Genomic DNA, 57671 nt, shown 5'->3' with positions numbered 1-57671 from the left:
TTTTACGACGATGGAGCAAATTGAACTGGCAAAACAAAAAGTAGAAGAAACGGGCCTAAGATGGGGAATTTATTATAGTGAAAGGCTGCATGTGGAAAGTGCTGTCTTTGCCGGTCAACTAATTGAAGAGGGTGCGATTGGGAGAGTCATTCAGGTAATAGGAACCGGTCCGCACCGTACAAGTGCAGATAGCAGACCAAGCTGGTTTTTCGATCCTGAACAATATGGCGGAATTCTTACTGATATAGGAAGCCATCAAATCGAACAATTTTTACATTATTCAGGTGCTAAAAGCGCTAAAGTCCTCCATAGTAAAGTAGCGAATTATAACCATAAACAATATCCTGAATTTCAGGATTATGGGGATGCGACATTGGTTGCGGATAATAGCGCAACATTTTATTTCCGTGTTGACTGGTTTACCCCCGACGGGTTAGGAACATGGGGAGACGGACGTGTTCTAATACTTGGCACAGAGGGGTATATAGAAGTTCGGAAATACATCGATATTGCCCGAAGCAAAGACGGAGACCATGTATATCTTGTTAATGGTCAAGGGGAAAAACATTTTGAAGTAACAGGGAAAATAGGTTTCCCGTTCTTTGGACAATTTATCTTGGATTGCTTAAATGGTACAGAAAATGCCATGACACAGGAACATGCTTTCACTGCTGCTGCTCTTTGTGTGGAAGCACAGGAACAAGCTATTAAGATAGAATAGAATATACTTTTGAAAAAGAGGCTGAAACAATAGATTTATATATTATATAAAATCCGAACGATACCTTACATTTATTCGGATTTTGTATAAACTCTCGATATCCTTATTTTTGAATCGTGCAAGTACGTCGTTTCGGAATATTGTTCATTAGGAGGAGTTTATGGTGATATACAAACAACTTGGTAACACGAACTTAAACATTAGCACACTAAGTTTTGGAACATGGGCAATTGGCGGCGCATGGGGAAAGGTGAATGACACAGAGGCCTTAAAAGGCTTAGACCGTGCGATGGATGCAGGTGTGAATTTCTTTGATACAGCAGATGTTTATGGAGATGGACATGCAGAAGAGCTTTTAGCAAAAGCAACGAAAGGGAAGGAGACGGAAATACATATTGCTTCAAAGTTCTGTCGATCAGGCGATATTTCCGATCCACAAAATTATTCGAGAGAACAGGTGAGTATATATCTGGATAATACGTTGAGACGATTGAATCGAGATACGCTTGATTTATACCAAATCCACTGTCCGCCACTAGAAATTTTAAAAGATGGTAGTGTATTTGAAGTACTGGAAAAGCTAAAGGAAGAAGGAAAAATCCGTTATTATGGTGTGAGTGTAGAAACAGTGGAAGAAGGATTATACGTCCTTGAAAACTCAAACGCAAGTGCGCTACAGGTCATTTTTAATATTTTTCGTCAAAAACCGTTGGAGGAGTTATTTCCAAAAGCAATGGAAAAAGGTGTCGGGATTCTTGCTCGAGTACCACTTGCAAGTGGATTGCTAACAGGTAAATTCAGTAAAGATGCAACCTTTGAAGAGGATGATCACCGCCACTTCAATAAACAAGGGCAATCATTTAATATAGGAGAAACCTTTGCTGGCATCGAATTTGAAAAGGGTGTAGATCTAAGTCGCCAGCTCGAGTGGATTGCAAAAGGAAGAGGGAATATGACCCAAGCAGCATTAAAATGGATTCTCGAACAAGAAGCCGTAACGAGTGTGATTCCAGGATTCCGTAATGTGAAGCAGGTCGAAGATAACTTAGGTGCCCTTAACGTCAAGGATTACACGCCTGAAGAACAAGGACGTTTGGTGAAATTCTATGAAGATCATGTTAGAGAATATATTCGAGGCGCATATTAATAAATGCTGAGAACGCAATTATTAAGATGAGATTGAAATACAAAGAGGAGCCACAGGCCATATAATTGTAACGAAAAAAGATATGATTTCCGTAGAAAACTGGAAATCATATTTTTTTTGGACGTTTCAGTTGGCCTCTATTCTCAAGCTCTTTTTTTATATGAAAGGAGTGTTTCAGTGATTAATCTACGATGTCTCTATATCTTTTAGGTGTTTGATTTACAATCTTTTTAAAATTACGATTAAATGATCTCAGGTTATTATAGCCGCAATTGAATGCTATCTCGTTAATAGATTGCTGACTATTCTTCAAGAAATAACAGGCTTGAGAAATTCGGTAATGATTTAAGTACTCGGTAAAGCTCATTTTAGTTAACTGTATAAAAGACTTAGATAAATAGGCATAATCATATTGTAGATGTTTTGCAACAGATTTTAATGTACAATCACCACTATAATTGCTATCTACATAAAGTAGGATCTTATGTAATACTTTCATTTTTGTTGAACGATCAACTGATATAAACTTGGTATTTTCCACCAACGTACTACAGAGGAAATATAGGAAACTTTTCTGCCTATAAATCGAGTTTAACAGATGGAAGTCGGGTGGATGACTAATCCGAATAACATTATTTTCTGGGATATATCCCTTGTAATTCATAAAAAAGTCCCCAATTAATTCAGGAGAAAATATAATGATTGTAATATTGGAATTTTTAGCCGTTTTAAACTCATGTAATTGGTTATGAAAAATAAATGCTAAATCATTTTTTTCTAGTACATACTCCTTCTGGTCAATGGTTAACAATAATTCTCCATCATTAACAATAATGAGTTCGTAAGCGCGATGGAAATGGAGCGGAAAGGTTTGATTAACGAGTGTAAAAAAGTAAAAGGATTCTTTTTCTTTTACCCCGTGATGTTCAAAAAAAGCCAAAAAGCTCTCCTCCCTCTCGTTAAACACTAATATTGTCTTAAAGTATACTATATTTTGTATAGAAGTAAATCAATCTTCACTCGTATAATTAAGACAGACTTAACTTGAAGGGGGAAGTGAAATGGACGTTGAATATCATGTAGCAAAAAATGGTTCGGATTATGGAGAGGGAACGAAACTAGACCCATTTTTGACCATCAATAAGGCAGCTTCAGTTGCTGTAGCCGGGGATACTATTGTTGTCCATGAAGGAGTTTACCGGGAATGGGTGAAACCGAGGAATACAGGGATAAGTAATACGAGAAGGATTACTTATCAAGCTTCTAAAGGAGAGAAAGTAGTAATTAAAGGTTCTGAACAAATTCGGAATTGGGAACAAGTGGAAGGAACTATTTGGAAAGTCGTATTATCTAATGATTTATTTGGAGACTTTAATCCATATGTAGAAGAAATTTTTGGAGATTGGATTGTCTATAATCCAAGGAGACATCTAGGAGACGTTTATTTAAATGGCATGTCCTTTTATGAGGCTGAAAGCTTTGAACAATTGCAGAAGCCCACTATAAATACAGAAGTATTAGATCACTGGACAAAAAAGATTGTCCCAGTTCATGATCCCGATCAAACACAATATGTCTGGTTTGCAGAAGTAGATGAGAAAAACACGACAATTTACGCCAACTTTCACGATTACAATCCGAATGAAGAGTTAGTGGAAATAAATGTGCGTAAGTGTTGTTTTTATCCAGAAGAAACTGGTATTAATTACATTACTGTGCAAGGATTTGAAATGGCCCAAGCAGCAACTCCCTGGACGCCTCCTACAGCTGATCAACCAGGATTATTAGGTGCTAATTGGAGTAAGGGATGGATTATTGAAGATAATATTCTCCATGACTCGAAATGCAGTGCTATTAGTATTGGGAAAGAAGCTTCAACAGGAAATAATTATCGTAGCAGACGGAAAGATAAGCCTGGTTATCAATATCAAATAGAATCCGTCTTTCTTGCTAAGCAGGCTGGTTGGAGTAAAGAAAAAATTGGTTCCCATGTCATACGAAATAACACGATATATGATTGTGGACAAAATGGTATTGTTGGTCATCTTGGTTGCGTTTTTAGCGAGATATATAATAACCATATTTATAATATTGCATTAAAGCGGGAGTTCTACGGACACGAGATAGCGGGTATCAAGCTGCATGCTGCCATTGACGTACAAATATACGAAAATCGTATTCATGATTGTTCTTTAGGGACTTGGTTAGATTGGCAAACACAAGGAACTAGAGTTAGTAAAAATCTCTATTATCGAAATAACCGTGACTTGTTTGTCGAAGTTAGTCATGGTCCCTACTTAGTCGATCATAACATTTTAACTTCCGAGTATGCTTTAGATAATCATGCTCAGGGCGGGGCTTATGTGAACAATATAATTGGTGGAAAAATGGTTCATCGGAAAATGCTTGACCGATCAACACCATATCATGTACCTCATAGCACAGAGGTTGCAGGGTTTGCTGTTACTTACGGAGGAGACGACCGCTTTTACAACAATATATTCATCGGTGACAGTTCTTTAGAAGATGTAGGAACTGCTCATTACAACGGTTACACTAAGTCACTAGAAGAATATATGGAGACTGTTAATGAAGAAATTGGAGACTTGGAAACATTCCTAAAGGTGGAGCAACCAGTTTATATTAACAATAATGCCTATTTAAATGGGGCAGTTCCCTTTGAGGATGAGAATGAAAGGATAGTAGTCAATCATTTTAATCCCGAATTAAGGATAGTAGAAGAAGGGAATGAAGTATACCTCTATTGTGAGCTCCCCGAAGAGTTCGAGAGAATATCTGGTGAGATTCAAACTACTAAAACATTAGGGAAGCTAAGGATTGTTGATGCAGACTTTGTAAATCCAAATGGTGAAGAACTGGCTGTAGATACCGATTTCTTAGGGGGAAAAAGGTCAGAAAACAGTGTGCTTGGCCCAATCGCGGATTTACAAAAAGGCAAAAACCGTGTGAAAGTTTGGGAGGGAATGGGAATTCACTCTAAAATAGAATCACATTTGACTTATTGAGGGGGCGGTAAATTTACGATAGTACACCGCATCATGCAATTGATGCAGATGAGCGTAAAGCAGGTTAGTTATGAAAGGTCATTGCCAATTAATCCGCCGGGGGTATTAAATGTCGTTACCGGTTATGGGGAAGCAGTTGGAGCAGTATGGGGAAATAATCATCTCCACTAGTCAGCGAAATGCCTCATGGTGGCTCTAAACTATCTGGATATGGGAATGAAAAGCTAGCGTTACATTAACATTAAGCTGAAACAAACCCAGTAAATAAAATTAAGGCGTTGGAGTATACATTGAAAAACAGTGTAAGCTCCAACGCTTTTTTAAAAAATTATCGTGTTCATTGTAGAGATATCCCTTATTCACAAAATAGGGCGCCACTTTTATTCTTGATAAGATCAAACACTCGGCTTATCTTAAATAGATAATGCCATTTCAATTAGATATTTTATCAGTAGAATAAAAAGTTAATATTATTGTCTTATTGGGAAAATTATGTATTATTTAATTATGATAAGAAACAGGGGGGATTATCGATTGACGACTGAACTTGCTTACAAATCACTAAAAGAGTTATCTGAGTTAATCAAGGATTTGAAACTATCACCAGTTGAGCTGTTAGAAAACCAAATTAAACGTATTGAAGAAAGAAACCCTAGTATTAATGCATTTGTTTTTACTGATTTTGAAGGGGCACGCGAAAATGCCAGACAAAAAGAGAAGGATATTCTTGATGGAAAATATCGAAGTGCTTTACATGGTATTCCAGTGGCCATGAAAGATTTATTTGATTTTAAACCAGGCTGGCCGACAACCTTTGGTGGCATTGAATTATTTAAAGATAATATTGCAGATCATTATTGTGTATTTGCTGAACGTACCGAAACAGCAGGTGCAAACCTTATTGGTAAAACAAATAGTCCCGTTTTTGGGGCGAGAGGCGTTACGGATAATCCCCTATTCGGACCGACCCGGAATCCATTTAATATCGCCAAAAATAGTGGCGGCTCTTCGGGGGGGAGTGGTGCAGCAGTTGCAGATGGTTTAATAACACTGGCTGAAGGTACAGATGCAGGCGGCTCTATTCGAATTCCTGCCGCTTGGTGTGGAATTTATGGGTTTAAGGCTTCGTTTGGTAGGGTTCCTTTTGTAAGTAGACCAAATGCGTTTAAAGCTGCAAATATTTTTATCCATGAAGGGACAATGACAAGAACCGTTGAGGATGCTGCTATTGCTCTTAATTTAATTACGGGAATGGATCACCGGGATCCATTTAGTGTAAGTGATAAATTAGACTATCTATCTGCGCTTGGACGGCCTTTAAAGGGAATGAAAATCGCATATAGTCCAAACTTGGATATTTATCCAGTAGATCCGGAAGTTGCTTCTGTTATCGATTCAGCAGTTCAGTTGTTTGAACAAGCAGGCGCAATAGTCGAAGTCGTATCTTTAGGTTTAAAACGAACCCATAAAGAATTAAGTGATTTATGGCACCGTTTAGTTGGTTTGTCAAATGCTGAACTTTTAGAGGGATTAAAAGATGCTGGATTAGATATATTAAAAGATCATCCAGATGCTTTACCTTCAGAAATAGTAAATTGGGTGGAAAAAGTAAAACGACTAGGTGCAATGGATGTGCTTAAAGATCAACAAATGCGTACAGAAGTATACGATACGATTCAACATGTATTCCATGACTATGATCTCTTAGTCACGCCAACCGTCGCAAGCCTGCCTGTAGATAATAATAATAACCGTAATACAGTAGGCCCTACAAGTATTAATGGGGAGGAAATCGATCCATTAATCGGCTGGTGTATGACTTATTTTACAAATTTCTCGGGTCACCCAAGCGCATCGATTCCAGCAGGGTTATCTTCCACTCAATTGCCAGTAGGTATGCAAATTATTGGAAATCGTTTTGCAGATTTAGATGTAATAAAGGCTAGTGCTGCTTTTGAAAAATTAAAACCATGGCATGATATTTATAAAATAGTTGAGAACCGAACATTAGAAGTTCAGAAGGTATAATGCTACCGTAAAACTTTAGGTAATATAATAGATAGATTAACTGCCATCTTCCGTGTTTAAAGTATGAAAAAAAGGAAAGATACCAGTAGGGACGTTTTCTTCTACAGAAGAATTAACCTATAAAAAACTCGGAGGTGTAGAAAGATGGCAGACAACACATTCAAAACAGGTGAAAAAGCGCCGGAAAGCGGTGAATTTAAGGTGGATCGTTTAGTGGATGGTGGATCAGCAAATAACGATAACACAACGATCACAATCGAAAAAGGGGAGCAATTCCCGCCATCCCCTTCCAGTAATGAAGCAGCTTATTGGGTAAAAGTATAAACATACAAACAAAGCGGACCCTCTTGGATTTTTTCAAGAGGGTTTTGATTATGGGAATGGGGCTTTTTAATAGAAGATGGAGGAGGGAAAAGATGCCGCTTTTTCCTAAAATAAAAACAAAGGAACAAGGGAATCAATATGATTTGGAGATAACATACGGCAGATTCAGACTTTACATCATTAAAAAATATGACAGCATTCAATTAATAGGGGATATATTGACTGGTATATCTTTTGTATCGGGAAGTATTTTAAATTTAACAGGAGCGCCTAGTATGTATGGTCAGATTCTTTACTTAATCGGAAGTTTGGCACTTACGGTTCGACCAACGATCAAAGTTATTCGCAGGTCTAAATTAAATAAGGATAAGTAGTGATAATGTAATAGTGAAATGCTGAGAAGATATGAGAGCGATTACAGAGGTTGAACTGCCTATCCACTCGAGATTCCTCGAAAAAATCAAATTTGAATAACAAACTAGGAACGATGTAGATGAAAACCACTGGTGCTCCTAGTTTTTTCTTTGCTTCAATCAACAAGAATGAATTTCATAATTACCAAAGTCGGCTATTCCATCACCATATGTAGTTGGGAACGAACCAACTCAACTACATATGGTGATGGTAAAGCATTATATACGTATTATGAAATTTATTAAACAAAAGAGAAAATTGATAATAAAGGATTCAACTAGCGAGTAGTAAATGAAAAGTTGAAATTTTGTATGTAAAGACATTGGAACGGCGCTGAGTTACGGTGCAATAAAGGGAATTCCGAATAAATCATGCTAACGAATCTTGCTTACTTCCATTCTATAAGCTCCTCTTCTCATTCAGATTTAATAGACCCTAGCGGAATAGAGCAGATTCATAAGCGCATCACACTCCTCTCCTAAAAAATGAAGTTTGCAAGTTAGCCAATTGGGTATAGTCTACCGGAAGTGGTATAAATTTCTAGGGGAGGTTTTATTATCAAACGTTTTTCTTATCTATTCACATTTTTTATTGGTTTTCTATGCTTAGCAGGAACCGTTTCCGCTGAAAAGGACCATACGGTATTGCCGGGAGAGAGTTTATTTCGAATTTCCCAACTCTATCAGGTGGATAGGAATACATTAATTGCGGCGAACTCGGAGATTACGAACCCGTCAGATATTAAATTTGGACAGACGATAAAAATACCGGATGGAGATGGTGTACCATTTCGAGTAACGGCATACACAGCAGGTTATGAATCTACGAAAAAACGCCCAGGGGATCCTGGTTACGGAATTACAGCTTCAGGAGAAATTGTTCAAGAGAATCACACGATGGCATGTCCACAATCCTTGCCATTCGGTACAAAAATACATATTCCAGCATTGAATGAAACCTATGTCTGTGAAGACCGTGGAAGTGCGATTACGAATGGACGCTTGGATATTTATATAGCAGACTTGGATGATGCATTGGAGTTTGGGGTGCAGGATTTGGAGGTTAAGGTTTGGACCTATTAAATAGAGGATACTTTTAGATAAAAAAGCAATAGTTATTTTTTTTAGGCGAACTCGTCACCTTTCGTGTTTAAATGATGAAAAGAAGGAAAGACACTAGTTAAGGAGCGTTAACTTATAAACTCGGAGGTGAAGGAAGATGGCAGACAACGCATTCAAAACAGGTGAAAAAGCACCCGAAAGTGGAGCGTTTAAGGTGGATCGTTTAGTAAATGGTGGATCGGAAAATAACGATAACACAACCATTACGATGGAAAAGGGGAGCAATTCCCGCCATCCCCTTCCAGTAATGAAGCAGTTTATTGGGTAAAAGCATAACCATACCAACAAAGCGGACCCTCTTGGATTTTTCAAGAGGGTTTTGATTATGGGATGGAACTCATTTAATAGAAGATAAGGGAGGGGAAATATGTCATTTCTTCCTATAATTAGAACGAAGGAACAAGGGGATCGATATGATCTTGAGATAACTTACGGCAATTTCAGGCTATAAGTCATAAGAAAGTATGATAGCATTCAATTAATAGGAGATATATTGACCGGCATATCTTTTGTAACAGGAAGTATTTTAAACTTAACGGGAGCACCTAGCATGTATGGCCAGATTCTGTATTTAATTGGAAGTCTTGCCCTTACGGTTCATCCAACGATAAAAATTATTCGAAGAACTAAAATAAATAGAAATACGTCGTGATAGGTTTGAAGGAGCGTATATCTGGAAGGAAATGTAAAAACTTTTCATCGCATAGGCTATCTTATAGAACATTTCTTGTTTTAAAACGGCGAAGAAATTCTTCCTAGAGACATTTGGAAGAGCTTAGAAAAATTTGAAATCGGTTATAAAAATTGGATCTGCTTGTCACCACACAAAATCATAGAAATGGAAGGGATCCGTCTCTAACTAAATGTTAGCAGGGATAGATCCTTTTTAATAATTTCATTTACGAATGCTGAGCAGGCTTCCCGTCTATTTCTATGCCCGGTTAAACGCTACATCATCGCTCATAAATCCGTTCACTGTAGAGAACAAACTGAAACCATTCAATCTGCCGCTCGGGAGACATTTTCCTTTATTAATAAAGCCAGTTAGCTGCTCAGAATCTCGTTAAAAAATCAATCTCTCTATGTAAAAACTTTAGTTTAAATTGAAATAATTCAATGAAACTGTTATTATTCTCGATGTGTCTATTATTTTTTATGGACTTAAAAGTGAAAATACAATAGAAACCTGCCTGAGATAGGAGTACGGTGGAAAATAATATAGTTTCATAGGTCCTCATTTAGGAAGAAGAGGAATGAGGGACTCCCTTAGCTTTTTAGGTTATAATTTTCACAATATTTTATCGTGTAGGAGGGAAATTTTGTATGGCGAAACAAAAAAAGGGACTATTTCTGCGTTCTTTGGATAATATTGAGTTAGCTGGTAATAAATTACCACATCCAGCTACTTTATTTGCAATTTTGGCTCTTTTAGTTCTTTTACTATCTGCAGCGTTACAGCCGTTGGGGATCAATGTAGAGCATCCCGGAGAAGAAGGAACAATGGTAGAGATTAAAAATCTATTGAACTCAGAAGGAATTCAATATATATTCACGAGTATGACCGATAACTTTATTGGCTTCGCACCTTTAGGTGTTGTTCTTTTAACAATGCTTGGGATAGGAGTCGCTGAACGGACTGGACTGATCAGTGCGTTACTTAGAGGGTTCGTTTTATCCATACCTAACCGATTCATTACGCTAGGATTGGTTACTGCAGGTATTATGTCTAGTGTGGCAACGGATGCGGGATATGTTGTATTGCCGCCACTTGGAGCCTTAATTTTTGCAGCACTTGGCAGACATCCATTAGCAGGACTCGCAGCGGCATTCGCTGGAGTATCTGGAGGGTTTAGTGCCAACTTATTATTATCGGGTACAGATGCCATGCTTGGAGAGATGACAATTGCAGCCGCGGCGATTATCAATCCTGCCTACGCAGAAAATATGAACATTGCAATGAACTGGTTGTTTATTGCCGTTTCTGTATTTGTATTAGCGGTGATTGGTACCTGGGTGACAGAAAAAATTGTAGAACCTCGCCTTGGATCCTATAAAGGTGAGCACAAAGAAAAACTCGAAGGGCTTGAAGCAATAGAGAAAAAAGGTCTTATCTGGGCTGGAGTAGCAACAGTAATTGGTGTTGTACTTGCTTTATTGCTCGTATTGCCTGAAAATGCACCATTGCGTGGTACAGAAGGCGATGCAATATTCCAAATTGTCCAGTCTCCATTTATGAGTTCATTGGTGCCAATTATCGCGATTATATTCTTTATTCCTGGTCTTGTTTATGGAATGGTCACGAAATCCATTCGAAGTGATAAAGATGTAGCAGCTCAAATGTCGGATACGATGGCCTCCATGGGAACCTTCATTGTTTTGGCTTTTACGGCAGGGCAGTTTGTCGCATACTTTAATGAAAGCAACATGGGGTTAGTGTTAGGTGTATATGGAGCGGAGTTATTAACGAGTGTTAAATTAACAGGTATCCCATTAATCTTACTATTTATCTTGATTACAGCATTTATTAACTTATTTATTGGAAGTGCTTCAGCAAAGTGGGCGATGATGGCGCCGGTTTTTGTACCGATTATGATGCAGCTTGGATATTCTCCGGAGCTGACTCAGATGGCTTATCGAATTGCGGATTCTTCCACAAATATCATTTCACCATTAATGACCTATTTTGCAATCATTATTGCATTCGCCCAGAAATATGATAAGAAAATGGGGATTGGTACCTTGATTTCTACGATGGTGCCATATTCGATGTTCTTCCTGATCGGTTGGACAGTGATGTTGATTATTTGGATGCTGCTTGGTATTCCTTTAGGGCCAGGTGGGCCGTTGATTTATCAGCCATAAATTATTAAGAGCTGGCAGCGGATGCTTCAAATTCCACTAAATTCGGTGCGAAAATACATATCCCGGTATTGGGTGAAACGTATTTCTATGAAGGCCGCAGAAGTGCTATTACAAATGGGTGCCTGTGTATAGTATCAGTTAGAACCCATTGGCAGATTAGTCACGAAGTATAATAAAATGCAGTCTCTAATTGAAGGGACTGCATTTCTATTAGATTCGAAAAGTGCAGGAAGCTTTTGTGCAACGTTTTTTTATTTAAATAACTTTTTAATCAAACCGAATATACTAAATGACGTTTTCTTGTAAACTTTATTATAAGCCGCTTTCCTGGGATGACGTGCCCAGCCCGTTCCTTTCTTACCGTATACAGGATTGATAGCGAATTTTACCCTACGTTTCACCTTGCCAGTTGTTCGTGCTTTAAAGCTCTTTTTTAGGCTAGGTTTTCTCACTCCGAATTTCATGTAATGCTCCTTTCATTATGGTAAGCGTGGAGATTTACCTTAACCGGGGTACTTAATAACAAGTATCCAAAGGGAACCCTTAGGAATTTGCTTAAATCTGTCAGTTGATTAAAAGTCGGACTCAATTCATTGTTAATCCACTTGTTAAATGTTTTAAACCTTTTTTCCACATCTTCCATACTTCGGTTAGACTTAGAAATAGCATCAAGAATAACTTCAGGGTTTACATCTACCCTAATGGTACTCATTATTTTCCCTCCTTTTCTAAATGTGTTTAATTCTATTCAGTATATGCTATCTGTAGGTAAATTCTGACATAAATACAGAACTAATGGTCTTAAGTTCGCATTAATCGCCCTTTGTTTATAAAAATGCGGTTAAAGGTGGTAAAAAGGGGCTGGTTGTTATAACCAAGCTCCCTTATCCGTATTATTAACCATGTATATTTTAAGAAGACAATCGAAGTAGCAGTAACCGCTCTCTAGTCTCCATCCACTTAAACCTCAACAGAAAAATTATTCGTCACCCTCGCTTCAATCATCCCCCGCTCCTCTATGTAATTACTAATCAACTCCACCATATCCTGCTGAATCTCTTTTACAACCGGTTTATCTTTAAACATATCAAAATCGCCGCCCCCGCTTGCACGGTAATTATTCATGACAACATCGTAACTCTCTTCCATATCGAGCGGTTTCCCTCTATATGTAATGCTTTCCACTTTACTTCCTTTAGGATTCGATACACGAATGGAATACTCGATACCTTCCCACATATCATAGTTATAATGCTCAGGCTTCGGAATGAGATAATCTGGATTTACGGTCATATCTCCATTCGCGTCCAGCGTGAAATATTCCGCACTTTTTTCTAGGGCTTGTTTGATATCCTCTCCAGTTAACGAAAGAACGACGAGTGTGTTTGGGAACTTATAGTTTGTAACGATATCACGCATGGTTATCTTGGCAGGAAAGCCGGTTGCTTCATTACCAAGGAGAGCGGTAACTGAAATAGCTGCACCTGACGCGTCCATTTGCACTTTTTGAACCAACTCAATAAAAGGATGCTTTCTCACTCTCGCTTGGAATGGATCGCGAATAATCATATCGCCTTGTATTTCTCCGATTGGTTCGTCCAGCCAATTTTGCGTGGATTGCTCTAATTCTTCCATCTCTTTTAAAATAATAGGATCCGCGGGTACACCTTCTAACGTTTTTACGTTTGCTTGCTTCGTTGCTGTGACCCATCTGTCTTCCTCCCATCTGAATGTCACATCAATTTCTCCATAAGCCTCGCCATTATTTCCTGGCTGAATGACGAGACAATCACGAATTGTACCCGTTACGTTGCGGTGTTGATGGCCGGTTAGAAGAATGTCAATCCCATCAATTTTATCTGCCATTTCATACGCTTGATTCTCACCCGTTAAGTTTTCCGTTACTTCTCCTGTTTCCATATCCCTTTCGAAACCACCATGGTAGAGGGCAATAAGGAGATCATAGTCTTCATTAGATTGTATTTCTTTTACGATCTCTTTTAGAGTGGTAAAGGCATCGGCGAACTGAATGCCTTGAATATGCTCCGGTGTTTCCCAGTTTGGAACGTAATGCGTGGTCACGCCGGTAATGGCTACTTTAACCCCATTACTTAATGTTTTGATGATATAGGGGGAGCCAAAATAGGGTTTACCCGTTTTTTCATCTACTATATTAGCGGATAACCATGGATAGTTCGACTGATCGACAGCGTCCTGTAAAATAGCTTTTCCGAAATTAAATTCATGATTGCCGGGGACACCTGCATCGAGACCAATTTGATTCATAATCGCAATCATCGGATTCGGTTTCTCCGCATGATTTTTTACGTAATGGGCCATGAGTGGTGTGCCTTGAATCAAATCACCATTATCGAGGACGATCATATGCTCATTTTCCTGTCGTTTCTTCTGGACAAGTGTAGCGTATGTTGCCAAACCGAGCTCTGCCTTTTCGTTTGTTCCATAGTTAATCGGCATTACGCTCCCGTGAATATCGCTTGTATACAGCACTTTAATCGTTGTTTGTTTCGTCAAGTGTGTTCATCCTTTCTTGAAGATCTATCCTAATAGTAGTTTACCAAATAAAAACGGTATAATTGTAAACTTTTGTTAAGCAAAACAGAGCGTTATAAAATCTCAATCGCTATTGTAAAAAACCAAGACATAAGACATAATAAGAATGAAGGGTTTGTCTGCTAGTTATTATGGAAGGAAAGCATCTGTTTTAACCTTAACACAAGAAGTTATCCTCGTAATCTAGTATTGCGAATCGCTTTCGGATGAACCTTATCGATTAGAAAGCAAGCGGTTTCTATACGTAGGAACCTCGTTACTTTAGACAAAAGGGGGCAGTTACCAAGCACTGGGGGAAAGGGAAGAGAGATTAGCATTTATAATAAGAAAAAATGTAAACGCTTTATGTAAATGGAACTTTACAAAAATTTACAAATGTTTACCTGACGTTTATATTTTTTTAAGCTTCATTTTATAAAATGGGGTCTGTAACTAAAAATAGATGAAGAGAGGAAGATTACAGTGAAAAAGATCTTATATTTATTCCTGGTAAGTGCAATTATTGTTGTATTAGCAGCTTGTGGGGAAAATGAGGAAGAAAGCTCTACATCTGGGGAAAATGGAGAAACATCGATTGATAGTCTATCGGTTGGCTTTGTTCCTTCACGAGAGCCAGATGAGATTATCACGGCAACAGAACCGTTGAAGAACTTATTAACAGAGGAAATGGCTGAACTAGGATATGAAATAGGTGAAGTAGATATTACAGTAGGTACGAACTACGAGGCGGTTGGTGAAGCACTTTCTGCTGGGACAACGGATATTGGGCTAATCCCGGGTGGTACATATGTGTTATATGATGACGGTGCAGAGGCTGTGTTGACAGCAACACGTGCTGGCTTAAGCATTGAATCGGATGATCCAAAAGAGTGGAATGATAACAAGCCGACAGAAGATTCCGATGAACAGACGACAAGCTATCGTGCGTTGATTATTGCTGGTCCATCTGAAAAAGGTCAAGAGCTATCAGAAAAAGTCAATAACGGGGAAGAGTTAACATGGGAAGATGTGAATAGTGCGTCTTGGGCTGTTATGTCTTCCTCTTCACCAGCTGGTTATATTTACCCTGCATTATGGCTGGATGAAAACTATGGAAATACGATTACGGATCTTGATAACGTCGTACAGTCCGATTCTTATGGAAGTTCTTTTGCACGACTTGCAGCAGGTCAAATTGATGTCATGGTAGCTTATGCAGATGCAAGACGTGACAATGTCGACCAGTGGCAAGAAGAGTTCGGCGGAGAAGGAACGATTTGGGATGAAACGAATGTTATCGGAGTAACTCCTGCTATTTATAACGATACGGTTAGTGTCAGCAAGAACTCTGAAATTATGGATGATGATTTGAAAGCAGCCATTCAGCAAGCCTTTATCAACATTGGTGAGTCAGAAGAAGGACAAGAAGTCATTTCCATCTATAATCATGAAGGCTATCAAGAAGCCGATTCATCCGATTATGACAATGAAAGAGATGCGCAGGAAATGGTTCAGAGTCTGAACTAATAACTATATACGATGCAATAGAATGCTAGTTAAACGAGAGCATCACTTACTGATGCTCTCATTTTTCAAGATTGGAGAGTAAGAGATGATAGAATTTATCAACGTAGGAAAAACCTATCCAAATAAAATGAAAGCACTGGAAGATATTAATTTGCAGATTGAAAAAGGTGAATTTGTTGCGGTTATCGGTCCTTCGGGTGCTGGAAAATCCACCTTGCTTCGTTGTATCAACCGGATGCATGATATAACGGAAGGACAATTAATTGTTGACGGTGTGGAAGTAAATTCATTGAAAGGAAAAGAGATTCGCACATTCAGACAGCGCATTGGCATGATATTTCAATCGTATAATCTTGTTACGAGAATCTCCGTTATAAAAAATGTCCTCGTGTCATTTGCTCCCAAGCTTCCCATTTGGCGGAAAGTGCTCGGGTTATTTTCAAAAGAGCATAAAGTGAAAGCACTGACGGCGCTTGATCAAGTGGGTATTTTAGATAAAGCGTATGTCCGCGTCGATCAATTGTCTGGTGGACAACAGCAGCGTGTGGCGCTCGCGCGGACGCTTGCACAGAGTCCTGACATTATTCTAGCTGATGAGCCGATTGCCTCTCTCGACCCTGTAACGGCCAAACAGGTGATGGATGATTTTACAAAAATAAATAAAGAAACGAATATTTCTGTTATCATCAACATTCACCATGTTGAAATCGCACTGGAATATGCGGACCGAATTATCGGTATTAGAAAAGGAAAGATTGTTTATGATGGTACAGCGAAAGATTTAACAGAGGAACATCTTGATTACATATATAAAGGACAGACAGAAGAATTACACGATAAGGAGAGGGAGGAGAAAATGAATGTATGATAAAATTTTCCCTCCAGCTGAAATTACGCTTCCAAATGGAAAGGTCGTTTATGAGAAGAAATCAAGGACACCGATCATTCTCGTTCTATTAGTTATCGCAACGATTCTTTCGGTTCGGTTTACGGATTTTGATATGAATATATTGCTAAAGCGATGGAATGAATTTTTTGTGATCATCGGTCAGATGATTCCGCCGAAATGGGAATATTTAAGTCATGTGTGGCAGCCGCTCCTTGATACGATCAAAATGTCTCTCTTAGGTTCCATTCTTGGATCGATCGCTGCCGTTCCAGCGGCTTATTTCGCATCTTCCAACATCGTAAGTAAGCCTGTAGCTTCGGTGGCGAAGTTTCTCCTGAGTATTCTCAGAACATTACCGACACTTGTTACGGCTCTGATTGCTACGTTCATATTTGGGCTCGGAACCTTGGCTGGTACGGTAGCAATTTTTCTATTTACAGTCGCTTATGTTGGGAAACTGCTATATGAGCAAATTGAAAATGCGGACATGGGATCGTTTGAAGCGATGGAATCCATTGGAATGGGTCGCCTGCAAGCATTTCGGTATGCAATCTTCCCCCAGGTCTTACCTAACTATTTATCAACCTCGCTATTTTCTTTCGAGGGAAACGTCAGGTATGCCGCAATTTTAGGATATGTTGGTGCGGGCGGAATTGGCTTACTGTTAAATGAGTCCCTTGGCTGGCGTGATTATGCAAGTGTTGGGACGATTTTGCTCATGCTGATTATTACGGTATACCTCATTGAAAAAGTCAGCGAGCATTTCCGTAAAAAGTTAATCTAAAGGAGTCTAGTTATATGGATGCAATCGAAAAACAGCTTCATGCTTCACCGCGAAATTTACGTTATATCCTTACGATAACGATACTCATCCTAATTTTATTTATTTGGTCACTTACGACTGTGAATCTAGATAATATTGCAGAAAGTGGGTTGGGGATTGCTGCAGGGATTATTGGAGGAATCCTGAATCCAGATCTTGATTTATTATTTAGTTTCACATCCCAAGGTGTCCTCTATTTATTAATTGAAACGATCGCCATTGCTTTTCTTGGTACGATTATCGGCGCGATCCTGGCGATTCCACTTGCATTTCTGTCGGCCACCAAGATTGTGCCAAAACCTGTTGCGAGCGTGACGAGACTATTGTTAATCGTCATTCGAACCATTCCAGCGCTTGTTTATGGATTAATGTTTATTCGGGTTACAGGGCCTGGTCCATTTGCCGGGGTGTTGACCATTTCACTTGCATCAATTGGAATGCTTGCGAAGTTATTCGTCGACATCATCGAAGAACTCGATACGGATATCTTGGAATCTCTTGACTCGATTGGCTGTAATACATTTGAGAAAATCCGTTACGGTATATGGCCACAGCTTTTTTCTATGTTTCTATCCATCATCATTTACCGTTTCGATATGAATTTAAGAGAAGCTTCGATTCTTGGGATTGTAGGTGCAGGAGGAATTGGCGCGCCGCTAATCTTTGCGATGAATGCTTACAGATGGTCTGAGGTTGGATCGATTCTGATTGGTTTAGTTGTGCTTATCTTATTGGTCGAATTTTTCTCGAACCGAATTCGAACGAAACTTGTGAGAGGATAGGATATCCATTTTGTTTAATGAATTTCATAATACGTATTTAATGCTTCACCATCACCATATGTAGTTGAGTTGGTTCGTTCCCAACTACATATGGTGATGGAATAGCCGACTTTGGTAATTATGAAATTCATTCTGTTGTATGAACGATAATTTACAGATATTTAATAGGAATACAACAATGATTTGATAGAGTGGATATGAAAAAAATAAATGATCTGACTAGGAGGGTAAAAGTGAAAAGAAATGCTTATGCTTTATGGATGTTGCTGTTAACGCTCGTCGTAAGTATTACCGTTTTACCACTGCCGTTTCAGGCGGAGACAATGGATGATCCAGCTCCAGTTATTCAGCCGGAAAACCCGAATGGAAAGAAAGTATTATTTGATAATACCCACGCACAAACAGCTGGACAAGCCGATTGGGTGATCGACGGGGCATTCTCCGATTTTGCTGAAGGGATAGCAGCTAATGGATATCTTGTTGAAGAGTTTCGGAAAAACGGTCCACTAGCTGTAGAGGACTTGGAAGATTATGATGTCTTTGTCATCCCGGAAGCGAATATCCCGTTTAAAAAAGAAGAACAGGATGCGATGATTACGTATGTTGAAAATGGCGGAAGTATTTTCTTTATTTCTGATCATTACAATGCGGATCGAAATAAAAATCGCTGGGATTCTTCGGAAGTTATGAATGGCTACCGTCGCGGGGCACATAACGATCCAACGAAAGGGATGTCAGAAGAAGAAAAAAATGCTGAAGCGATGCAAGGCGTGGAAAGCTCTGATTGGTTAAGCGATCACTTTGGTATTCGTTTCAGGTACAATGCTCCGGGAACCGTTGTGGCCGATCAAGTAGTGGATCCGTCAGAGACATTTGGAATTACGGAAGGTGTTAAGGAAGTAACGATGCATGCTGGTTCGACAATGGCCATTACCAATCCAGAAATTGCAAAAGGTATCCTTTTCTTGCCGGATGGTCTGGATGAAAGTGATAAATGGGGACCAGCAGTAGACGAGGGAATTTACCATGGTGGTGGCGTAGAAGAGGGGCCGTATGCCGCTATTTCCAAATTAAGTGAAGGAAAGGCAGCCTTTATTGGGGATTCCTCTCCTGTAGAAGATGCGACACCGAAATACCGAAATGAAGAAACCGGTGCAAAGAAAACAACGTATGATGGGTTTACAGATGCGGATAACGGAGAATTATTATTAAATATGATCGATTGGTTAGCAGAAGACGAATCCTATGAAAGTTTTGCTGAGGCAGGTATCCCGTTAGATGAGCCATCTCCGCTTTTGGATAAGGAAATACCTGAAAATTCAACAGAACCTCAAGCAGAACCTTGGTCCAAACCGTTAGAATCATATGATTGGTTTGACCCCTCTACATTTGCACCAGGCTCTTTTGGTTCATCCGTAGATCCGGTTAAAGAACCAGAAATGTCCTTGGATTTTGCGTCAGTTTTACCAAATAATGAAATCTTTACGATTGAAGTAGTGGCTGAAGGTCTGGATCCTGGTCAAACGGTTACTGGTTACAATCTAGGTATCTACTTAGAAGGTGGACAACAAGTAGCCAAAGTTCAGAACCTTGACGGAAGCTGGCCTGCTAATTATGGATATAGTGAACATTTTTCACTTACAGCAAATGAAGAAGGAATTGCAAGGCATACGCTAAATGTCCAGCTGAATGAAAATGTGGATGGAAATGCGAATGTTCGCTTACGTCAAGGTTCAACAAACGTTATTACAAATCCTGCGGTTATCGGTGAAGCGGAAGAAGATAATGAGGAAACGGTAACACGTTCGATTCAGGAAGCTCGAAATCTAGCGGATGGTAAGTCTGTTGCAGTCGAAGGTGTGATTACAACAGAACCAGGACTTTTCGGTGGGCAAGGATTTTATGTACAAGATGAAACGGCAGGCATTTATGTGTTTCAACATAATGAGGCGTTTCGTCCTGGAGATAAAGTGAAACTTGAAGGAGTCGTCTCGACACATCAAGGGTTAAAGCAAATTTCAGATCTTGAGCTAATTGAAGTTATAGGAGAAAGTGAACTCCCAGAATTTGTAGCGGTCGACAAAATAGATGATGCCAACCAAGGCGAGCGTGTTACGCTTCAAGGTGAAATTGAAAACATCGTGTCTTACTGGAATGCCTTTGAATTTGATGTAAGAAACGGTGAAAATTTGACGAGAGTGCGCGTCGATGATCGAACGGATATTTCTTATGAAACATTTGTAAGCAATTATGAAGAAGGGGAAAAGGTCTCGGTATCTGGTATTGCTTCGATTTTCCAAGATACGTATCAGTTATTAGTAGTGGATGAAGACCATATCCAAAAGACGGCAGGTGCTGGTTCTGCACCAATCATTCATCCTATATCTGATTTCACGACATTTGATATTATAGGATCCTATCAAATTCCAGTTGATGTGTACGATGAAGATGGGGACTTAGCTGAAGTTATCATTGAGATGGAAGACAATACAATGGAAGATGAAATTTCTATTGAACCTTTAGATTATACACCTGGAAATTATGAAATAACAGTTATTGCCCGGGATGAGGCAGGCCACGTCACGGAGGAAGTGTTTCCTATAGAAGCGATTCTCTCCTTAGCTGAACTGGAGAAGTTAGTGGAACTGGGAGAAGATCAAGGTTATCTTGATGAAAAAATGGAAAAACGGTTATTAAAGAAAGCGCTGGATGTTCAAACTGCGAAAAACGAACAAGCGAGAAATGGGAAATGGAATGCACTGGTTAATCAGATTGAAGCGCAGTCTGGTAAGAAAATAGTACAGGGTTATATGGATTATTGGGAAAGGCCAGTTGAGATGCGGTAACGAATAGCGGGAATAAAAACTTAATGTTCGGTTCGCTGTATCTATTGTGAAAAGATACTGGTATTGGAAGATATGTAGAAACATGCTAATAGAAAGATGAAAAAGGAAGCTAGGCACTTCAGCCAAGCTTCCTTTTTCATTTTAATATAGCAAATTACGCTCCCCGAACCATCCTGCATGCTAACCGGGCAAAGCGCACTATCCCTAAAAAATCACACACCATAACCATAAAATTAAGCATAAGCCACTATTGCCATTCACTAATTCTCTCCAATTTTTTCACAAAAATAGCTGACATTGATCTTGTTCTCGCTTTGAGCAAATGTTGCCTTCCTTCTTTCGTGCGGGTATCGTCGCTTTATTCAACCGAAGCATGATCTCAAGGCCCAGCACGGTCTTCCCTGAACCAGGAGGTGCCACTAAATGGAACTTTCCAGTATGTAAATGTTCATGTACCTCATTCAGCGCCTTTGTTGATAAGAACGCCATGGATAGCAGAATTTGATATCATTCCGAAAAGCTTCCATATGGTTATTTTCCTTTTTTGAAAGTGGTTTAAGATTAAACTGTAACGATCTTTTTTGCATCTGATTCATCGAATGAATTCCATAATTACCAAAGTCGGCTTTTCCATCACCATATGTAGTCGGGAAAATCAACCCTACTACATATGGTGATGGTGAAGCATTAAATACGTATTATGAAATTCATTACATTATGAAGGAATTGAAAAAAAGACCAGGATAGGTCTCTTTTAAGGTACAAATAATATCGTAGTATATTGTTTAGCGTCAAAATAGAGTATGTGTGCTTGTGCTCTATTTTAAACGTTTTGCTCAAAGTTGGAATATATCCGATAAATTTAGCTCTAAGGAGGGTACTGTTTTTGATCTTATACTCTCCTCAACATGTAAAACATCATATCTGATTTCATTGTTTTTGTCTCTGTTGTATACCAATATATGTCTCTGGAGTGGATCGATAATCCAGTATTCCTTTACATTGTTTTTCATATAAAGGTTTAGTTTCGTGACAATATCGTGGGATATGTTAGATGGGCTCAAAATTTCTATGATGAAATCAGGCGCTCCTATGTGTTCGTTCTCTGTTAGATTGTCTGGATTGCACGTAACAAATAGATCTGGAACAACTATCTTTTTATCGTCATGATTAACTGCGTCAAATAGAACATCGGTAGGTGCAGAAAACACTTCACATTTTTTATCTTTGAGTGCGTTGTACAATTCACCTTGTAAAAAAGTTGAAATTCGTTGATGTTTTATATTCGGCGAAGGAGACATATACACAACGCCATCAACATATTCAAGAACATCATTTGTTTCTTTTCTCATATTTATGAATTCGTTGTAGCTACTGTGTTTTTCATTTAATAAACCCAATATAAACACCGCCTTTATTACATTATACTTGATTGCCCGGACGAATGAAAGTGGAGGAGACATGGGCTTTATGACTTTAATATTTAAATTCGGTACCTGTATGTTTGTTTTGTTTTCTTATCCGTTTTGGCATTTTTTATGAAAATGGATAATTCCCCCTTTCGTGACATTTCATTATTAACCCACCATGAATAATATTAACCCCACCTTAATCCCTTGTAACGATTTTGTAAATTTAAACTTTTTCCTAAAAAAATATGGTTAAATAAAACTTGTTCAATAAAAGGAGGGAGACATATGGGCCAAATTGATTTGGGGGATATTTCAAAGTCATACGATAAGCAGAAAAACGTATTAGACGAAATTAATTTATCCATTGAAGAAGGGGAGTTTTTTGTACTGGTTGGTCCGTCTGGATCTGGTAAAAGTACGTTACTTCGGATGATTGCGGGCCTTGAGGATATTACATCCGGCACATTGAAAATTGGTGACGAGATTGTGAATCACCTGCCACCAAAAGATAGAAATCTGTCGATGGTCTTTCAAAACTATGCGCTATATCCACATTTATCTGTGGAGCAAAATATTCTTTTCGGTTTAAATGCGAAAAAAGTGGATAAAGAGGAGCAACAAAAGAGACTTATCGAAACTGCAGAAATGATGGGGCTAAGTGAGCTGTTAAAACGGAAGCCAAAGGAGCTTTCAGGAGGACAGAGGCAGCGTGTCGCATTAGCGAGATCGGTCGTGAGTGAGGCGCCACTTTGTTTAATGGATGAGCCGCTTTCCAATTTAGACGCTAAACTTCGGGGGCAAATGCGAATGGAGATTCGTCGTTTGCAAAAAAGGCTGGGGATGACGATGGTGTATGTGACCCATGATCAAGTCGAAGCGATGACAATGGGGGACCGAATTATGGTGTTGAATGATGGGAAGATTCAGCAGGTCGGAAAACCGATTACCTTATATAATGAACCTGCAAATTTATTTGTAGCTTCTTTTATCGGCTCACCGAAAATGAATATGGGGAAGGCTGTTTTTCATGCTGACCGGAATCAACTTGTGATTGATGATGCACTTCATCTAGAGATAGATCCCGTTATCAACAATGTACCACGCTACCCGAACGTAACGATTGGTATACGAGCGGAACATCTTTTTCCAGGGACTGCAGGCAACACGACGCACACGATAGAAGTGATAAATGTAGAACAGTTGGGAAATGAAACGTTACTTGCGTTTGAAGTCGGTGCGGAAGTTTGGACGGCTAAATGGCCGGGACAATGGGACGTGCAAGTAGGGGAGAAGGTTCCAGTACATATTGCAATTGAAAATCTATGCTTCTTTGATTCGGATACAGGATTATTGATCAAGCCGGCAAGAGCGGGCAAACAGCAAGAGGTCGTAACGGCATGAGTATGAATAGTACAGCGATTCAACAAACGCCTAAAAGCCAAATAAATTTTGAACAAGTGAAAAAGAAGCAGCGGATGAAAAACTTTTCTAAAGGCATGTTGTTCTTACTGCCTTCGATTGTTCTGTTTAGCGTGTTTCTATTCTACCCGCTCGCTCGCACCATTTATTTAAGTTTTTTCCTAACGGATGCCACAGGGGCAACAACTGTTTTTGTTGGTTGGGAAAATTACGTGACGATGTTCACTTCCCCGATTTTCTTGCAGAGCATGAAGTCAACCTTTTTATTCGTCCTATATACCGTTCCAATTACGATTATTATTAGTTTGTTTTTGGCGGTGATTGCAAATGAGAAATTAAAAGGAATTGGTTTTTTCCGTACAATTTATTCTTCGACCATGGGAATTTCGGTTGCGGCCGCGTCTGTCTTCTGGCTTTATTTATTTCACCCATCCATGGGTCCGTTGAATCTGTTGTTAAACGCCATTGGTGCAGAGGGGATTGGCTGGCTGACAGACCCGTCTTGGGCACTGTTTGCGATAGCCATTACAACGATATGGATGAATATCGGTTTTACCTTTCTCATTTTATTAGGCGGGCTGCAATCGATTGACTCTTCTTTATATGAAAGTGCGGATATTGATGGTGCCGGTTATTTTTATAAGTTAAGAAGAATCACAATCCCGATGCTTTCGCCAACCTTATTCTTTGTGGTGACCGTAACGATTATCAATGCCTTTCAAACCTTTGGGCAGATTGATATTTTAACACAGGGCGGTCCGGTGAATTCGACGAACCTTGTCGTCTATTCCATATACCGGGAAGCATTTGTAAACTATAAGTTCGGATCGGCAAGTGCTCAGGCGGTATTATTGTTCATCATTATATTACTCATGACTTTCCTGCAATTCAAGTTTGGTGAAAGGAAGGTTCATTACCAATGACAATTCCAACAGGTCGAAAAGTTATATTTTATATCTTACTGATTATTTCAGGATTTCTCGTCTTTGCGCCAACATTAATGGCGTTTGCCATGAGCTTTATGTCGAACAAAGACATTATGACGGGAAGCCTGCCTACATCGTTATCCTTTGATAATTATGTCAGGGCGTTCGGGCAGTTCCCATTACTTAAATATCTGTTGAATAGCTTAATCATTTCCTTAGTGATTATGCTTGGACAATTAATTTTATCAAGTTTAGCCGCTTATGCCTTTGTCTTTTTAGAGTTCAAAGGGAGAGATCTCTTATTCTTTGTTTTCATCGCGACGATGATGGTTCCTTTTGAAGCATCGATTATTCCGAACTTCCATATCATCCGTGATTTGGGGTGGATTGATACCTATCCGGGACTGACCGTTCCATTCTTTGCGATGGCGTTTGGGACATTTTTACTCCGGCAGAACTTTAAACAAATACCGAAAGAATTAAGAGAAGCGAGTCAGATTGCTGGGATGGGGGATTTTAAATTCTATCTAACAGTCGTTTTACCTGTTGCGAGAACTAGTTTGCTAACTTTAGGTGTGTACGGGTTTTTAACCTCGTGGAATATGTATTTATGGCCACTCCTCACAACGACGAACGACAATGTTCGTACCGTACAAATCGGCTTAAAGCAATTACAAACACAGGAGCAATTAAATGACTGGGGTGTCATCATGGCAGGTGCTGTTATTGTCGTGATTCCTACTTTAATTCTTTTATTCCTCGGTCAAAGCAAGCTGCAAAAAGGATTAACGGAAGGTGCTTTGAAATAAGTTGGAGCTGCTCAAAATGAGCGGATGAACGAAAATTTTTATAAAAAAAGGAGTGTAATGAAAGAATGAAGAAGATACTTGCGATACTTATGTTAGGGTTCGTATTATTCCTTGCAGCATGTGGTTCAGATGGAAACGCGGACGAGGCAGCTGATAGTGCTACTGCTGGCGCGGAAGGTACAAGTGAGGGATCTGGAGATAACGAAAAACAAGTCGTTACATTCTGGCACTCGATGGGTGGGGCTGGTCAGGAAGCATTAAATGCGATTGTTGACAGCTATAATAGTTCCCAGGATGAAGTTCAAGTGAATGCAGAATACCAAGGTTCATATGATGAAGCATTGACGAAATTTAATAGTGTTGCCGGTACAGACAGTGCACCAACTATTATCCAAACGTTCGAAATTGGCACGATGTCGATGATTAATAGTGGCAGCATTTTACCAATTCAAGAATTGGTTGATGCAGATGGTTATGATATGAGCGGTTTAGAGGAAAATATTATTAACTATTATTCCTTAGATGGAACGTTCTACTCGATGCCATTCAACTCTTCCACACCGGTTATGTATTATAATAAGGATGCTTTTGAAGCAGCGGGGCTAGACCCGGAAGCTCCACCAGAAACATTTGAGGAAGTAGAAGAAGCAAGTAAGGCAATTGTGGAAGCTAATCCAGACATGAAAGGATTTGCACTGCAGGCTTATGGCTGGTTATATGAACAACTGCTGGCCAACCAGGGCGCCTTATTATTAAACAATGATAACGGAAGAACGGACACACCAACTGAAATTGGCTGGACAGAAGAAGAAGGGAAATCAATCTTTGAATGGGTAGAGCGTATGGTTAATGATGAAACATTCGCTAACTATGGAACGAATGGTGACAACATGGTTTCCGGTTTCTTAGCAGGGGATGTCTCGATGTTCTTACAATCTTCAGCTAGTTCAAGAGATGTGATTGATAACGCACCATTTGAAGTAGGTATCGCATTTTTGCCACACCCGGAGGAAAAAGAACGCGCAGGTGTTGTCATCGGCGGGGCAAGTCTTTGGATGATTGACGGGAAGCCGGAAGCAGAAACAAATGCTGCTTGGGACTTCATGAAGTATTTACAAACACCGGAAATTCAAGCAGAGTGGCATGTGGGAACAGGTTATTTTGCAATCAATCCGGCTGCATATGATGAGCAAGTTGCCGTTGATGCACACGAAGAAATGCCACAATTAAACGTGACGGTTGAGCAATTACAAGCAACAACGTCATCGTTCGCAACCCAAGGCGCATTAATGGATATGATTCCAGAAGGCCGTAAAATTATGGAAACAGCACTTGAAACGGTTTATAACGGTGGCGAGGTAGACGACGCGTATAACACAGCAGTCGATCAATTTAATACAGCAATCGAACAAGCAAACGCAGCACGAGGAGAATAATTTTTAATAAAAGAATGAGAGGGAATAAAGTATGATCGGATGCTTTATTCCCTTTCTGATTATCCATGAAAGGGAAGTGTTACGATGACAGAGACGAAGATTTATGGGCATCGCGGGTGTATGGGAACGTTCCCGGAAAATACGTTACTCGGATTTCTTCAAGCGATCCGCCAAGGCGCAGATGGGATTGAACTGGATGTACAACTTACAAAAGATGGGGAGGTTGTCGTTATCCATGATGAGACGTTAGAGAGAACGACAGATGGAACCGGATTTGTAAAAGACCTGACCTTACAAGAAATCAAACAATATAGTGCAGGTGTAAAGTATGCTCATCTTAAGAATTATGATCGAGTGATTTGGTCTGCAGAACGTGTGCCAACCCTTCAGGAAGTGCTGGAGCTGTTAGCACCGTATAGAATCGAATTAAATATTGAATTAAAGACCAGTCTCTTTCAATACGAGGGCATCGAAGAAAAAGTATTAGCCCTCGTAAAGGAATATGGGAATGGTCGCAAAGTCATTTATTCCTCTTTTCATTTACCTAGCCTCTTGCGGATGAAACAGTTGGACCCGGATGCAGAAATTGCTTGGTTACTGGATCAAAGGATAGCGCATCCCGAGGATTATTTACATAGTTTGGAGCTTGAGGCATTACATGTATCCAAACGGATTGCATTTTCCGATACCTTTTATGGGAGAGATATAGTGAAGAAATTGCGGATTTGGACGGTTAACGAGCAGGATGAAATAAAACAATTACTCGATTTGGGTGTGGAAGCGATTATTACGGATTTCCCTGAAGAAGCCCTAAACGATCGAAATAAAAGGGAATCCCTTGCTTAAAAAGGTAATCGGTATCTTATGTGTAAGTTGTATTGTTTTCGCTGGTGCTTATCTCGTTATGGAACGGGAAGTGGAGCCCGAACCAGCCATCGTTGATTCCCCAAAAGTTATTGCACATCGCGGGGCGAATGATCGCTTTAATGAAAGTACGATTACGGCGTATAAAATAGCTGCTGAAGACGGTGTTGATGCCCTGGAGATTGATTTACGAATGACGGCAGATGGTGCACTCATTGCTATGCATGACGAAACGATCGACCGGACAACGAATGGAACGGGGAATGCAACAGACTATTCATTGCAGGAAATAAAGGAACTTGAAACGTCGGAAGTGTTTGGAGAGCAGCGAACAATGGAAGAAATCCCTACATTAAGAGAGATTCTCGAAACGTTTCGGGACACGGAGCACTATTATATTGAAACGAGATTGGTTCATGGGGAACTTGTCATGGAAGAACCGTTAATCGAGCTGTTACTCGAATATGACTTACTCTCCCAAGATCTCGTCACAATCCAGTCTTTCTCAGAGGAAAGTTTAGAAAAAATCCAAACGTTAGCACCAGAAATTCCGCTCACCCTTCTGTTTGGCAAAGAAAAATTCAATTTAAAGAAAGCAAAGACGTCTGATTATCCGATTATTGGCATAGAAGCAACGGACGTTACAATGAAAAGTGTTAATGAATTACACCGGCAAGGGAAAGAAGTGCATGTGTTTTTCACTGATGAGGTGACAACGAGGAAAGAGCAGGAGCGGGTGTATGAGCTGAATGTAGATGGTTATTTTACTGATGATATTCGGTTTACGCAAGAGTTACTCAAGAAAGATAAGGATTGATGAAGAAGAGGTTAGGACATAACCTTTAGGTGTAGTGTAAAGCCCTATGTCTATTATTATAGATTTATAGTAAACTAAGACTATCGTTATTTAAAGTAGTTTTAGGAGGCTTCCAGTGAAAGAAATAGTTATTATATTGGCGGAAATTGTGAATGATATCCATGATATATTGACCGATATGTTCGGTTTACATATGACAGATAAGCAGCTTCATTTCTGGATCATCGGTATTATTGGAATGGTAACGTTCTTCATGGTGTATTTTTTCTTTAAAATCATTGAAAAAATGAAGTGGAGTACGACGATTCTTTCCTTTGTTTATACATTTACCGTTATGGTTGTCCTCGTCTTTGCAATCGAGCTGCAGCAAGCAATCACGAACAGAGGAAATATGGAGTTTGCGGATGCAGTAGCGGGGTTATGGGGATTTATGGTGATGTTTATGATTTATGCGGTGGTGGCAATACTCATTTATTTCCTATTTAAGACATTTAAAAAGAAAAAGTGAAAATGGCGTTTTCATAATTAATGTCAGAAATTACAAAGCTCGCTATTGAACTTATATACAATAGCGAGTTTTTTGTGGTAAGCTGATTGAATCAAAACAGTTTAATGAATTTCATAATACGTATTTAATGCTTCACCATCACCATAAGTAGTTGAGTTGGTTCGTTCCCAACTACATATGGTGATGGAATAGCCGACTTTGGTAATTATGAAATTCATTCAGTTCGAAACATAATAAAACTATACAGACTCCTTTTTTTGTCGGGACACTATGCTTACTCCTCTTATTTTGTTGAATGATATGCTTATAATAGAAACATACGTTTGGTGTAATGAATGAGCAGCTGAATATTGTGAGGGGGGGTGGTTGTCATTCTTCTTTTCTTGTCTAAATGGACAAGGAAGGAGGTGATAATCACGGAAACATTTCTTGAGTTTTTTAAAGAGGTACTAAAAGGAGTTGTTCGTGCAATGAGTGCGCACATCTTCAAAAAAACCTTTCTAAAACAAAAGAAAACCACCCCAAGCCGTCAGAAGCAAAAGGGTGGTTCTCAAAAGTAACCAATTTGACAACCGCCACCCTGTCGGTAGAGGCTGCATGGAGAAGTGTTAGCGCACTTCTCCGTTTATCTATATCCATTGTACATGAAAATATGCAATGTTTCCAGTTATTATCATTGTGATCTGGCCAATTACGAATGACTTATCCCAATGTATATCGACCACGATTATTAAGACAATCGGACAACAAGCCTGTCTCTCCGACTTAAAAAAATAAAAACAGCTCCGTTCATTATGAATAATGAACGGGGCTGAATGAACGCTTGATTAATAATTAAAGAGTTTTAGGAACTAAGTTAAAGCAACGTTTGTAAATCCACTGATAATCTTTTTCTGTCAAGTCGCGTGGGTTACCTACTGTTTGCGGATCTTTCATCGCTTCTTTTGAAAGTCTGTCAATCATGTCAGGGGATACGCCTTGTTCTTCTAAATTCGGGATATCCAAGTCTTCTGCAAGTTTATAAACTTCATTAACCGCTGCTTTTGCTGCTTCGTCTGTTGTCATATTGAATGTATTCACGCCGAGCGCTTGTGCGATTCGAGCAAATTTAGCTGGATGACCTTTCCAGTTATATTCCATGACAGGGCCCATCATCGTTGCAACACACTGACCATGTGCAACCGGGATAATACCACCGAGTGTTTGAGACATTGCATGCGCTGCTCCTGCTGATTCACTTCCGTAAGATAATCCTGCAAGCATGGCAGCTTGAGCCATTCCGTATCTTGCTTCAATGTCACCGCCATCTGCGTAAGCACGACGAATATATTTTCCAACATATTCGATTGCAAGTAGTGCGACTGCATCTGTAACCGGTTGGGCATAATGCATCGTGTAGCATTCGATCGCATGTGCAAGTGCATCAATACCTGTCATTGCTGTTACGTGTGGGGGCATGGAAACATGTAACTCTGGATCAATAATCGTTAAGTGCGCAGCGATAAGTGGCCCGCCTGTATTAAATTTGAATTCACGTTCCTCATCTGTAATCACTGCCCATTGTGTTACTTCCGAACCAGTGCCAGCTGTCGTAGGGATTGTAGTTAATGGTGGAATTCGGTTTTCAAGTGGCTTTTTGCCTTCTGCTGCTTCATATTCTAAAACGGGAGCGTTATGAGCTACTTCAACACCAATTGCTTTTGCTGTATCCATGGAGCTTCCGCCTCCGACTGCTACGAGTCCATCACAATTATCTTCCTTGTACTGTTTGCTGCCTTCTGCAATAAGACGTACAGGAGGGTTTGGTTCTACTTTATTAAATAAAGAAATTTCGATTCCAGCCTCTTTTAAAGATTTTTCAATTGACTTTGTTACACCAGCTTCATAGATTCCAGGATCGGTTACGAGTAACGCTTTTGTCACACCAAGATTTTTAACCTCTTCTCCAATATGCTTGATGGATCCAATGCCGTGTTTGATTGCTGTTGGTAATTCGAATTGATGGAAATTATACATTTGTTCTACTTTCATATTTAAACTCATTATTAAAATCCTCCTGTAATTTTGATTAAAGTAATTATAATTTTTACTGTAGACTATTTATAATGTAACAGCCGCATCCAATCTGCGCCCAGCAACTAGCAGATCTTTTGGTGGGGCGAGCAGTGCGCAGTCCCAAACTTCATTCTCCTCCAATCGATAAGTCAACATCGACTCAAAACTAAAGGAAGGTCGACTAAGTTCGGGCCAAGGCTCAACTCACGTCTACCCCTAAAGGGGTGTGTTTCCTTTATCTCATTGCGGAAAGGGGAAGTTCGATTAAGTTCACCCCATCCTGGGGCAACATCGAACTACCTCACGTCCTGGGAGGCACAGTTTGTACGTCGCTGCGACTACTGGATGTGCTAGTACAGGCGTTGCGAAGACGATCGCGAACTTAGCCTGTAAGGGCACTTACGCTCTTTTGATTAGAACCAGTTCATTGTTTCTGGTTTTAAATTATGGAAAATATGTTTTGTTTCTTGGTATTCTTCCAGTCCCATGACTCCTAGTTCGCGGCCATTTCCTGATTGTTTATAGCCACCCCAAGGTGCATGCGGGAAGTAGATGTTAAAATCATTAATCCATACGGTACCCATGCGCATTTTAGCGACACAACGTTCCGCTTTGGCGATATCTTTAGTCCATACACCGCCGGATAATCCGTAAATCGAATCATTTGCCAGTTTGATAGCTTCTTCTTCGGTCGCGAATTTTTCCACTGTGATAACAGGACCGAATGCTTCATCTTGCACCACACGCATGTCAGTCGTACAATTTGTCAAAATGGTAGGTAGATAGAAAAATCCATTTTGGAGTTCTGCATCATCTGGACGTTTGCCCCCGACCGCGACTGTTGCACCTTCTTTGATGCCTTGTTCCACATAATTTTCTACTTTGTTTAAATGCTCTTTAGAAATAAGTGGTCCCATTTGTGTTGATTCATCAAAACCATTTCCTAGCTTAATCTTTTTCACTCGCTGGGTCAGTGCGTCGACAAATTGATCGTGGATGCTTTCTTCAACAATGATTCGTGTTCCAGCAGAGCAGATTTGTCCAGCATGGAAATATACAGCGTTTAAGGCTTGATCGATTGCTACTTCTAAATCAGCATCGGCAAAAATAATATTCGGGTTCTTGCCGCCGAGTTCGAGTGCGATTTTTTTCATATTGTGACTTGCAGCTTGCATAATCGTTTTTCCTGTTTCGATTCCACCGGTAAAGGAGATTAAATCTACATCTTTGTGACTTGAAAGTTCTGCACCAACTGTATTTCCAGGACCAAGTACAAGGTTGGCAACACCTTTAGGTACACCGGCTTCTTCAATTAATTCAAAGATTTTGATATGTGTCAGTGGTGTAATTTCACTCGGCTTGATGATGAGTGTGTTTCCAGTGACGAGAGCTGGAGCTAGTTTCCAAGAAGCTTGGAGTAGTGGGTAATTCCAAGGAGTAATTTGCCCACAGACACCAACAGGTTCTTTCACTACTTTGCTGACCGAATTTGGGATGGGAGAGTTTATTATTTCGCCACCATCTTTATCGGCAAGCTCAGCATAGTAACGGAAGACACCAGCAATATCTTCCATATCCCACCGGCTTTCTTCCAATGTTTTTCCTGTATCTAATGATTCAAGTTTTGCAAGTTCTTCTTGATCACGTTCAATCAGATCCGCGATTTTTTTAACGATTTTTGCTCGTTCTGTAGCTGGCGTATTTGGCCACTCGCCTTGATCAAATGCTTCTCTTGCTGCAGCGATTGCTTTTTCGGAATCCTCTGCGTTCCCTTCCGCAACCACGGCAATGACCTTTTGATTATATGGATTAATGATATCTCTTGTATTTCGTGAGATTGCTTCAACCCATTGGCCATTTATGTATTGTTTTTTTATGTCCATTACGGAAACCTCCTCATATTGTTATTTTGTTTTGATGTTAAGTTTGTTAAGAAAAAATTTAACGTTTTGAACAAATTTAATCTATCATAAGAAAATTAACTTGTCAAAGTGAAAAATGTATTTCTTTTGATCGTTTACGACAAAATGATGTTGTGACCCAAAAATAACAAAATCTTATTAAGCAAGTGATACCAGTGCTTCGCGCGTTTTTCAGTGAGGAAACGATTTGACATTTATTTTAAAACCTTTACTATTAAATTTGTTAAGAAAAAATTTAACAAAATGAACATGAACTAAGGAGAGTTAGCTATTGGAAAGCTCAAATACGAATAAAGCAAAAGAAAAACTTGAATTTGCCAAGGACCAAGTTATCGGAGCGATAGCTGAAACAATGGATTTATATGGCGTGACACCAGCCGCCGGTAGGTTGTACGCCACCATGTACTTTGAAGATAAGATGAACTTAGACGAAATGCATGAAGAAGTCGGCATGACAAAAGCAAGTATGAGTACCAGTGTACGTAAATTGCAAGATATCGGATATGTGAAACGGGTTTATTTGAGAGGCTCAAGGAAACATACGTATGCAGCGGAAAAGAATTTCTTCAATACTTTTATGTCTTTCTATTGTGAACAATGGGAGCGTGAAGTGCGATTGAATTTAGATGCGGTGCATGACGCAGAAAAGGAACTTGAGGAAATTCTGGACGATGCGTCCGTAGCAGATGAAATAAAGCAAGAGGCAAAAGAACATTATAAGATGTTGAATGAATCCAAAGTATATTACGATTGGTTAAAACGATTAGCAGCAAGTATTCGTTCAGGCGAAATATTTGAATTTATACCGAAGAAAAATGAAGATACTTAATATTTTAATGAATTTCATAATAAGGATTTACCGCTTCCACGCCACAACATGTAGTTGCTTAGAAGCTTTCTTAACTACATGCTGTAGCGAAGAAGCCGTTTTTGGTAATTATGAAATTCATTCATTTACAGGAGGCAATTTAATTCATGAGTTTTCGAAGGGGAATTGTGTTGATTCTTACAGTATGGATGATAGGTGTTCTTGCAGCATGTGGCAGTGGAGATGCGGAAGGTGCTGATGATCGTACGGATGAGACGATTGATATTGGACAAATTAGTTGGGCAGAAAACATTGCTGTCACAAATATGTGGAAAGTCATTCTTGAGGAAGAAGGATATGATGTTGAGTTTCACTTATTAGATATGGGGACTCAAATGGCAGCACTTGCAAATGATGAATTGGATGTTAACTTGGAATTTTGGCTGCCGGTTCAAGATAAGAACTATTTCGCGCAATATCAAGAGCAAATCGATTTTTCAGAAGAGGTTTGGTATGACAATGCTAAAGTAGGATTGGTTGTACCTGCTTATATGGAAGATATCAATAGTATTGAAGACTTAAATGAGAATAAAGAACTGTTCGAGAATCAGATTACTGGATTTGATCCTGGTGCAGGGACAATGGATACTACCGAAGAAATGATTGCAGCATACGAGTTGGACTTTGAGCTTGTACCAAGTTCTGAACCAGCGATGCTTACAGCAATTGAGGAGGCAATCCGTGAGGAAGAACCGATTGTCGCACCATTATGGAACCCACACCGTGTGTTTTCGGAAATGGACTTAAAATATCTAGATGATCCTAAAAAAGTGTTCGGGGAAACGGAAAAAATTCATCACGCGAAAAGATTAGGTTTCGCTGACGATTTCCCTGAGATTGATCAATGGTTAAAGAACTGGAAGATGGATGATGATTCCATCGGTGAGTTAATGAGCGCTGTAGCTGAAGCAGAAGAAGCAGGAGAAGAACCGATTGCTGGTGCAGAAAAATGGGTAGAAGAAAATCAAGATTTGATTAATGAATGGTTAAGTGAATAAATAGAAAGAGCGGGAACGTAATCTACTTTCCTAATGTGAAAGGAGAGTAGATTCGTTCTTTTTTTCCGGGAAGTAACAGTTGTTCCATGTATTTCCTCGAACATTGTTGGATGTGACCAATATATGTCGATTATTGTTCCAGGCCGAATGTATGCGGAAGAATATGATAAGAGAGGCCTGAAGTCGAAAAACCTATCACAAACATTAGAAGATGCTGGGACAATGAATCTCCTCTTGTACCATGGAATACTTGCGGGGCATTCATGGCAACCACATTAGGCGTATTTACACTAAGTTATTTACTATTTGCATTTTTGTGTTTAATTAGCCCTTTAATCGCTATTATTTATGGCTTTACGGAGTTTAAAGTAGAGTATAAAGATGATTATAAACAAGAAGCGGATCCGCCAATGTTAAAAGAAATGGTGAAGTAACCAATCTAAACTGTTTGCACTCCCCGTAATAAAGCATTTACCTTTTGAAGTAGGGAGAATACTAGAGAGAAAAAATAAGCTAATAAATAGAAAATACCCTTCTGATTTGTTTAGAAGGGTATTTTTGAGAGTGGACGATAAAGACCTAAGGATATTTAAAAAAATAGCTATCTGAATGAATTTCATCATTACCAAAGTCGGCTTTTCCATCACCATATGTAGTTGGGAACGAACCAACTCAACTGCATATGGTGATGGTGATACATTAAATAGGTATTATGAAATTCATTATAGTAATCTTTTACTCTATATTCGTCAACGACACCCCATCACCATCTGATTCTACGGTGTACTTCCAATTATAATCACTAGTTTCCTCTTCACCGCTGTTATAAATTTTCTTAATCGTTTCGTCTGTCGTTACAATCCATGCGTTACCGTCCTCTTCAATATTTGTTACCGTTGCATCGATGACCTCTTGCTTCATGCCACTTTCCGCTAAGCGATCTACTAAATCCACTTGCATGCCATGAAGGGCACTATCATCCTTGATATACGGACGAACGAGCTCATAATCATCCGCATTAATTGCTTCAACAAGGTTATAAATATAATTTAACGTTGCTTCTTCTATTTGCGCATCTACATCATTGCTTGCAGGTTTTGAAGCTGACTTGGCAGCCTGATGCAGTTCCTGTGAACCTTCGAGGGTTTCCGTAGCTTCAAAATCTGTATTGCTAAACATTCCATACGAATTTGCTTCATCAATCAGCCATTTATCTTCCTCCGCATCGAAAATGATACGAAGTGCTACGGTGTCAATTCGTTCTTCTAAATCAGGCTGCTCGTCACTATGAAAAGTGGAGGCTGTAAAATGGAAATTAGCTGGGACGGAAACTTCATTTTTGTCATAGAACGTTAGCTCGTCATAATTTAGTTCGATTTTTTCTAGTTGCCCTGTGAAGTTCTTTCCATAATCTATGTTATAAGCAAAATTGTCTTTAAAAGTCCCTCTTAAACTTTCCGTAACAGCCGTATAAATAGTAGCATCGTTCGCTGCATGGGCTTCCACATATTCTTCTCCATACAATAAAATTACTTCTGATAAATGATCCATTAGCTCTTTGCTTACAGTGTTCAAGGTGAGCTCATAGTAATCTTCTTCAATCTTTATCTCATCTAGTGTTACCTTACCCCATTCTGTTTCAATAATTGGGGTTGCCGTGACAGAACCATCCAGGTTTAGCGGACCGAATGCTTCAATATTTAGGCTTTCATCGAAGGGGATCTGCTCTTCATTCACTTCCATATATGCATTTTTAATCGGACTGCCATTCTCATTATATAAGTGGAATGTTGTCGATTCTGCATCCAGTTGAATATCCTGATAAACCGTATCACTAGAGCTGTCTCCGAGGATTACTACATCCTCTGATTCAGCTTCCGTCAATTCCCCGCTGTAAGTGCTATGTATTGTATACTTACCGGGTGCGAGTGGCCCATAAACAATATTTCGTTCATCGTTCTTTTTGGCAGGGAATGTTTCCTCATTAAATGTTGTTTCTATATTTTCAAAAGGCAGATTGAAGTCCGCGTATTGCGGTACTAAAGAAAATAGGTATTTAGGAAAAATAAATAAATGCTTGCCGTTCTCCGTTAGTTTCATCAGGTCATTCTGGTACGAAAAGTCTTCTAAATTCGTCGTTTCGATGTTGATATAATGTGCCTCATCTTTTGCAAGCGCGATAAGTGCTTCTGCCTCTGCTTGTGAGATCGATTCACCTTGCATCCTTGTCATATCCTGAACTTTTTCATAATCTTCATCAATTATTGCTGTGATGAACCGTTCTGCCGTTTTTTCTGGAGAGAAATATGACTTCCCCCATGTATAGCCGCCAATCATGATAACCAAAAGAGCGGCAGCTGCACCTATGATTATTTTTTGTTTCTTCGAGTAAGTTCTTGGCTGCTTTTTAGGAGGGATAACTGTGCCCTGTGCCGAAGAGGCGTGCAATTTATGTCCACAGTTCTGACAAAAGTTTAAGGATTCATCGATAGCTTCTCCACATTCCTGACAGTACTTTTCCATGTCTGATAGACTCCTTTATATGAAATATTTTTCACGCATTAACGGTCTGTAATACCCCCACCTCAAAACACGAGGGAAAGCTACTAGGTGAAGGTGGAGATAAACAGTCCGTCAATCCCTGATTCTGTTCAACTAACATTCAGTGGGGGAAGGTAAGGAAACTCCACTGAATGAAGTTTCACTTTATTCATCTATTCAATCATTAGTAGTATAGACTAATATTTCCAGTTTGTTAAGCTGATTTTACTATTTAATGAATATAAAGTGATTAAAAATACTCTAGAAAAATGCATAATTGATTCTAAAGGTCTATAGTTTCCTTTACAAAAGTCCTGGGAATGTGTATTATTATCTCGATGCAGGTGAATAGTACTAGAGAGAGTGATAATATGCATGAATGTTTTAATTGCCACAAAGAAATCGGGAATGTTACGTTTTGTGGCCATTGCGGGGAGCGCCAAGCTTGTCAGGAATGCGGGGTGCAGTTTGAGCGTAAGAGTGCTTTTTGTCTGAACTGTGGGACGAAGCGAGAGGGCGAAAGTGAGTCCCAAACAATTGCTGATACAGAAGAGCAAACAGGAGGTACGGACCAAGCAGAGGCGTTGGTCCAAGCCAATCAGTCGGAGAAACAAAAGCAAGAGCCCCAACAACAGCCCGCGGTACAACCGATACAAAAAATTAGTTTTGTAGATTCCATGAAACAAAAGGCGCAAAAGTTAGGTAAACGAAATCTTTCTATTATCGGCGGGATTCTTATTGTTTTGATCGCTTTTTTCATCTTCCAGGGATCTAATGACAGTCCGGAAAAAGTGATAGAGAATTTTTTCACAGCACTTAGTGATGGAGATGTGGAGAAAATAGAGCAGTATGTCGATCCGCTTGTTTGGGAGGAAATGCTAGATGAAGATGTGATGGAAGCGATGGAGATGCTTGAAAATCTGGATGTGACGATGGAACTGCTTGATCTTGAACAGATAGACACTGGCGAGGATTACATCGATTTTGAAGCGACTGTGAAGTACAACTCCGTCTTTATCGATGCCGAAGATGCAGAAGAATTAGTGAGTGTAGAAGTGATGCAATACGGTGATAAATGGTATATCTCGGATGTGTACTAATAAAGAAATAATACATAGAATTGAATGAATTTCATAATTACTAAGTCGGCTTTCCCATCACCATATGTAGTTGGGAACGAACCAACTCAACTACATATGGTGATGGTGAAGCATTAAATACGTATTATGAAATTCATTAAATTAATTTAACGTTTATGCAGTAAACCCATTTCTTATTGTAAATAAAATGTAGATAGCTAGAGGAGACTAAATGATAGTTTCCGATGGCTATCTTTTTTCAGATTTTTTGAAGCAAAATTAAATATTACAGAGCTAGCAATGATTCGCTGCTTATTATTTCATTATTGCTTCCCATTCCCGAACGGATGAACTTTTAAAACAAGCGCAGAAGTTAGGCTTGACTAAAATATATACAGATAAAAATGGCCGCATAAGAAGGAAAAATGAAAAATTTGTACTACCTAACCATTAGACTGGAAGGACGAGGAGGCAGGTGCTTTTTTAGATAAATCAACGTATTAGTATACTTCTCCGCAAGAAAAGCAAACTGTAAATTGTTGCTCAAATTCCGGAACTTCAACAAATTCACTATCGTTGCAAGCTTTACATTTCATTTTTACCTCTCCCTTCATCACACATTTACGGTCTATAATAACCCCACTGAATAAAGTTTTTCCTTATTATTTAAATATTTTAACAAATGAATGAATTTCATAATTACCAAAGTCGGCTTTTCCATCACCATATGTAGTTGGGAACGAACTAACTCAACTACATATGGTGATGGTGAAGCATTACATACGTATTATGAAATTCATTAAAATTAAAACTTGTTTGGAAAGGCTTATTAGTACAATAGAGGCTATACCAAGTACTGAGTCTGTTTTTACAGCTACGTTGTCCATGACGGATAGGTAGCGGGGCAATGAACATGCTCTTTTGTTTTTTGTATAAACCCAAGTAATTAGGGTTGAATAGAGATGTTTGTGTGGTACAATAACAATTACTCACCTAATGAAAGGAAGATCCACCGTGAAAGTAGTGAACAATATTGCTGAATTAATCGGAGAAACTCCGTTAGTGAGATTAAATAAAATTGCGGATTCAAATGGTGCAGCTATTTACGTCAAACTCGAATTGTTTAACCCTAGCCGAAGTGTGAAAGACCGGGCTGCTTTTTCTATGCTGGAACGAGCGGAAAAAGAGGGATTAATTAAACCCGGAGCAACGATAATCGAACCGACTTCGGGAAATACGGGAATTGGTTTAGCGATGAATGCCGCTGCTAAAGGATATAGAGCGATTATCGTCTTACCGGATACATCGACAAAAGAAAGGGTCGACATATTACGCGCGTACGGTGCTGAAGTTGTCTTTACACCGGGAGCTGGAAAGATGCCGGCAGCGATTGAAAAGGCGAAGGAAATTGCTGCTGTGACACCAAATAGCTTTATTCCGATGCAATTTGAAAATGAAGCAAATCCAGCTATTCATCGGATTACAACAGCAAAAGAAATTATCGAAGCGGTGGAGCAAGAACAAAAGAAACTTGCGGCATTTGTTTGTACTGCTGGGACCGGTGGGACGATAACCGGAACGGGAGAAGCACTAAAAGCGTATGATTCAGAGATTCAAAATATTGTCGTCGAACCAGCAGGGTCTCCTGTCTTGTCAGGTGGTGAACCCGGAAAACATAAATTAGTTGGAACGAGTCCTGGGTTTATTCCGGATATTTTGAATACGTCAATTTATGATGAAATTATTCAAATTGAAGATCAAGATGCTTATGATACCGTTTATGACCTTGCTCGTCAGGAAGGGATTTTATTAGGACCCTCTGGTGGTGCTTCTGTTTTCGCTGCTTTAAAGGTTGCAAAACGACTGGATCCAAGTCAAACGGTTGTCTGTATTGCCCCGGACAGTGGCGAGCGTTATTTAACGAGTGATTTATTCTCTGTGTAATTTACATATAACAAGCTATTAAAATAGATGGTTGTGGAGGTGTGGACATGTATTTATCCATTAAAGAAATTAAGAAAAGCTTTCCCTTAAAAGACAATGAAAGATTAGAAGTCTTGGACAATATTAATCTGGAAGTGGAAAAAGGGAGTTTCGTTTCGATTGTTGGTCCTTCAGGCTGCGGGAAATCAACATTGCTTTATTTGATTGCCGGCTTAGAAAAAGTAGATGAAGGATTGATTACGGTTGCTGGAAAAGAAGTAAAAAAACCCGGCCCGGACCGTGTTGTTGTATTCCAAGAGGACGGTTTATTCCCATGGCTGACGGTGCTCGATAATGTCACCTATGGCTTGAAAATAAAAGGGCAATCCAAAGATGAGATGGAGAAAAAAGCGAAAGATATCTTGCAAATGGTGCATTTGAGTAATTATGCTGATTCGTACCCTCACCAATTGTCAGGTGGGATGAAGCAGCGCGTATCGATTGCGAGAGCGCTTGTGATGGAACCGGATATTTTATTAATGGATGAACCATTTTCCGCATTGGATGAACAAACCCGAATGGTGTTGCACCGGGAGTTGCTCGAAATATGGAGGAAAACAAATGTCACGATCTTTTTTGTGACCCATAATATTCGAGAAGCGGTGCAATTATCGGAGAAAGTGGTGGTGCTTGCAACAAGACCAGGGAAAATAAAAGAAATTATTCCCGTACCAACGACAAAAGATGGGGTCATGCCTGATTCTGTTACTTTACATACGGAACAAAGAATATTAAGCCTCCTAGATGGAGAAATAGAAAAAGTGTTAAAGGAGGAAATGGGAGATGACTACAACTTTAAGGCGAATCCTGTTCATCGCAGTGATAGCGGTGATATGGGAAGTAACATCTAGAGTTTCCGGGCTGCCAGACTTTATGTTCCCAAGCTTACTCCTTGTCCTGGAGACACTTTTTACTGGATTAATCGATGGGCAAATTACAGCAGCCGTGATCAGAAGTATTGGGAGGATTCTCCTTGGATTTTCGATTGCTACCTTAATAGGTCTTATTTTTGGTTATTTAATTTGGCGATATAAGCTGGTGGAAGATACATTAGGTTTTCTCGTCACGGCATTACAATCCATTCCGAGTATTGTTTGGTTTCCGCTCGCGATTATTTGGTTTGGCTTAAATGAGTTCGCAATTCTTTTTATCGTAACCATTGGTGCCACATGGACGATGACAATGAATGCATCGAGTGGATTTAAAAATGTGCCGAGGCTGTATCAACGGGTTGCGAAAACCTATGGATCAAGCGGGTTTCATTTTCTAAGAACAGTTATTATCCCGGCGTCTGTCCCACAATTATTATCCGGTATGCGTATTGCATGGGCATTCTCTTGGCGCGCCTTGATGGCAGGAGAATTACTGGCGAGCAGTGGTGGTCTTGGACAATTACTCGATGCCGGCCGTTCCTTAGGACAAATGGATCTCGTTATCTCTGTCATGATTATTATCGCAGTGATTGGAACGATTATGGACCAACTTATATTCTTACGGTTGGAGCGTTCCGTTCAACGAAAATGGGGAATCAGTTAGATTACTTGAGGAGGAATAGGATGATGAAAAGGTTTGTTCAATTGTTGTTAGCAATGGCTGTTATCGGAGTAGTGTTGGCAGGGTGTTCGAATGACGAGGATACCGTTACGATTGGATATTTTCCCAATTTGACACATGTTGCATCGATTGTTGCTTTGGAAGAAGGTTATTTTGCAGAAGAATTTGGGGAAGATATCACAATTGAAACACAAACATTTTCAAATGGCGGATTATTTATGGAAGCCATGCAAACAAATGAAATCGATGTCGGTACGGTTGGACCAGGTCCACTATTAAATATTTATCTGCAAAATCCAGAGTTTCATATTATTTCTGGTGCCGTTAATGGCGGGGCAGTACTTGTAACGAGCGAAGAAAGTGGCATCGAGTCACTGGAAGATTTAGATGGAAAGCGAGTCGCCATTCCGGTTATCGGTAGTACGCAAGATGTGATGCTCCGTAAAGCATTACAAGAAGTTGGCTTAGAAGCAACGTCAAGTGGTGGAACTGTAGAAATGCATGCGGCAGCACCAGCAGATACAGCAACTTTATTTGTTCAAAATTCGGTAGACGCTGCAGCAACACAAGAGCCGTGGGGATATATCTTGGAAACGCAGGCTGGCGGTGAGTTGCTGCTGGATTATGATGAGTTTGCTTGGGGAGAGGAATCAACCAATACGGTAGTAGCTGCCCGTAGCGATTTCAAAGAAAATACCGAGCTCACGGAGCAGTATTTACAAGCGCATAAACGTGCAGTTGAATTTATCCAAGAAAATCCAGAAGAAGCACAACAAATTGTGATTCAGCATATTCAGGATTTAACTGGGAAAGAAATTGATAAAGAAGAAACAGCAGCAGCCTTTTCCAGACTACGTGTAACGACAGATGTGAATGAACAAGTCATTCAGGAAATGGCGGATATTAGTCTAGAGGCAGAATATGTTGATTCGAATGATATTGAGGGGATGATTGATCTTTCTATTTTAGAGGGGATGGAGTGATTCGTGGGCATCTTTGTTCCAGATTGGAAGAAACAAAGATGCCTTTTTTCTTTCCTGATGAATTGATTCCTTACTGTCCAAAATGTGGGGAAGAAATGAATTTATGGGGCCGCCCATGGAACTTCTTGGAAGGTGAAGAATATCGTGCGAGCTGGCAACGTGCAGTGGACTTTATAGAAGAATATGCAATTCTGGACAACTAGACGTCGCTTATTTATCACGCATCAACGGTCTGTAATCCCCCCACATCTAAATATGAGGGAAACCCAAAATGTGAAGGTGGGGGATACACAGTCCGTAAATCCCTGATTCTGTTCAACTAACAATCAGTGGGGAAGGAAAGGATCCCCCCCCCTGATTGAAGTTTCATTCTATCGATTATCCACTTTCTCCGGATACATATCATGCTTAAACATTCGCTCTCTAGCCATATCCTCATAGATCGTATTCGGTTTTCCATAATTGCAATATGGATCGATGGAAATCCCGCCGCGTGGAGTGAATTTCGCCCAGACTTCGATATACTTCGGATCTAATAAATTAATCAAGTCTTTCATGATTATATTTGCACAGTCTTCATGGAAGCCGGGCTGGTTTCTGAAACTGACCATATACAGTTTCAGCGATTTGCTTTCTACCATTTTCACATCAGGCATATACGAGAGGTAAATCGTCGCATAATCCGGCTGGCCTGTCATCGGGCATAGGCTCGTAAATTCAGGGATATTGAATTTAACGAAATAATCATTTTCCCTATGCTGATTTTCAAATGTTTCCAAAATATCGGGATTGTATTTGTAATTGTATTCCGTATTTTGATTTCCAAGTAATGTTAAATCGTTTGTGTCGCTTTTTCGCATGTTTTATCCCCCTCTAATTTTCTATCCGTAATATTCGGTTCATACAGATCCATTTTTATAACAACTTTCCTGATTCCGCCAGCAACGACTAATTGCATCACAACCTTGGCAACCCATTGACCTAATATGGCATAGGGCACTAAACTCCATGGAACGAATTCTAATCCTAGCGGTCCTATTCCAATAATGACGAAGATCGCTGAATCCAAAAATCCTGCCACAATTCCTGAATACATGACTCTTTTTACAAATGGTAATTTAAATCGTGTATAAATCTCTGTGTCGGCTGTTTCTGAAATAATAAAACTTAACGTACTTGCAAAAACGACCCATAATGGATCTCCTAGTAAATAGCTTGAAAATGCTGATAATAGCAGGGCTAGCCCAATGAGCAGATAAGTCCGTAATCTGCCGAATCTATTTTGCACCATATCTCTCATGACAAGGGTTAATCCGATCAGCAAGGTACCATACGGGATGATGAGTGGGCCTAGTTCCAAGGGAGCGAATCTTGCAGTAATGACATTTGCTAGAATGATAGATAATAAGTAGATAGCTATTCGAATCATATTACAGACCGCCCTTGTAGATAGGTTTCTAACCCATCATTTCTTAGTTTACAAGCAGGGCAATTCCTACAACCATCCCCTATTATCCCGTTATAGCATGTCAACGTGTTTTCCCTAATATACGCTAGACGATCCATCCGATCCGCCATTTCCCAAACCTCTGATTTATCTTTCCACATGAGAGGGGTGATTACGTTAAAAGGAAAATCCATTGCGAGATTTAACGTCGTGTTGAGTGATTTTATAAAATCATTTCGACAATCCGGGTATCCGCTGGACTCTGTTTCACTGACTCCGGTGATAATATTTTTAATGCCCATTGATTTTGCATAAACCGCAGCAAATGAAAGGAAGATATGATTTCTTCCTTCTACATATGTATTTGGTATGGTTCCTTCCTCTATTTCCATTTCTTTTCTCGTTAAGGCATTTTCCGTTAATTGATTCAGAAGATCCATCTGAATAATTTTCTGATTGACACCGAGATCTTTTGCTATATTCCTCGCGCATTCGACCTCCGATTCATGTCTTTGCCCATACAAAAAAGTGACGGTCTCTACTTGATCAAATTCTTCCAATGCCCATAACAAGCATGTGGTCGAATCCTGTCCGCCACTAAATACAACCATTGCCTTTTCCATTGTACATTCCTCCATAGTTTTTATTTAAGAGGGGATGGTTTCGAACCCTCTATGAGTAGTCAGAACGAGATACCTGTATTGTTGGGGTTGCTTGTTCTAACTGTATCCTGTATAGGATGTCTTTTGAAATAACCAAATTTATATACTTACAATTATAAGGAAGGGGAAGTGTGAAAGCAACAGTAATAAATGATTCGTTTCTTTCGTTAATGAATTTCATAATACGTATTTAATGCATCACCATCACCATATGTTGAGTTGGTTCGCTCCCAACTACATATGGTGATGGAAAAGCCTAGCCGACTTTGGTAATTATGAAATTCATTCTAGTGTTAATCCTAGTTCCTTTAGCCATTTGAATTCTAAAAACAATAGTCATTCGCTTTCAAAAAAGTCTCGATTTCATACTAGATCAGAATCGCAAATATAGGGAGCGATCATCAAATGAAAAAACCATTAATCGGTGTTCTACCTTTATATGACGACAAAAAAGAAAGCTATTGGATGCTTCCATGATATATGAAAGGGATTGAAGATTCCGGTGGGATTCCAGTCATGTTGCCATTAACCACGGACGAACCAGTCATTCACAGGTTAGCGGATAACAGTTCATTATTTCAAATCCTAGAAGCAGATACTTTTAAGTTAAACAGTTATCATCATCAAGGAATCAAAAAGTTATCGGAGGAGTTAGAACCTGTAGCCACAGCTGCTGATGGATTGATCGAAGCTGTTGTCATGCCTGGCAAAGCATTTATATTGGCGGTTCAATGGCACCCGGAATTCAGTTATAAACATGATGCCTATAATAGCAAATTATTTTCAGCCTTTATCGATGCATGTTAATTTACATTACGAGAAAGGAAGAAGGCTCTCCAATTCTATAAAAGATTATAAAGGGCGGCACAATAGCTATTTACATACTAATTTCCTAGCCGCCCATTTATCCTCCCCCATAAAACACTCGACAAAATAAAACATTGATGCTAAGATAAATGTGTAACCGGTTTCAGATAAAGGTGGAGATGCTATGGCAGTGACAATCCGAGATGTGGCGAAAGCGGCTGGAGTTTCAGCTGCGACCGTATCACGAGTGATAAATAATAGTGGATACGCGCATGAAGATACGAGAAAAGCCGTATTGGATGCGATTCAAAAATTAAATTATAAACCGAATGAAGTGGCTCGTTCCTTATATACACAAAGGTCAAAGTTAATCGGCTTAATCCTTCCCGATATTACGAACCCATTTTTCCCCGCGTTAGCTAGAGGAGTGGAAGATTGGCTTCGGGAAGAAGGCTACCGCTTGATTATTGGGAATAGTGATGAGCAGCTTGAACAGGAAATGGATTATCTCGATACATTTATCCAGCATAATGTGGTTGGTATTATTGCTTCCATTAATGAAGCGCATAGTGACATGCTCAAAGACTTGAAGATACCAGTTGTGATGCTTGACCGAACGATAGAAAGTTTGCCTGCTGTTTATGCTGATCAGTTAGAGGGTGGTAAGCTAGCTGCGCAGAAGATTTTAGAACTAGGAAGTAAGGAAGTGACTGTTATAAGAGGCCCTGTTGAAGTGAGACCGGTTTATCAGCGGTTTGTATCTTCTTTTCAGCTGTTAAAACAAGCAGGAATCAAGATCAATGTGTTGGACTCCGAGCTTACTTTTGAAGGAGCAAGTGAATCGGTGAAAACATTGTTCGATAAATATCCGAATACAGATGGAATTCTAGCATGTAATGATATCGTTGCGGTTGCAGTGATGAATGAGGCAGAGCGCAAGGGCCGAAGTGTTCCAGAAGATGTTCAAATTATCGGGTTTGATGATATTTCGATTAGTGAACTCGTCAATCCAGGATTATCAACGATTCGCCAGCCTGCTTATGAAATGGGTGCAAGAGCTGCAGAAATACTTATTAAAAAAGTAAATCAAGAAGTTTTAACTGATATTCACCATAAGTTACCTGTACAATTTATCGAAAGAGGATCAACAAGAAAGGTAGGAGATTAATATGGTTCATATTGTTGTTGTAGGAAGTACTTCAATGGATTTAGTTGTGACCGCTAACAAAAGACCAGGAGCAGGAGAAACGATACTTGGAGAATCGTTTTACACGGTACCGGGAGGGAAGGGGGCGAATCAAGCGGTAGCCGCAGCACGCCTTGGTGCTGAAGTATCTATGGTTGGATGCGTTGGCGGGGATGCTTTTGGTGAGAAGATTGTCCATAATTTAAAAGAAAATGGTGTTTCTGTAACGAATGTGGAACCCGTTCCACATTTAAGTTCCGGGACGGCTCATATTACGCTCGCAGAAGGCGATAATAGCATTATTTTTGTAAAAGGTGCCAATGATGAGGTTACTCCTGCGTATGTTGAAAAAGCGAGTTCTACTCTGATGGATGCGGATATCATTATGGTTCAGCAAGAAATTCCAGCTGAGACCGTGGAATATATTGCAGATTTTTGCAAGAAGCATCATAAAAAATGGTTATTGAATCCAGCGCCGGCACGTGAAGTAAGTGAGAAGACCATTGAATCTGCAACGTTTCTGACACCGAATGAACATGAGTTTGCCGTCATGTTTGGTGAGGAGTTGCGTTCCGAGGTCCTTGCCCGTTATCCAAATAAGCTCTTGATCACAGAAGGAGAAAATGGAGTCCGCTATTTCAATGGTATACGTGAAGAGGTGGTTCCTTCTTATGTTGTGGAGCCGGTAGATACTACAGGGGCGGGGGATACATTCAATGGGGCTTTTGCAGTTGCGATTGCAGAAGGGAAAGCGATCAATGAAGCAATACGTTTTGCGAACCTTGCAGCATCTATATCGATTACAAAGTTTGGAGCTCAAGGTGGAATGCCGATGCGTGAAGAAGTGGTAGGAAAATTATAAAGATGAAAAAACATGGAATATTGAATAGTCATATAGCAAAAGTGTTAGCAGATCTCGGTCATACCGATACGATTGTAATCGCCGATGCAGGCTTGCCTGTTCCTAATGGGGTATTAAAAATAGATGTCGCACTGACGCCTGGTACCCCTTCTTTTCAGGAAGTGGTAAAAGTAGTTGCGGCTGATATGGTAATTGAAAAGATGTACCTCGCGTCCGAAATGAAAGAAATAAATCCAGGACAATATGAATTTATGAAACAGTTTCAGGAGATAGATGCGGAATTTGTGGAACATGAACGGTTAAAACAAATGACAGCGAATGCAAAAGTAGTAATTCGAACGGGAGAAACGACGGCCTACTCGAATTGTATTTTTCAAGCAGGTGTCTTTTTCTAAAGAGAGAGGTGACGTTACATGCATATTTTGATGGAAAATATTCATAAAGCATTTGGTGCCAATAAGGTGCTCCGAGGAGTAGATTTTGAACTGAAACCTGGTGAAATTCATGCACTAATGGGTGAAAATGGTGCCCATAACGATGAGATGGCGCTAGGTGCTTTGGAAGCGATTAAAGCAGCTGGAAGAGATATCGTTATTATTGGCTTTGATGGAGTGGAAGATGCGATTGTTTCTGTTGAGGCTGGAGAATTGACTGCAACGGTTGCTCAGCAGCCGGATATGATGGGACAAGAAGCAATTGCTGCAACGGAAAGTGTACTCGCTGGCGAAGAATTGGAAGAAATCATTAAAGTTCCATTGGAGTTGAAGAAGAAGTAGAGAGAGGGAAGTATCCCAATGCTCATTCTCTCATCTATAAAAACTACCTAATTGAATGAATTTCATAATTACCAAAGTCGGCTATTCCATCACCATATGTAGTTGCGAACGAACCAACTACATATGGTGATGGTGAAGCATTAAATACGTATTATGAAATTCATTAAATTAGAGGATAACTCAATTATTAGGTAGTTTTTTATGTGGTTTTTACTTAATGCGATATCCCGCCTAAACCAAATTAGCCAAATTCATAATCGTCATATCATCCATAGGCGGATTATGAAGCCCTGCACGAACATCCCGGTAATAACGTTGTAATGGATTTTTCTCAGACAGACTCCGGGCACCGACAATCCGCATCGCTAGATCCACGACATGAAGTGCTTTATTGACAACCGATAATTTAACAGCACCAAGCTCTGGTCCCATTGTTTGCCGTATGCTTTCATCTGACTCATCCCATTTTCTAGCTACAGAGAAAAGGAAGTGTTTGGATTCTAATATCGCTAACTCCATTTCTCCCATCTTTTGTTTGACGTTTGGCAAGTCAGAGATGGTTCCGGTTATGCTGTTAGGTGAATAGTTTCTAGCAAAATGATTGGCATAATCCTGAGCAGCACGAGCGATACCGAGATAACAAGCTGGGATATGGAGCAGCCAACCTGTTGCCTTTCTTTTTCCCCCTGTGAGTTTTTCCACGAGATCATCTTTTTCTACATGTACATTTTCTAAGACAAGGTCATGACTTCCTGTCGCTCTCATTGCAATGGAATCCCAGGTTTCATCAATGCTTACCCCTGTATTTTCACGTTGAACTAAAAAGTTACCTATATCATCTGTTCCATCGATGGATGCACTCACTACAAAATAATCGAGGACGGGAGCGAGTGTTGTAAATGTTTTTCTACCATTAATAACCCAGCCTTGTTGCGTTTCTTTTGCATAGGTTTCCGGTTTGCCACCGCGTGTCGGACTGCCAGTAGCCGGTTCGGATGCTGCGTTGTTCAGCAAGGAACCAGTTGCAACCACGTCTTTTGCTACACTAGCAAACTTATTCTCATCCCAAATATTATTCTCACCAAGATGTTTCATAATTCCCATATGCCAGCCGATGGAAAGGGCAGTTGATCCATCTGCTTTACCGATAATCGCTTGCAGATAAAGCATTTCACTGAGAGAAATCCCGCTGCCTCCATATTTTTTAGGCAATGTAAGAGCTGGATAACCAATATTTTTTAACTCATCGAAGTTTTCATGAGGAAAAGTGCTGTCCCTATCATGCTGTGCAGCCCGATCTGTAAAAGGAGCAACTGTTTTCCTAAGTAAATCAGCGCGTTTTTCCATCGTCTGAAGTTCTGTGATTTTCATATGTATCCCTCCGTTAAATTGTGTTTCTTGCCATACGTTAAATTCTTATTGATTTAGTTGGTTTTACATGTTCATTATGTCATTGGAGGAAAGGAAATTCAATTAATAAAGCGGATGGGACAGCGACCTGTCTGCACAAGAACCAGTTCCTCGTCTTATGCTTGTATAACCAAAAGCAAAATTTCCTTGGAATTAGAAATTATGCTGTTATAGAGGTACCTGAAAATTATTGTGTTGGTTGAAGTAGATGAAGAGCAGGAAAGCAGTGTTTATGGAACATTCCTATCCCATGATACAGAAAATAAGGGGATGTATCCTGAACGTGTCGTGAATCGGAGCAGTCGTGCAGACCATCGTTAAGCAATTCTTAGAAACAGGGAAGTGCCAGGAGTGGTACTTCTCTGTTTTTTTTAGGTTCTTTCATGCCATACATTTCCTCATGTATAGGTAATCTTGATACAAAAATAACCGATCCAGTTTACTCCATATACTTGTTTAATAAGTAATCAGGTCGGGAAGAAGTCAAATGATTATAAAAATAGGTTTGCTAAAGGATGTGTACGACGATGGATAATAAAAAAGACGACAGATACCAACAAAAATCAACAGATGAAAAAGATGCACAGCTAAAGCAAGAACGGAAGATAAATACGGGTGAAGACCGAAAATTGACAGACGATAATGGTGTGAAAGTATCTAACTCTGAAACTTCTTTGAGGGCAGGCAGACGCGGTCCGTTGTTATATGATGATTTTCATTTTTATAGAAAACAAACCCATTTCAATCGGGAGCGCATTCCTGAAAAAGTGGTGCATGCTCGCGGATTTGGAGTGTACGGAGAATTTGAAACGTATAAGTCATTAAAACATCTGACGAAAGCTCACTTTTTGCAGGAAGCAGGACAGAAAACTCCTGTATTTACCCGTTTTTCAACGTTCCAAGGAAGCAAAGGTTCAAAGGATACAGCGGTAGATATCCGTGGCTTTGCGGTTAAGTTTTATACAGAAGAAGGAAATTATGACTCGTTATCCCTGCAATTCCCTGTATTTATTGTGTCGGACGCCATGAAATTTATGGATGTCGTCCATGCTGCGAAACCAAATCCTGCAACCGACGTTCCGCAAGCAACAACTGCACACGATAATTTCTGGGATTATGTTGCTAATAACCAGGAATCCGCCCATATGATCATGTGGTTGATGTCTATGCGCGGTCGTCCAAGAAGCTGGCGGATGATGGCGGGCTGGCCAATTAATACCTTCCGTTTTGTTAATGAACAAGGAAAATCAACCTTTGTCCGCTTTAAGTGGCAGCCGAAACTCGGTGTTCATTCGCTGCTCTTAGATGAAGCAAATCTGATCGGCGGGGTCGACCCAGACTTTCACCGGAACGATATGATTGAAGCGATCACAAAAGGGATTTATCCCGAATATGAGCTAGGTGTGCAGTTGATTGAGGAAGAAGACGAGTTCAACTATGACTTTGACATCTTAGATGATACAAAGTTTTGGCCAGAAGAAGTCGTACCAGTTCAAACTATTGGTAAAATGACGTTAAACCGACTCGTTGATAATTTCTTTGCAGAGGAAGAACAAGCTGCATTTGACCCTAGTAGCCTTGTGCCTGGTATTGATGTTACGAATGATCCGGTTCTCCAGGGCAGAACTTTTGCTTATCGGGATACCGAACTCTACCGCCAGAATACAGCAAACATTAACGATATACCTGTAAACAGACCGATCAATCAAAGAAATGACAACCTGAGAAACGGCTATCAGAAACATCCGATTGATGTAGGTTCTGTTCATTATCATAAAAATTCACTTGCAGAAAATACACCGAAAGAGGCGAGTGAAGAGGAAGGAGGCTATGCCAACTATCCTGAAAAAGTGGAAGGACAGAAAACAAGAGAAGTTCCAAGCGATTCCTTCGAAGATTACTTTTCACAGCCGAGAATGTTCTGGAACAGTTTAACGTCTGTCGAGAAGAAGGATTTGCTTGAGACGCTAACATTCCACTTGCAAAAGGTGAAATCGGAATCCGTCCGGGAGCAAAATGTGAACATGTGGGTGAATGTAGATAAGGAATTGGCGACAAAACTTGCGGATAACCTTGGTGTCGCGCATCCGACAGGAACCCATGTTTCTGTAACAGACCGTTCCGAAGCGATCAGCCTAGCAAATTCACCGCAGTCTGCCTCTACGAAAAAACTTGCTGTACTGATTGGTGATAAATTTAATGAGGAAGAAGTGGAACGGACATTAAGCTATCTCAAGCAGCAAGGTGTGTTTGTCCATGTTATCAGTGATCAGCTTGGCGAAGTAAAAGGATCAAATGGATCGGTGCTTCAGGTAACCGACACATTCCTGACCACCCATCCAACTCTCTTTGACAGTCTGTATGTTGTCGGTGGAACAAGCAATGAACAGCAGAAGTTCGATGATCAAATTATAGAGTTTGTAAATAATCAGTATAAATACTTTAAGCCGATTGGAGTAGCTACTACGGGAGAGAAATATGTAGCAGCTTCGAGTCAAGATTCTGTACCCGGTGTTGTATTTGCTGAAGAGAGCAATAACTTTGCGGAAGGTTTCGCTGATGCGGTTGCACAGGCGCGTTTCTGGGAGAGGAAATAAGCGGTTAAGAAAATATTAAATTTAGGAAGTTGCTCTGGTACGCAGTCCTGCCATCTTGCAGGAACAAACGTAGACAGAGCAACTTTTTTAAAATGAGAAGGTCGGGGATAATCAGTCCGTAAATCCCTGATTCTGTTCAACTAATATTCAGTGTGGGAGGTAAGGACCCCCCACTGAACAAGTAATTTCCTGAAACCACCCCCATCGTCCCCCAGCCTAAGAACCGCAAAATCCACAACTAGTAATTTCCTACTAAAAAAATTTATACTCTTTTTACTAGTCTGTAACCGGAAATCAATATCCGTTTGTTAACCTCAAGTTGCAGTCAAAATTCGAGAGGAGAGGTTCATATGTTCGACAAGATTGGTAAGAAATTTGGAGTGGTTGCACTTAGTGCTGGGCTAGTACTTTCAGGATTAAGTATAGGGGCGGTAGATGCTGCCAAGCCGGATTATGCTAGCAATAATGGAAAAGGCAATAATAAAAAGGTAGAAAATGTTATCTATATGATTCCGGATGGTTTCAGTTCTAACTATGCAAGTAACTATCGCGTTTATAAAGGCGAAGATGCTGTATGGGACGAGCATTTAAAAGGAATGTTTACTACATATTCTGCTGATTCGGATATTACCGATTCTGCTGCAGCTGGAACAGCAATGGCTACAGGTGAAAAGACGAATAATGGTGTCGTTGGCCTCGATACAGAAGGGAACGAGCTTCAAACAATCTTAGAAGCTTCCCAAGAAAATGGAAAAGCATCTGGTCTTGTCGCAACTTCGACAATTACCCACGCAACACCAGCTTCCTTCGCCTCCCATGTTGAAAGCCGAAATAACGAAACCGAAATTGCTAGACAATTGCTTGCAAATGAAGTGGATGTGTTACTTGGTGGCGGAAAGAATAATTTCCTGCCAGACTCTCAAGGCGGGAACCAAGAAATTGACTTAATCGAGCAAGCGGAAGAACAAGGCTATGAATTTGTTGAAACGCGCAGTGAGTTACTGGCAAATAAAGATCTCGCTCTCCAAAAGGGAGAAAAGCTTTTAGGATTATTTGCAGATGATGCACTTGCACCGGAATTGCACCGTGCTGAAACAGACGAACCAAGTCTTGCTGAGATGACGGATGCTGCAATTGATATTCTGGAGGAAAACAACAAAGGATTTTTCCTTGTCGTTGAAGGCAGTCAAATCGACTGGGCAGGTCATGCAAATGATGCAGGTTATGCAATGACAGACGTTGCTGCATTTGAAGAGGCAGTAAAAGAAGCAATGGAATTCGCCAAGGAAGATGGAAAAGCACTCGTCGTTGTTGCTGGAGATCATGATACTGGCGGAATGACAACCGGTTCAAAAGATTCAATGGATTTAAATGCCAGCATGTTAAAAGATGTAACAGCTACAGGTGATTTTATGGCAGCAGCGTTAAACGCCAATCGTTCGAATGTGAGTGAAGTAGTAGAATTGTATACTGGATTTGAATTAACAAGCGAAGAAATTCAAACGATTCAACAAGCGAACAACGCATCACTTGCGATTAATACGGTAATAAGTGACCGGTCAAATATTGGCTGGACAAGCACGAATCATACAGGTGCAGATATTCCTGTCTATGCTTATGGACCACAAGCAGAGAAGTTTGCAGGTTTCTTGGATAATACGGATCTGCCTAAAATAATGGCTAAGGCGATGAAGTTGAAGTAAATGTAATAAAAAGTAAATATACTCGTTCCATTCCCCTCATGCATCGCTGTTTTATAAAAAATCTTTGTATAAAAAACAAGTTCACCCTACGCGTAGAGGTGAACTTGTGTAAATGACTAGTTAGAATACAGGCTGGGTTCTTGTATTTTCAAGTTACCCAATGTATGCAACAATACCTTCCACATCATCTAATTCCAATCGAATCCCGGCAAAAGGGTCCTCGTTAAGAAATTCATCTAACCATAAGCGCAGGGCTTCGATAATAGTTGACATGACGAGTACTTGTTTTCTGTTATTCCAAAACGATTCTGCAGTAAAGCCGGTATCATCGTCAAACAATAATTCTACCTCGACTTCTTCTGGCTTTATTTGCTTTTTTCGAGAAACATAGACACAAATTGCATTTATAATATCTTGTTCAGGAATCACTAGTTTCTCCATACATTAGCTTCCTTTTTCTTTTTGAAAAACTGATAGATTTTCATTGCGATTGAAATCAAGAATACGATTGCCAGTCCATTGATTATCAAGCCGAGAAGCGACCCTAAAATCCCCATGTTGCCAAGTAAACCACCAAATAATAATCCAGCAAGTCCTCCCAGCATGAGGCCTTTCATTAGACCGCCTGACATCATGCCGCCTTTATTGTTCGTATTTTGTTTTGTCGCAGATTTATTGACGGTAGAATCTTTTTTATTATTTTGGAAGAATGAATTGTTGTTGTTGGAATTAATACTACCATTACTTGGGTTAAATGACTTCTTCCCAGATTTATAACGTTTTGCCTCAACGGTTGTTCCAGCATCCTGGAAAACAAAATCTCCAATTGGTGAAAATACAAGTGCGATTGCACATAATGCTACTATCATCTTTTTCATATATCTTATCCTCTCTCATGCTGTCTTTTTTATGGTGTTTTTTTATTATAATATAAATTCACTTGTTTTGGGTGTTTAGTGTAACTTATTATTTATTATCTAGTTCTTATTATTAGATTCATTTATCCTGTACTTATAATAAAGTAAGGGAAGAGGTCACGATTAGCAGAAAACAATGAAGTACCATTGAATCATTTTCAGATTAAATAGAAGGAATTGCTAATACGGATAAAGAATAGCTCTAATATAAAATAAAATGATGGAGGCGTTTGCATGAAGCGAATTGGTAAATTTGCGATGCTAAGTGGAGCGATCCTATTAGGAGCAGGAATAGCAAGTCCTTTGGTTGATTCGCCAGTTATTTCCCAAGCATCCGAAGTAAAAAAACCGCCTGTTGCTGGATTCATAAGTCATGACGAGCTAACAAGAGAATTGAATCAAATCGAGCGAACGAGCAATGGGAAAGTTCAAGTAGAGGTGGCTGGCTATTCCAATCAAGACCGTGAGATCTATAAGACTACGGTGGGTACAGGGGAAAAAGTAGTGTTCATACAAAGTGAGATTCATGGAAATGAAAAGGTAGGTACAGTAGCGCTATTAAACATGATAAAAAAAATTGGTAAAAATAACTCCCCGGAAATGAGACAACTTAGAGAAGAACTAACTATTGTCGCTATGCCAATGATGAATCCGGATGCATCAGAAGCTAATCGCAGAGGGAATGAGATGAGGTGGGAAGAGGTAGTAGACGAATTTCCTGCATTGGAAAATGCAAGCCCGACCTGGAATTATTACACCTACATCAATCAATATTGGGATTATGCTTCCAACCCTGGATTTGATGTAAATAGAGATTTTAACCCTGATCTGGATTATGTGCCTCAACCAGAGGATTTCCCTGGCAGTTCTTCCCAAGCTGGTTGGTATATCACCCCGGAATCTCAGTCCGTTCGTGATGTCTATAAGGATTTACAGGAACAGTTTGGCACAGTTGATGTCTTTATCGACTTGCACCATCAGGGAGAATATGTAATCGAGGGTTCAGGCGAGCCAGTTACCTTATCGCTTTCTGGTGTATTTGTTCCTAATCCTGATACGGCAGAAGGTGAAAAATATAGTGAATATGCCGACCGATATAACGAAGAGTTTTCAAAGCAATTAAACGTTGCTGCATATGACGCATTGCAACAAATGGGTAATTCACCATTTGGAAACGTATCACTTTATCAACAGAATCTAGATTTACCAGGAACTGCACTCGGTTCATTTTCGTTAAATGGTAGTGGAACTGTATTATTTGAAGTTACTGGCCAGACACAAAGTTTTGGTCAGAAGAAGATGGGGCAGTTGACGAAGGCGGTTGAAACTGGACTGTATGGTATTCTAAATAGCTTGGCGACAGATGAAGTCTATGAATTAAATCCCGAAGATTATGATGACATTCCTTTAACAGGACGCTAAGTGTGAACGTTTTAAAATAACATAAAGTGAAAGTGTTATAAAAAATCTTGATACCCATTCGTTTCTTTAATAATATAGTTGAAGCTGGAAAGGTACTGCACCCCCGAAGGTAGAGCTTAAAATCTAACTTTGGGGGTGCATTTGTATCATAAATCCCGAATTTCGGAGAATGGGAACGTAAAGCACCCATTCGTAATCTTATATGGAAGATTCAGATTAAATACGAGCAGGCCACCAATCTACCAATAAAAAAACTTGCCATATCCAATTTATAGTGAAGTAGTGTTCCTCAAAGTTAATGCGTCATTCACTTAAAAGGTTATGGCAAGCTGTCTTCTTTTTTATATTAATTGATCGTATCTTTCGTGAGTATTCTAGGCTCGAGTAAGATCGTTGGGATATCTTCGAGTCCATTATTTATCGTTGCATCTGTCTGAATATCTTCTCCATTGGCTACCTTCATCGCCATTTCAGCGGCATGCGCTGCAATAACTTCGGTTGGTTTTTCAACAGTCATTGTTTGTGTTCCGGCCTTTATCCGCTCCAGTGCATCATTTTCAGCATCCTGGCCCGACACTGGAATTTCTCCAGCTAATTGTGCTGCTTCCAATGCTCTAATAGCCCCACCTGCAGTTCCATCATTTG

General features: G+C 39.8%; 56 protein-coding genes (2 of these 56 only partly in view). 41 read left to right on the top strand and 15 right to left on the bottom strand.

The window, feature by feature from the left end; all coding sequences use genetic code 11:
- Positions 1–721: the 3' portion of a Gfo/Idh/MocA family protein gene (locus L3V42_RS02605; protein WP_238471206.1), read on the top strand. It extends 353 nt beyond the left edge of the window; 721 of the gene's 1074 nt are visible here — the last part of the coding sequence; the start codon falls outside the window, past its left edge; the stop codon is at positions 719–721.
- A gap of 163 nt (positions 722–884) precedes the next feature.
- Positions 885–1868, top strand: a complete 984-nt coding sequence (locus L3V42_RS02600; protein ID WP_238471205.1) for an aldo/keto reductase — start codon at positions 885–887, stop codon at positions 1866–1868.
- Positions 1869–2049: 181 nt separating this feature from the next.
- On the opposite strand, the gene L3V42_RS02595 is transcribed toward L3V42_RS02600, so the two are convergent.
- On the bottom strand, positions 2050–2808 hold the full coding sequence (locus L3V42_RS02595; protein ID WP_238471204.1) for a helix-turn-helix transcriptional regulator: 759 nt from the start codon (positions 2806–2808) through the stop codon (positions 2050–2052).
- A gap of 121 nt (positions 2809–2929) precedes the next feature.
- Between L3V42_RS02595 and L3V42_RS02590 the strand changes: the two genes are divergently transcribed.
- From L3V42_RS02590 to L3V42_RS02560, 8 genes are all read left to right on the top strand, one after another.
- Positions 2930–4894: a right-handed parallel beta-helix repeat-containing protein gene (locus L3V42_RS02590; protein ID WP_238471203.1), complete on the top strand. Its 1965-nt coding sequence runs from the start codon at positions 2930–2932 to the stop codon at positions 4892–4894.
- Between the two features lie 534 nt (positions 4895–5428).
- Positions 5429–6922 (top strand): amidase, encoded by a 1494-nt coding sequence (locus tag L3V42_RS02585; protein WP_238471202.1) that lies wholly within the window; start codon positions 5429–5431, stop codon positions 6920–6922.
- A 144-nt stretch (positions 6923–7066) separates the two neighbouring features.
- Positions 7067–7246 (top strand): YjzC family protein, encoded by a 180-nt coding sequence (locus L3V42_RS02580; protein WP_235761938.1) that lies wholly within the window; start codon positions 7067–7069, stop codon positions 7244–7246.
- A gap of 92 nt (positions 7247–7338) precedes the next feature.
- Positions 7339–7620, top strand: a complete 282-nt coding sequence (locus L3V42_RS02575; protein ID WP_235761939.1) for a YrhK family protein — start codon at positions 7339–7341, stop codon at positions 7618–7620.
- Between the two features lie 684 nt (positions 7621–8304).
- Positions 8305–8742, top strand: a complete 438-nt coding sequence (locus tag L3V42_RS02570; RefSeq protein ID WP_235761940.1) for a LysM peptidoglycan-binding domain-containing protein — start codon at positions 8305–8307, stop codon at positions 8740–8742.
- Between the two features lie 136 nt (positions 8743–8878).
- Positions 8879–9049 (top strand): YjzC family protein, encoded by a 171-nt coding sequence (locus L3V42_RS02565; RefSeq protein WP_235761941.1) that lies wholly within the window; start codon positions 8879–8881, stop codon positions 9047–9049.
- Between the two features lie 186 nt (positions 9050–9235).
- Complete coding sequence (locus tag L3V42_RS18475) at positions 9236–9433, top strand: YrhK family protein (protein WP_369412834.1); 198 nt, start codon at positions 9236–9238, stop codon at positions 9431–9433.
- Between the two features lie 671 nt (positions 9434–10104).
- A complete protein-coding gene (locus L3V42_RS02560; RefSeq protein ID WP_238471201.1) occupies positions 10105–11643 on the top strand; it encodes an AbgT family transporter in 1539 nt (512 codons plus the stop codon).
- A 251-nt stretch (positions 11644–11894) separates the two neighbouring features.
- Here L3V42_RS02560 and L3V42_RS02555 read toward each other — a convergent pair whose 3' ends face one another.
- From L3V42_RS02555 to L3V42_RS02545, 3 genes are all read right to left on the bottom strand, one after another.
- Positions 11895–12107, bottom strand: a complete 213-nt coding sequence (locus L3V42_RS02555; RefSeq protein ID WP_238471200.1) for a hypothetical protein — start codon at positions 12105–12107, stop codon at positions 11895–11897.
- Entirely contained in the window at positions 12104–12355 is a 252-nt protein-coding gene (locus L3V42_RS02550; protein ID WP_238471199.1) for a hypothetical protein, read from the bottom strand. The genes L3V42_RS02555 and L3V42_RS02550 overlap by 4 nt, the downstream gene beginning before the upstream one ends.
- A gap of 248 nt (positions 12356–12603) precedes the next feature.
- Complete coding sequence (locus L3V42_RS02545) at positions 12604–14178, bottom strand: bifunctional metallophosphatase/5'-nucleotidase (RefSeq protein WP_255783360.1); 1575 nt, start codon at positions 14176–14178, stop codon at positions 12604–12606.
- 501 nt (positions 14179–14679) lie between these two features.
- On the opposite strand from L3V42_RS02545, the gene L3V42_RS02540 reads away from it, so the two are divergent.
- The 5 genes from L3V42_RS02540 to L3V42_RS02520 all read left to right on the top strand — a co-directional run bounded on the left by L3V42_RS02540 (position 14680) and on the right by L3V42_RS02520 (position 21063).
- Positions 14680–15723, top strand: a complete 1044-nt coding sequence (locus tag L3V42_RS02540; RefSeq protein ID WP_235761945.1) for a phosphate/phosphite/phosphonate ABC transporter substrate-binding protein — start codon at positions 14680–14682, stop codon at positions 15721–15723.
- A gap of 85 nt (positions 15724–15808) precedes the next feature.
- A complete protein-coding gene (phnC, locus tag L3V42_RS02535) occupies positions 15809–16591 on the top strand; it encodes a phosphonate ABC transporter ATP-binding protein (RefSeq protein WP_235761946.1) in 783 nt (260 codons plus the stop codon).
- Positions 16584–17396: a phosphonate ABC transporter, permease protein PhnE gene (phnE, locus tag L3V42_RS02530; RefSeq protein ID WP_235761947.1), complete on the top strand. Its 813-nt coding sequence runs from the start codon at positions 16584–16586 to the stop codon at positions 17394–17396. The genes phnC and phnE (L3V42_RS02530) overlap by 8 nt, the downstream gene beginning before the upstream one ends.
- Before the next feature lie 14 nt (positions 17397–17410).
- Positions 17411–18217 (top strand): phosphonate ABC transporter, permease protein PhnE, encoded by an 807-nt coding sequence (gene phnE, locus L3V42_RS02525; protein WP_235761948.1) that lies wholly within the window; start codon positions 17411–17413, stop codon positions 18215–18217.
- A 233-nt stretch (positions 18218–18450) separates the two neighbouring features.
- On the top strand, positions 18451–21063 hold the full coding sequence (locus tag L3V42_RS02520; RefSeq protein WP_238471198.1) for an endonuclease: 2613 nt from the start codon (positions 18451–18453) through the stop codon (positions 21061–21063).
- An 836-nt stretch (positions 21064–21899) separates the two neighbouring features.
- On the opposite strand, the gene L3V42_RS02515 is transcribed toward L3V42_RS02520, so the two are convergent.
- The gene (locus L3V42_RS02515; RefSeq protein WP_238471197.1) at positions 21900–22463 is read right to left on the bottom strand and encodes a Uma2 family endonuclease; all 564 of its coding nucleotides are present in this window, start codon (positions 22461–22463) and stop codon (positions 21900–21902) included.
- Between the two features lie 297 nt (positions 22464–22760).
- Between L3V42_RS02515 and L3V42_RS02510 the strand changes: the two genes are divergently transcribed.
- The 7 genes from L3V42_RS02510 to L3V42_RS02480 all read left to right on the top strand — a co-directional run bounded on the left by L3V42_RS02510 (position 22761) and on the right by L3V42_RS02480 (position 29254).
- Positions 22761–23876 carry an ABC transporter ATP-binding protein gene (locus L3V42_RS02510; RefSeq protein ID WP_238471196.1) on the top strand — a complete coding sequence of 372 codons (1116 nt, stop codon included), beginning with the start codon at positions 22761–22763 and terminating at the stop codon, positions 23874–23876.
- A 2-nt stretch (positions 23877–23878) separates the two neighbouring features.
- Positions 23879–24817, top strand: a complete 939-nt coding sequence (locus L3V42_RS02505) for a carbohydrate ABC transporter permease (protein WP_238471446.1) — start codon at positions 23879–23881, stop codon at positions 24815–24817.
- Complete coding sequence (locus L3V42_RS02500; protein ID WP_156857758.1) at positions 24814–25629, top strand: carbohydrate ABC transporter permease; 816 nt, start codon at positions 24814–24816, stop codon at positions 25627–25629. The genes L3V42_RS02505 and L3V42_RS02500 overlap by 4 nt, the downstream gene beginning before the upstream one ends.
- Before the next feature lie 65 nt (positions 25630–25694).
- Positions 25695–27065: an ABC transporter substrate-binding protein gene (locus L3V42_RS02495; protein ID WP_238471195.1), complete on the top strand. Its 1371-nt coding sequence runs from the start codon at positions 25695–25697 to the stop codon at positions 27063–27065.
- An 84-nt stretch (positions 27066–27149) separates the two neighbouring features.
- Positions 27150–27911, top strand: a complete 762-nt coding sequence (locus L3V42_RS02490) for a glycerophosphodiester phosphodiesterase (protein WP_238471194.1) — start codon at positions 27150–27152, stop codon at positions 27909–27911.
- Positions 27904–28746: a glycerophosphodiester phosphodiesterase gene (locus L3V42_RS02485; RefSeq protein WP_238471193.1), complete on the top strand. Its 843-nt coding sequence runs from the start codon at positions 27904–27906 to the stop codon at positions 28744–28746. Before L3V42_RS02490 ends, L3V42_RS02485 begins: the two co-directional genes overlap by 8 nt.
- A gap of 115 nt (positions 28747–28861) precedes the next feature.
- Positions 28862–29254, top strand: coding sequence for a hypothetical protein (locus L3V42_RS02480; protein WP_238471192.1), 393 nt, complete (start codon positions 28862–28864; stop codon positions 29252–29254).
- Between the two features lie 834 nt (positions 29255–30088).
- Here L3V42_RS02480 and gbsB read toward each other — a convergent pair.
- Complete coding sequence (gene gbsB, locus L3V42_RS02475; protein ID WP_235761956.1) at positions 30089–31297, bottom strand: choline dehydrogenase; 1209 nt, start codon at positions 31295–31297, stop codon at positions 30089–30091.
- A gap of 425 nt (positions 31298–31722) precedes the next feature.
- The gene (gene betB / locus L3V42_RS02470; RefSeq protein WP_238471191.1) at positions 31723–33192 is read right to left on the bottom strand and encodes a betaine-aldehyde dehydrogenase; all 1470 of its coding nucleotides are present in this window, start codon (positions 33190–33192) and stop codon (positions 31723–31725) included.
- A 310-nt stretch (positions 33193–33502) separates the two neighbouring features.
- On the opposite strand from betB, the gene cudC reads away from it, so the two are divergent.
- From cudC to L3V42_RS02450, 5 genes are all read left to right on the top strand, one after another.
- Positions 33503–34060: a choline uptake/conversion transcriptional regulator CudC gene (gene cudC / locus L3V42_RS02465; RefSeq protein ID WP_238471190.1), complete on the top strand. Its 558-nt coding sequence runs from the start codon at positions 33503–33505 to the stop codon at positions 34058–34060.
- Positions 34061–34206: 146 nt separating this feature from the next.
- Positions 34207–35097 carry a glycine betaine ABC transporter substrate-binding protein gene (locus tag L3V42_RS02460; RefSeq protein ID WP_238471189.1) on the top strand — a complete coding sequence of 297 codons (891 nt, stop codon included), beginning with the start codon at positions 34207–34209 and terminating at the stop codon, positions 35095–35097.
- Between the two features lie 123 nt (positions 35098–35220).
- Positions 35221–35376: a hypothetical protein gene (locus tag L3V42_RS18470; RefSeq protein ID WP_369412816.1), complete on the top strand. Its 156-nt coding sequence runs from the start codon at positions 35221–35223 to the stop codon at positions 35374–35376.
- On the top strand, positions 35361–35531 hold the full coding sequence (locus L3V42_RS18240) for a hypothetical protein (protein ID WP_255783358.1): 171 nt from the start codon (positions 35361–35363) through the stop codon (positions 35529–35531). Before L3V42_RS18470 ends, L3V42_RS18240 begins: the two co-directional genes overlap by 16 nt.
- Before the next feature lie 175 nt (positions 35532–35706).
- Complete coding sequence (locus L3V42_RS02450) at positions 35707–35871, top strand: hypothetical protein (protein ID WP_238471188.1); 165 nt, start codon at positions 35707–35709, stop codon at positions 35869–35871.
- On the opposite strand, the gene L3V42_RS02445 is transcribed toward L3V42_RS02450, so the two are convergent.
- Positions 35833–37620: a zinc ribbon domain-containing protein YvbJ gene (locus tag L3V42_RS02445; protein ID WP_238471187.1), complete on the bottom strand. Its 1788-nt coding sequence runs from the start codon at positions 37618–37620 to the stop codon at positions 35833–35835. The genes L3V42_RS02450 and L3V42_RS02445 overlap by 39 nt on opposite strands.
- 389 nt (positions 37621–38009) lie before the next feature.
- On the opposite strand from L3V42_RS02445, the gene L3V42_RS02440 reads away from it, so the two are divergent.
- The 6 genes from L3V42_RS02440 to L3V42_RS02415 all read left to right on the top strand — a co-directional run bounded on the left by L3V42_RS02440 (position 38010) and on the right by L3V42_RS02415 (position 43440).
- Entirely contained in the window at positions 38010–38738 is a 729-nt protein-coding gene (locus L3V42_RS02440) for a zinc ribbon domain-containing protein (protein ID WP_238471186.1), read from the top strand.
- Positions 38739–39731: 993 nt separating this feature from the next.
- Positions 39732–40661 carry a cysteine synthase A gene (gene cysK, locus L3V42_RS02435; RefSeq protein ID WP_188858788.1) on the top strand — a complete coding sequence of 310 codons (930 nt, stop codon included), beginning with the start codon at positions 39732–39734 and terminating at the stop codon, positions 40659–40661.
- 47 nt (positions 40662–40708) lie between these two features.
- The gene (locus tag L3V42_RS02430) at positions 40709–41551 is read left to right on the top strand and encodes an ABC transporter ATP-binding protein (RefSeq protein WP_238471185.1); all 843 of its coding nucleotides are present in this window, start codon (positions 40709–40711) and stop codon (positions 41549–41551) included.
- Entirely contained in the window at positions 41484–42236 is a 753-nt protein-coding gene (locus tag L3V42_RS02425; RefSeq protein WP_238471184.1) for an ABC transporter permease, read from the top strand. Before L3V42_RS02430 ends, L3V42_RS02425 begins: the two co-directional genes overlap by 68 nt.
- A gap of 20 nt (positions 42237–42256) precedes the next feature.
- Entirely contained in the window at positions 42257–43237 is a 981-nt protein-coding gene (locus L3V42_RS02420; protein ID WP_238471183.1) for an aliphatic sulfonate ABC transporter substrate-binding protein, read from the top strand.
- A complete protein-coding gene (locus L3V42_RS02415) occupies positions 43234–43440 on the top strand; it encodes a hypothetical protein (protein ID WP_238471182.1) in 207 nt (68 codons plus the stop codon). Before L3V42_RS02420 ends, L3V42_RS02415 begins: the two co-directional genes overlap by 4 nt.
- Positions 43441–43608: 168 nt before the next feature.
- Here L3V42_RS02415 and queF read toward each other — a convergent pair whose 3' ends face one another.
- Genes queF through queC form a run of 3 tightly spaced genes read right to left on the bottom strand, consistent with a single transcriptional unit; the run spans position 43609 to position 45322 of the window.
- The gene (gene queF, locus L3V42_RS02410) at positions 43609–44097 is read right to left on the bottom strand and encodes a preQ(1) synthase (protein WP_238471181.1); all 489 of its coding nucleotides are present in this window, start codon (positions 44095–44097) and stop codon (positions 43609–43611) included.
- Entirely contained in the window at positions 44070–44663 is a 594-nt protein-coding gene (locus L3V42_RS02405) for a VUT family protein (RefSeq protein ID WP_238471445.1), read from the bottom strand. Before L3V42_RS02405 ends, queF begins: the two co-directional genes overlap by 28 nt.
- Positions 44663–45322 carry a 7-cyano-7-deazaguanine synthase QueC gene (gene queC / locus L3V42_RS02400; RefSeq protein ID WP_255770798.1) on the bottom strand — a complete coding sequence of 220 codons (660 nt, stop codon included), beginning with the start codon at positions 45320–45322 and terminating at the stop codon, positions 44663–44665. Before queC ends, L3V42_RS02405 begins: the two co-directional genes overlap by 1 nt.
- Before the next feature lie 504 nt (positions 45323–45826).
- Here queC and L3V42_RS02395 point away from each other — a divergent pair.
- The 5 genes from L3V42_RS02395 (at position 45827) to L3V42_RS02375 (ending at position 48977) form a co-directional block, all read left to right on the top strand.
- Positions 45827–46153, top strand: coding sequence for a gamma-glutamyl-gamma-aminobutyrate hydrolase family protein (locus L3V42_RS02395; RefSeq protein WP_238471180.1), 327 nt, complete (start codon positions 45827–45829; stop codon positions 46151–46153).
- 184 nt (positions 46154–46337) lie between these two features.
- Positions 46338–47321 (top strand): LacI family DNA-binding transcriptional regulator, encoded by a 984-nt coding sequence (locus L3V42_RS02390; protein WP_238471179.1) that lies wholly within the window; start codon positions 46338–46340, stop codon positions 47319–47321.
- A 1-nt stretch (position 47322) separates the two neighbouring features.
- On the top strand, positions 47323–48201 hold the full coding sequence (gene rbsK / locus L3V42_RS02385) for a ribokinase (protein ID WP_235761966.1): 879 nt from the start codon (positions 47323–47325) through the stop codon (positions 48199–48201).
- A gap of 2 nt (positions 48202–48203) precedes the next feature.
- On the top strand, positions 48204–48596 hold the full coding sequence (rbsD, locus tag L3V42_RS02380) for a D-ribose pyranase (protein WP_235761967.1): 393 nt from the start codon (positions 48204–48206) through the stop codon (positions 48594–48596).
- Positions 48597–48614: 18 nt separating this feature from the next.
- Positions 48615–48977 carry a substrate-binding domain-containing protein gene (locus L3V42_RS02375; RefSeq protein ID WP_238471178.1) on the top strand — a complete coding sequence of 121 codons (363 nt, stop codon included), beginning with the start codon at positions 48615–48617 and terminating at the stop codon, positions 48975–48977.
- 231 nt (positions 48978–49208) lie between these two features.
- Here the strand turns inward: L3V42_RS02375 and L3V42_RS02370 are convergent, their stop codons facing one another.
- On the bottom strand, positions 49209–50348 hold the full coding sequence (locus L3V42_RS02370) for an acyl-CoA dehydrogenase family protein (protein WP_235761969.1): 1140 nt from the start codon (positions 50346–50348) through the stop codon (positions 49209–49211).
- 566 nt (positions 50349–50914) lie between these two features.
- Between L3V42_RS02370 and L3V42_RS02365 the strand changes: the two genes are divergently transcribed.
- Complete coding sequence (locus L3V42_RS02365; protein WP_238471177.1) at positions 50915–52984, top strand: catalase; 2070 nt, start codon at positions 50915–50917, stop codon at positions 52982–52984.
- A 350-nt stretch (positions 52985–53334) separates the two neighbouring features.
- A complete protein-coding gene (locus tag L3V42_RS02360) occupies positions 53335–54687 on the top strand; it encodes an alkaline phosphatase (RefSeq protein ID WP_238471176.1) in 1353 nt (450 codons plus the stop codon).
- 153 nt (positions 54688–54840) lie between these two features.
- Here the strand turns inward: L3V42_RS02360 and L3V42_RS02355 are convergent, their stop codons facing one another.
- Both L3V42_RS02355 and L3V42_RS02350 read right to left on the bottom strand, forming a co-directional pair.
- Entirely contained in the window at positions 54841–55128 is a 288-nt protein-coding gene (locus L3V42_RS02355) for a YxcD family protein (RefSeq protein ID WP_235761972.1), read from the bottom strand.
- Complete coding sequence (locus tag L3V42_RS02350; protein ID WP_235761973.1) at positions 55116–55565, bottom strand: hypothetical protein; 450 nt, start codon at positions 55563–55565, stop codon at positions 55116–55118. The genes L3V42_RS02355 and L3V42_RS02350 overlap by 13 nt, the downstream gene beginning before the upstream one ends.
- 273 nt (positions 55566–55838) lie before the next feature.
- Here L3V42_RS02350 and L3V42_RS02345 point away from each other — a divergent pair, with 273 nt between their 5' ends.
- Positions 55839–57026, top strand: a complete 1188-nt coding sequence (locus tag L3V42_RS02345; protein WP_235761974.1) for a M14 family zinc carboxypeptidase — start codon at positions 55839–55841, stop codon at positions 57024–57026.
- 346 nt (positions 57027–57372) lie between these two features.
- On the opposite strand, the gene L3V42_RS02340 is transcribed toward L3V42_RS02345, so the two are convergent.
- Positions 57373–57671, bottom strand: partial view of a sugar ABC transporter substrate-binding protein gene (locus L3V42_RS02340; RefSeq protein WP_235761975.1) — the 3' portion only. It continues 718 nt past the right edge of the window; 299 of the gene's 1017 nt are visible here — the last part of the coding sequence; its start codon lies off the right edge, out of view; its stop codon occupies positions 57373–57375.

It is taken from the genome of Oceanobacillus alkalisoli, from assembly GCF_022213125.1.
Taxonomy (GTDB): Bacteria; Bacillota; Bacilli; order Bacillales; family Amphibacillaceae; genus Oceanobacillus; species Oceanobacillus alkalisoli.
Note: the sequence above shows the minus strand (reverse complement) of the source record. Positions and strands in the feature narration are given on the sequence as shown.

Bases quoted from the DNA above. Each gene is read 5' to 3' on its own strand.
- L3V42_RS02555 (WP_238471200.1), bottom strand. From the start codon at position 12,107: ATGAAATTCGGAGTGAGAAAACCTAGCCTAAAAAAGAGCTTTAAAGCA.
- L3V42_RS02375 (WP_238471178.1), top strand. From the start codon at position 48,615: ATGCATATTTTGATGGAAAATATTCATAAAGCATTTGGTGCCAATAAG.
- L3V42_RS02370 (WP_235761969.1), bottom strand. From the start codon at position 50,348: ATGAAAATCACAGAACTTCAGACGATGGAAAAACGCGCTGATTTACTT.
- L3V42_RS02420 (WP_238471183.1), top strand. From the start codon at position 42,257: ATGATGAAAAGGTTTGTTCAATTGTTGTTAGCAATGGCTGTTATCGGA.
- L3V42_RS02500 (WP_156857758.1), top strand. From the start codon at position 24,814: ATGACAATTCCAACAGGTCGAAAAGTTATATTTTATATCTTACTGATT.
- L3V42_RS02490 (WP_238471194.1), top strand. From the start codon at position 27,150: ATGACAGAGACGAAGATTTATGGGCATCGCGGGTGTATGGGAACGTTC.
- phnE (WP_235761947.1), top strand. From the start codon at position 16,584: ATGTATGATAAAATTTTCCCTCCAGCTGAAATTACGCTTCCAAATGGA.
- betB (WP_238471191.1), bottom strand. From the start codon at position 33,192: ATGGACATAAAAAAACAATACATAAATGGCCAATGGGTTGAAGCAATC.
- queF (WP_238471181.1), bottom strand. From the start codon at position 44,097: ATGCGAAAAAGCGACACAAACGATTTAACATTACTTGGAAATCAAAAT.
- L3V42_RS02350 (WP_235761973.1), bottom strand. From the start codon at position 55,565: ATGAAAAAGATGATAGTAGCATTATGTGCAATCGCACTTGTATTTTCA.
- L3V42_RS18470 (WP_369412816.1), top strand. From the start codon at position 35,221: ATGTCGATTATTGTTCCAGGCCGAATGTATGCGGAAGAATATGATAAG.
- L3V42_RS02565 (WP_235761941.1), top strand. From the start codon at position 8,879: ATGGCAGACAACGCATTCAAAACAGGTGAAAAAGCACCCGAAAGTGGA.
- L3V42_RS02495 (WP_238471195.1), top strand. From the start codon at position 25,695: ATGAAGAAGATACTTGCGATACTTATGTTAGGGTTCGTATTATTCCTT.
- L3V42_RS02425 (WP_238471184.1), top strand. From the start codon at position 41,484: ATGACTACAACTTTAAGGCGAATCCTGTTCATCGCAGTGATAGCGGTG.
- L3V42_RS02390 (WP_238471179.1), top strand. From the start codon at position 46,338: ATGGCAGTGACAATCCGAGATGTGGCGAAAGCGGCTGGAGTTTCAGCT.
- L3V42_RS02360 (WP_238471176.1), top strand. From the start codon at position 53,335: ATGTTCGACAAGATTGGTAAGAAATTTGGAGTGGTTGCACTTAGTGCT.
- L3V42_RS02460 (WP_238471189.1), top strand. From the start codon at position 34,207: ATGAGTTTTCGAAGGGGAATTGTGTTGATTCTTACAGTATGGATGATA.
- phnE (WP_235761948.1), top strand. From the start codon at position 17,411: ATGGATGCAATCGAAAAACAGCTTCATGCTTCACCGCGAAATTTACGT.
- L3V42_RS02445 (WP_238471187.1), bottom strand. From the start codon at position 37,620: ATGGAAAAGTACTGTCAGGAATGTGGAGAAGCTATCGATGAATCCTTA.
- phnC (WP_235761946.1), top strand. From the start codon at position 15,809: ATGATAGAATTTATCAACGTAGGAAAAACCTATCCAAATAAAATGAAA.
- L3V42_RS02450 (WP_238471188.1), top strand. From the start codon at position 35,707: ATGAATTTCATCATTACCAAAGTCGGCTTTTCCATCACCATATGTAGT.
- L3V42_RS02430 (WP_238471185.1), top strand. From the start codon at position 40,709: ATGTATTTATCCATTAAAGAAATTAAGAAAAGCTTTCCCTTAAAAGAC.
- L3V42_RS02590 (WP_238471203.1), top strand. From the start codon at position 2,930: ATGGACGTTGAATATCATGTAGCAAAAAATGGTTCGGATTATGGAGAG.
- L3V42_RS02510 (WP_238471196.1), top strand. From the start codon at position 22,761: ATGGGCCAAATTGATTTGGGGGATATTTCAAAGTCATACGATAAGCAG.
- L3V42_RS18240 (WP_255783358.1), top strand. From the start codon at position 35,361: ATGGCAACCACATTAGGCGTATTTACACTAAGTTATTTACTATTTGCA.
- L3V42_RS02365 (WP_238471177.1), top strand. From the start codon at position 50,915: ATGGATAATAAAAAAGACGACAGATACCAACAAAAATCAACAGATGAA.
- L3V42_RS02505 (WP_238471446.1), top strand. From the start codon at position 23,879: ATGAATAGTACAGCGATTCAACAAACGCCTAAAAGCCAAATAAATTTT.
- queC (WP_255770798.1), bottom strand. From the start codon at position 45,322: ATGGAGGAATGTACAATGGAAAAGGCAATGGTTGTATTTAGTGGCGGA.
- rbsD (WP_235761967.1), top strand. From the start codon at position 48,204: ATGAAAAAACATGGAATATTGAATAGTCATATAGCAAAAGTGTTAGCA.
- L3V42_RS02575 (WP_235761939.1), top strand. From the start codon at position 7,339: ATGCCGCTTTTTCCTAAAATAAAAACAAAGGAACAAGGGAATCAATAT.
- gbsB (WP_235761956.1), bottom strand. From the start codon at position 31,297: ATGAGTTTAAATATGAAAGTAGAACAAATGTATAATTTCCATCAATTC.
- L3V42_RS02550 (WP_238471199.1), bottom strand. From the start codon at position 12,355: ATGAGTACCATTAGGGTAGATGTAAACCCTGAAGTTATTCTTGATGCT.
- L3V42_RS02345 (WP_235761974.1), top strand. From the start codon at position 55,839: ATGAAGCGAATTGGTAAATTTGCGATGCTAAGTGGAGCGATCCTATTA.
- L3V42_RS02440 (WP_238471186.1), top strand. From the start codon at position 38,010: ATGCATGAATGTTTTAATTGCCACAAAGAAATCGGGAATGTTACGTTT.
- L3V42_RS02355 (WP_235761972.1), bottom strand. From the start codon at position 55,128: ATGGAGAAACTAGTGATTCCTGAACAAGATATTATAAATGCAATTTGT.
- L3V42_RS02560 (WP_238471201.1), top strand. From the start codon at position 10,105: ATGGCGAAACAAAAAAAGGGACTATTTCTGCGTTCTTTGGATAATATT.
- rbsK (WP_235761966.1), top strand. From the start codon at position 47,323: ATGGTTCATATTGTTGTTGTAGGAAGTACTTCAATGGATTTAGTTGTG.
- L3V42_RS02580 (WP_235761938.1), top strand. From the start codon at position 7,067: ATGGCAGACAACACATTCAAAACAGGTGAAAAAGCGCCGGAAAGCGGT.
- L3V42_RS02395 (WP_238471180.1), top strand. From the start codon at position 45,827: ATGAAAGGGATTGAAGATTCCGGTGGGATTCCAGTCATGTTGCCATTA.